At 37.9% G+C, this 57,671-nt stretch carries 57 protein-coding genes and 1 riboswitch (2 of these 58 cut by a window edge); of the genes, 21 read left to right on the top strand and 36 right to left on the bottom strand.

What is annotated here, in order from left to right; all coding sequences use genetic code 11:
• Positions 1-930, bottom strand: partial view of an A/G-specific adenine glycosylase gene (gene mutY, locus ABH966_RS13850; RefSeq protein ID WP_370079337.1) — the 5' portion only. The gene continues 105 nt to the left of window position 1, outside the view; the window shows 930 of its 1,035 coding nt (coding positions 1-930); its start codon is at positions 928-930; its stop codon lies off the left edge, out of view.
• 209 nt (positions 931-1,139) lie between these two features.
• On the opposite strand from mutY, the gene ABH966_RS13845 reads away from it, so the two are divergent.
• Positions 1,140-2,126: a metal-dependent hydrolase gene (locus tag ABH966_RS13845; RefSeq protein ID WP_370079335.1), complete on the top strand. Its 987-nt coding sequence runs from the start codon at positions 1,140-1,142 to the stop codon at positions 2,124-2,126.
• A 39-nt stretch (positions 2,127-2,165) separates the two neighbouring features.
• On the opposite strand, the gene ABH966_RS13840 is transcribed toward ABH966_RS13845, so the two are convergent.
• The 3 genes from ABH966_RS13840 to recX are packed head-to-tail and all read right to left on the bottom strand — an operon-like array spanning position 2,166 to position 3,565.
• Positions 2,166-2,435, bottom strand: coding sequence for a YfhJ family protein (locus ABH966_RS13840; protein ID WP_370079333.1), 270 nt, complete (start codon positions 2,433-2,435; stop codon positions 2,166-2,168).
• Positions 2,436-2,765 carry a YfhH family protein gene (locus ABH966_RS13835; RefSeq protein ID WP_053483069.1) on the bottom strand — a complete coding sequence of 110 codons (330 nt, stop codon included), beginning with the start codon at positions 2,763-2,765 and terminating at the stop codon, positions 2,436-2,438.
• Entirely contained in the window at positions 2,762-3,565 is an 804-nt protein-coding gene (gene recX, locus ABH966_RS13830; protein ID WP_370079331.1) for a recombination regulator RecX, read from the bottom strand. The genes ABH966_RS13835 and recX overlap by 4 nt, the downstream gene beginning before the upstream one ends.
• Before the next feature lie 300 nt (positions 3,566-3,865).
• Between recX and ABH966_RS13825 the strand changes: the two genes are divergently transcribed.
• Together ABH966_RS13825 and rlmD are read left to right on the top strand one after the other, a co-directional pair.
• Positions 3,866-4,684, top strand: a complete 819-nt coding sequence (locus ABH966_RS13825; protein WP_370079329.1) for a polysaccharide deacetylase family protein — start codon at positions 3,866-3,868, stop codon at positions 4,682-4,684.
• 44 nt (positions 4,685-4,728) lie between these two features.
• Positions 4,729-6,108 (top strand): 23S rRNA (uracil(1939)-C(5))-methyltransferase RlmD, encoded by a 1,380-nt coding sequence (gene rlmD / locus ABH966_RS13820; RefSeq protein WP_370079327.1) that lies wholly within the window; start codon positions 4,729-4,731, stop codon positions 6,106-6,108.
• A 391-nt stretch (positions 6,109-6,499) separates the two neighbouring features.
• Here the strand turns inward: rlmD and ABH966_RS13815 are convergent, their stop codons facing one another.
• Both ABH966_RS13815 and ABH966_RS13810 read right to left on the bottom strand, forming a co-directional pair.
• Positions 6,500-7,135 (bottom strand): hypothetical protein, encoded by a 636-nt coding sequence (locus ABH966_RS13815; protein WP_370079325.1) that lies wholly within the window; start codon positions 7,133-7,135, stop codon positions 6,500-6,502.
• Positions 7,136-7,454: 319 nt separating this feature from the next.
• The gene (locus ABH966_RS13810; RefSeq protein ID WP_370079323.1) at positions 7,455-8,654 is read right to left on the bottom strand and encodes an MFS transporter; all 1,200 of its coding nucleotides are present in this window, start codon (positions 8,652-8,654) and stop codon (positions 7,455-7,457) included.
• Between the two features lie 368 nt (positions 8,655-9,022).
• Here ABH966_RS13810 and ABH966_RS13805 point away from each other — a divergent pair, with 368 nt between their 5' ends.
• Complete coding sequence (locus ABH966_RS13805) at positions 9,023-9,208, top strand: SE1561 family protein (protein ID WP_049668848.1); 186 nt, start codon at positions 9,023-9,025, stop codon at positions 9,206-9,208.
• Positions 9,209-9,308: 100 nt separating this feature from the next.
• Here ABH966_RS13805 and ABH966_RS13800 read toward each other — a convergent pair whose 3' ends face one another.
• Positions 9,309-10,100: a YwqG family protein gene (locus ABH966_RS13800; protein WP_370079320.1), complete on the bottom strand. Its 792-nt coding sequence runs from the start codon at positions 10,098-10,100 to the stop codon at positions 9,309-9,311.
• Between the two features lie 278 nt (positions 10,101-10,378).
• Between ABH966_RS13800 and ABH966_RS13795 the strand changes: the two genes are divergently transcribed.
• Entirely contained in the window at positions 10,379-11,917 is a 1,539-nt protein-coding gene (locus ABH966_RS13795) for a fumarate hydratase (RefSeq protein WP_370079318.1), read from the top strand.
• A 515-nt stretch (positions 11,918-12,432) separates the two neighbouring features.
• Positions 12,433-14,337, top strand: a complete 1,905-nt coding sequence (locus ABH966_RS13790) for a heavy metal translocating P-type ATPase (RefSeq protein ID WP_370079316.1) — start codon at positions 12,433-12,435, stop codon at positions 14,335-14,337.
• 55 nt (positions 14,338-14,392) lie between these two features.
• Here ABH966_RS13790 and ABH966_RS13785 read toward each other — a convergent pair whose 3' ends face one another.
• Both ABH966_RS13785 and ABH966_RS13780 read right to left on the bottom strand, forming a co-directional pair.
• A complete protein-coding gene (locus ABH966_RS13785; protein ID WP_370079314.1) occupies positions 14,393-15,331 on the bottom strand; it encodes a YihY/virulence factor BrkB family protein in 939 nt (312 codons plus the stop codon).
• Between the two features lie 23 nt (positions 15,332-15,354).
• Entirely contained in the window at positions 15,355-15,681 is a 327-nt protein-coding gene (locus tag ABH966_RS13780; protein ID WP_370079312.1) for a YtxH domain-containing protein, read from the bottom strand.
• A 160-nt stretch (positions 15,682-15,841) separates the two neighbouring features.
• Between ABH966_RS13780 and ABH966_RS13775 the strand changes: the two genes are divergently transcribed.
• Positions 15,842-16,063, top strand: coding sequence for a DUF1128 domain-containing protein (locus ABH966_RS13775; RefSeq protein WP_370079310.1), 222 nt, complete (start codon positions 15,842-15,844; stop codon positions 16,061-16,063).
• A 64-nt stretch (positions 16,064-16,127) separates the two neighbouring features.
• Here ABH966_RS13775 and motB read toward each other — a convergent pair whose 3' ends face one another.
• A complete protein-coding gene (motB, locus tag ABH966_RS13770; protein WP_370079308.1) occupies positions 16,128-16,898 on the bottom strand; it encodes a flagellar motor protein MotB in 771 nt (256 codons plus the stop codon).
• On the bottom strand, positions 16,882-17,685 hold the full coding sequence (gene motA, locus ABH966_RS13765) for a flagellar motor stator protein MotA (protein ID WP_370079306.1): 804 nt from the start codon (positions 17,683-17,685) through the stop codon (positions 16,882-16,884). Before motA ends, motB begins: the two co-directional genes overlap by 17 nt.
• A gap of 1,019 nt (positions 17,686-18,704) precedes the next feature.
• Here motA and ABH966_RS13760 point away from each other — a divergent pair.
• Together ABH966_RS13760 and ABH966_RS13755 are read left to right on the top strand one after the other, a co-directional pair.
• Positions 18,705-18,839 (top strand): hypothetical protein, encoded by a 135-nt coding sequence (locus tag ABH966_RS13760; protein WP_370079304.1) that lies wholly within the window; start codon positions 18,705-18,707, stop codon positions 18,837-18,839.
• A 203-nt stretch (positions 18,840-19,042) separates the two neighbouring features.
• Positions 19,043-19,606, top strand: coding sequence for a beta-class carbonic anhydrase (locus tag ABH966_RS13755; RefSeq protein ID WP_370079302.1), 564 nt, complete (start codon positions 19,043-19,045; stop codon positions 19,604-19,606).
• Between the two features lie 50 nt (positions 19,607-19,656).
• Here ABH966_RS13755 and ABH966_RS13750 read toward each other — a convergent pair whose 3' ends face one another.
• On the bottom strand, positions 19,657-20,244 hold the full coding sequence (locus ABH966_RS13750; protein ID WP_370079300.1) for a GNAT family N-acetyltransferase: 588 nt from the start codon (positions 20,242-20,244) through the stop codon (positions 19,657-19,659).
• A gap of 162 nt (positions 20,245-20,406) precedes the next feature.
• Positions 20,407-21,237, bottom strand: coding sequence for a polyphosphate kinase 2 family protein (locus ABH966_RS13745; protein WP_370079298.1), 831 nt, complete (start codon positions 21,235-21,237; stop codon positions 20,407-20,409).
• A 202-nt stretch (positions 21,238-21,439) separates the two neighbouring features.
• On the opposite strand from ABH966_RS13745, the gene ABH966_RS13740 reads away from it, so the two are divergent.
• Positions 21,440-22,153 (top strand): hypothetical protein, encoded by a 714-nt coding sequence (locus tag ABH966_RS13740; RefSeq protein WP_370079296.1) that lies wholly within the window; start codon positions 21,440-21,442, stop codon positions 22,151-22,153.
• Positions 22,154-22,179: 26 nt separating this feature from the next.
• Here the strand turns inward: ABH966_RS13740 and map are convergent, their stop codons facing one another.
• Positions 22,180-22,935, bottom strand: a complete 756-nt coding sequence (map, locus tag ABH966_RS13735; protein WP_370049202.1) for a type I methionyl aminopeptidase — start codon at positions 22,933-22,935, stop codon at positions 22,180-22,182.
• A gap of 253 nt (positions 22,936-23,188) precedes the next feature.
• On the opposite strand from map, the gene ABH966_RS13730 reads away from it, so the two are divergent.
• A complete protein-coding gene (locus ABH966_RS13730) occupies positions 23,189-23,332 on the top strand; it encodes a hypothetical protein (RefSeq protein WP_370079294.1) in 144 nt (47 codons plus the stop codon).
• A gap of 124 nt (positions 23,333-23,456) precedes the next feature.
• Here ABH966_RS13730 and thiT read toward each other — a convergent pair whose 3' ends face one another.
• Positions 23,457-24,017, bottom strand: a complete 561-nt coding sequence (thiT, locus tag ABH966_RS13725; protein ID WP_370079292.1) for an energy-coupled thiamine transporter ThiT — start codon at positions 24,015-24,017, stop codon at positions 23,457-23,459.
• A 130-nt stretch (positions 24,018-24,147) separates the two neighbouring features.
• Positions 24,148-24,256, bottom strand: a riboswitch (TPP riboswitch).
• 124 nt (positions 24,257-24,380) lie between these two features.
• Here thiT and ABH966_RS13720 point away from each other — a divergent pair.
• Positions 24,381-24,707 carry a magnetosome magnetite crystal formation protein family gene (locus ABH966_RS13720; RefSeq protein ID WP_370079290.1) on the top strand — a complete coding sequence of 109 codons (327 nt, stop codon included), beginning with the start codon at positions 24,381-24,383 and terminating at the stop codon, positions 24,705-24,707.
• 212 nt (positions 24,708-24,919) lie between these two features.
• Here the strand turns inward: ABH966_RS13720 and ABH966_RS13715 are convergent, their stop codons facing one another.
• On the bottom strand, positions 24,920-28,000 hold the full coding sequence (locus ABH966_RS13715) for an AAA family ATPase (RefSeq protein ID WP_370079288.1): 3,081 nt from the start codon (positions 27,998-28,000) through the stop codon (positions 24,920-24,922).
• Positions 27,997-29,154, bottom strand: a complete 1,158-nt coding sequence (locus ABH966_RS13710) for an exonuclease SbcCD subunit D (protein WP_370079286.1) — start codon at positions 29,152-29,154, stop codon at positions 27,997-27,999. Before ABH966_RS13710 ends, ABH966_RS13715 begins: the two co-directional genes overlap by 4 nt.
• Positions 29,155-29,242: 88 nt before the next feature.
• On the opposite strand from ABH966_RS13710, the gene ABH966_RS13705 reads away from it, so the two are divergent.
• Entirely contained in the window at positions 29,243-30,607 is a 1,365-nt protein-coding gene (locus ABH966_RS13705; RefSeq protein ID WP_370079284.1) for a hypothetical protein, read from the top strand.
• Here the strand turns inward: ABH966_RS13705 and ABH966_RS13700 are convergent.
• The 7 genes from ABH966_RS13700 to ABH966_RS13670 all read right to left on the bottom strand — a co-directional run bounded on the left by ABH966_RS13700 (position 30,588) and on the right by ABH966_RS13670 (position 39,107).
• Complete coding sequence (locus ABH966_RS13700; protein WP_370079282.1) at positions 30,588-31,514, bottom strand: SGNH/GDSL hydrolase family protein; 927 nt, start codon at positions 31,512-31,514, stop codon at positions 30,588-30,590. The two genes, ABH966_RS13705 and ABH966_RS13700, sit on opposite strands and share 20 nt — an antisense overlap.
• Positions 31,515-31,647: 133 nt before the next feature.
• Positions 31,648-32,877, bottom strand: coding sequence for an aminopeptidase (locus ABH966_RS13695; RefSeq protein WP_370079280.1), 1,230 nt, complete (start codon positions 32,875-32,877; stop codon positions 31,648-31,650).
• 1 nt (position 32,878) lies between these two features.
• A complete protein-coding gene (locus ABH966_RS13690; RefSeq protein ID WP_370079278.1) occupies positions 32,879-34,027 on the bottom strand; it encodes a DEAD/DEAH box helicase in 1,149 nt (382 codons plus the stop codon).
• A gap of 267 nt (positions 34,028-34,294) precedes the next feature.
• Positions 34,295-34,996 carry a cysteate racemase gene (gene cuyB / locus ABH966_RS13685; RefSeq protein WP_370079276.1) on the bottom strand — a complete coding sequence of 234 codons (702 nt, stop codon included), beginning with the start codon at positions 34,994-34,996 and terminating at the stop codon, positions 34,295-34,297.
• The gene (locus ABH966_RS13680; protein ID WP_370079274.1) at positions 34,996-36,225 is read right to left on the bottom strand and encodes a carboxylate--amine ligase; all 1,230 of its coding nucleotides are present in this window, start codon (positions 36,223-36,225) and stop codon (positions 34,996-34,998) included. The genes cuyB and ABH966_RS13680 overlap by 1 nt, the downstream gene beginning before the upstream one ends.
• A 123-nt stretch (positions 36,226-36,348) precedes the next feature.
• On the bottom strand, positions 36,349-37,335 hold the full coding sequence (locus ABH966_RS13675) for a C39 family peptidase (protein WP_370079272.1): 987 nt from the start codon (positions 37,333-37,335) through the stop codon (positions 36,349-36,351).
• A 269-nt stretch (positions 37,336-37,604) separates the two neighbouring features.
• Positions 37,605-39,107, bottom strand: a complete 1,503-nt coding sequence (locus ABH966_RS13670) for a class I adenylate-forming enzyme family protein (RefSeq protein ID WP_370079270.1) — start codon at positions 39,105-39,107, stop codon at positions 37,605-37,607.
• A 671-nt stretch (positions 39,108-39,778) separates the two neighbouring features.
• On the opposite strand from ABH966_RS13670, the gene ABH966_RS13665 reads away from it, so the two are divergent.
• Positions 39,779-40,375, top strand: coding sequence for a metallophosphoesterase family protein (locus ABH966_RS13665; protein WP_370079373.1), 597 nt, complete (start codon positions 39,779-39,781; stop codon positions 40,373-40,375).
• 111 nt (positions 40,376-40,486) lie between these two features.
• Here the strand turns inward: ABH966_RS13665 and ABH966_RS13660 are convergent, their stop codons facing one another.
• From ABH966_RS13660 to ABH966_RS13640, 5 genes are all read right to left on the bottom strand, one after another.
• Positions 40,487-41,068: a DUF305 domain-containing protein gene (locus tag ABH966_RS13660; protein WP_370079268.1), complete on the bottom strand. Its 582-nt coding sequence runs from the start codon at positions 41,066-41,068 to the stop codon at positions 40,487-40,489.
• A 118-nt stretch (positions 41,069-41,186) separates the two neighbouring features.
• Complete coding sequence (locus ABH966_RS13655) at positions 41,187-41,357, bottom strand: cysteine-rich CWC family protein (RefSeq protein ID WP_370079266.1); 171 nt, start codon at positions 41,355-41,357, stop codon at positions 41,187-41,189.
• 119 nt (positions 41,358-41,476) lie between these two features.
• On the bottom strand, positions 41,477-41,674 hold the full coding sequence (locus ABH966_RS13650) for a gamma-type small acid-soluble spore protein (protein WP_370079264.1): 198 nt from the start codon (positions 41,672-41,674) through the stop codon (positions 41,477-41,479).
• A 15-nt stretch (positions 41,675-41,689) separates the two neighbouring features.
• Entirely contained in the window at positions 41,690-41,899 is a 210-nt protein-coding gene (locus ABH966_RS13645; protein WP_370079262.1) for a hypothetical protein, read from the bottom strand.
• A gap of 44 nt (positions 41,900-41,943) precedes the next feature.
• Complete coding sequence (locus tag ABH966_RS13640; protein WP_370079260.1) at positions 41,944-42,177, bottom strand: hypothetical protein; 234 nt, start codon at positions 42,175-42,177, stop codon at positions 41,944-41,946.
• Between the two features lie 377 nt (positions 42,178-42,554).
• Here ABH966_RS13640 and ABH966_RS13635 point away from each other — a divergent pair, with 377 nt between their 5' ends.
• Complete coding sequence (locus ABH966_RS13635) at positions 42,555-43,049, top strand: L,D-transpeptidase family protein (RefSeq protein ID WP_370079258.1); 495 nt, start codon at positions 42,555-42,557, stop codon at positions 43,047-43,049.
• A gap of 459 nt (positions 43,050-43,508) precedes the next feature.
• Here ABH966_RS13635 and ABH966_RS13630 read toward each other — a convergent pair whose 3' ends face one another.
• The gene (locus ABH966_RS13630) at positions 43,509-44,273 is read right to left on the bottom strand and encodes a DUF2935 domain-containing protein (RefSeq protein ID WP_370079256.1); all 765 of its coding nucleotides are present in this window, start codon (positions 44,271-44,273) and stop codon (positions 43,509-43,511) included.
• A 172-nt stretch (positions 44,274-44,445) separates the two neighbouring features.
• Between ABH966_RS13630 and ABH966_RS13625 the strand changes: the two genes are divergently transcribed.
• Complete coding sequence (locus ABH966_RS13625) at positions 44,446-46,119, top strand: ribonuclease J (RefSeq protein WP_370079254.1); 1,674 nt, start codon at positions 44,446-44,448, stop codon at positions 46,117-46,119.
• 217 nt (positions 46,120-46,336) lie between these two features.
• Here the strand turns inward: ABH966_RS13625 and ABH966_RS13620 are convergent, their stop codons facing one another.
• On the bottom strand, positions 46,337-46,972 hold the full coding sequence (locus ABH966_RS13620; protein WP_370079252.1) for a restriction endonuclease subunit S: 636 nt from the start codon (positions 46,970-46,972) through the stop codon (positions 46,337-46,339).
• Positions 46,973-47,183: 211 nt separating this feature from the next.
• Between ABH966_RS13620 and ABH966_RS13615 the strand changes: the two genes are divergently transcribed.
• Positions 47,184-47,573 (top strand): helix-turn-helix domain-containing protein, encoded by a 390-nt coding sequence (locus ABH966_RS13615; RefSeq protein ID WP_142510121.1) that lies wholly within the window; start codon positions 47,184-47,186, stop codon positions 47,571-47,573.
• A 148-nt stretch (positions 47,574-47,721) separates the two neighbouring features.
• On the opposite strand, the gene ABH966_RS13610 is transcribed toward ABH966_RS13615, so the two are convergent.
• Positions 47,722-48,597, bottom strand: a complete 876-nt coding sequence (locus ABH966_RS13610) for a radical SAM/SPASM domain-containing protein (RefSeq protein WP_370079250.1) — start codon at positions 48,595-48,597, stop codon at positions 47,722-47,724.
• Positions 48,598-48,784: 187 nt separating this feature from the next.
• Here ABH966_RS13610 and ABH966_RS13605 point away from each other — a divergent pair, with 187 nt between their 5' ends.
• Positions 48,785-48,922, top strand: a complete 138-nt coding sequence (locus ABH966_RS13605; protein WP_370079248.1) for a hypothetical protein — start codon at positions 48,785-48,787, stop codon at positions 48,920-48,922.
• Positions 48,923-49,085: 163 nt separating this feature from the next.
• The gene (locus ABH966_RS13600) at positions 49,086-49,361 is read left to right on the top strand and encodes a hypothetical protein (protein ID WP_370079246.1); all 276 of its coding nucleotides are present in this window, start codon (positions 49,086-49,088) and stop codon (positions 49,359-49,361) included.
• Positions 49,362-49,559: 198 nt separating this feature from the next.
• On the opposite strand, the gene ABH966_RS13595 is transcribed toward ABH966_RS13600, so the two are convergent.
• The 4 genes from ABH966_RS13595 to ABH966_RS13580 form a co-directional block, all read right to left on the bottom strand.
• Positions 49,560-50,957: a SpoVR family protein gene (locus ABH966_RS13595; protein ID WP_370079371.1), complete on the bottom strand. Its 1,398-nt coding sequence runs from the start codon at positions 50,955-50,957 to the stop codon at positions 49,560-49,562.
• Positions 50,958-50,990: 33 nt separating this feature from the next.
• Entirely contained in the window at positions 50,991-52,148 is a 1,158-nt protein-coding gene (gene yhbH / locus ABH966_RS13590; protein ID WP_370079244.1) for a sporulation protein YhbH, read from the bottom strand.
• Positions 52,149-52,306: 158 nt separating this feature from the next.
• Positions 52,307-54,202, bottom strand: coding sequence for a PrkA family serine protein kinase (locus ABH966_RS13585; RefSeq protein WP_370079369.1), 1,896 nt, complete (start codon positions 54,200-54,202; stop codon positions 52,307-52,309).
• Positions 54,203-54,315: 113 nt separating this feature from the next.
• Positions 54,316-54,591, bottom strand: coding sequence for a hypothetical protein (locus ABH966_RS13580; RefSeq protein ID WP_370079242.1), 276 nt, complete (start codon positions 54,589-54,591; stop codon positions 54,316-54,318).
• Between the two features lie 276 nt (positions 54,592-54,867).
• Between ABH966_RS13580 and ABH966_RS13575 the strand changes: the two genes are divergently transcribed.
• Both ABH966_RS13575 and ABH966_RS13570 read left to right on the top strand, forming a co-directional pair.
• Complete coding sequence (locus ABH966_RS13575; protein WP_370079240.1) at positions 54,868-55,866, top strand: M23 family metallopeptidase; 999 nt, start codon at positions 54,868-54,870, stop codon at positions 55,864-55,866.
• Between the two features lie 340 nt (positions 55,867-56,206).
• A protein-coding gene (locus ABH966_RS13570) for a methyl-accepting chemotaxis protein (protein ID WP_370079238.1) crosses the window boundary here: on the top strand, positions 56,207-57,671 show its 5' portion. It continues 230 nt past the right edge of the window; 1,465 of the gene's 1,695 nt are visible here — the first part of the coding sequence; it begins with the start codon at positions 56,207-56,209; its stop codon lies beyond the right edge, outside the window.

The following is a 57,671-nucleotide window of genomic DNA, read 5'->3' as shown; positions in this document are numbered from 1 at the left end:
CATAAAATAGCTATTTATATGCCATGTTAAATGTGAAAAAACATGTTTAAATGTTAACAAATCCTGTTGCGATTGAACATTCATAGCATAATCTTTAATAAAAATATCTATTGAATCTTTACCGTGCTCAAGCATTGGAAACTGCCATAGGTTAGCTAGTAAACCTTCTGCAGGACGCTGCTCCAATAAAATTCGACCTTTGTCATCTTGGCATACAAGCACATCGTATGTGATATGCTTCATCTTTACTTTTTTAGATTTGATAGGTAATTTTTCAGGCTCACCTTCATTAAAAGCCGTACAGTATTCGCGAACTGGACACAATAAACACTTTGGTGAAGTTGGCGTACAAATAAGTGCACCCAGCTCCATTAAGCCTTGATTGAAGGACGATGCATTTTTAGGATCTATCAATTCTTCAACAGCCGCTTCAAAAATCTTTTTAGTCTTTGGAGCTGCAATATCATCATCAATATTAAGCACACGACTTAAAACGCGCATAACATTGCCATCAACCGCATGTTCGGGCTTATTATAGGCAATACTTAAAATAGCTCCAGCAGTATATGGGCCTACGCCTTTTAATGTTGAAATCTCGTGGCGATTATCGGGTACTATCCCACCGTAGTTTTCTAATACCTCACGAACACCTGCCTGTAAATTACGAGCACGGGAATAATAGCCGAGGCCTTCCCAATGCTTTAATAAGTATTCTTGTGGAGCTTCCGCGAGTAATTCTAACGTTGGAAAACTTTCCATGAAACGATTGTAATAAGGAATAACTGTGTCGACACGTGTTTGCTGTAGCATCACTTCCGATACCCAGATTTTATAAGGATCCGTAGTATGTCTCCAAGGCAAATCACGTTTCTCAACATTAAACCATGCGACTAAAGATTGTCGAAATTTTGTTACATATGGATAATTCACAGTGACCTCCTGCGTCTTTACGATTTTATTTATGGTAAAAAGAGTATACAATTAAGAAAAGACCATTGTCAGAAACGACAAAAAACGTCAAAATTTTTCCAGCTTTAAAACGACTGTCTTAATAAAGTAAATATCAGGTATTACGGATTATTGAAATATACATGTATGCAATTGTACTCTTTTTTGTTGCATACAAGGAGTGGATATTTTTGGATTCAGGCACACATTTCGTTATGGGTATTGCCCTCGGCGGTCTTGCATTAGTCGACCCCGTTGTAGCAGATCATTCAATGACCTTTACCGCAGTAATGGCAGGTACGATCATTGGCTCACAGTCACCTGATGTCGATACAGTGTTAAAACTACGCAACAACGCCGTTTATATTCGACATCATCGAGGAATTACACATTCACTACCAGCAGTAGCTCTTTGGCCCATCTTAATTACAGCGGTTTTAGCACTTATTATTCAAGACGCAAATGTGTTTCATTTATGGCTTTGGACATTTTTCGCAGTAGCACTTCACGTCTTTGTTGATATTTTCAATGCTTATGGTACACAAGCGCTTCGACCATTCTCTAGAAGATGGGTGGCACTTGGTGTCATTAATACATTTGATCCTATTATTTTTACGCTACATTGCCTTGGCATTTTACTTTGGGCATTTGGTGCAAATCCAGTTTGGACATTTAGTATCATGTATCTCATTATTATCGTTTACTACATTTTACGCTTTGCAGTCCAAAAGGCTGTAAAGAACGCTGTGCATAATACCATACAGGATGAAGAGTATGTCATAGTAGCCCCTACAATGCGATTCTTGCACTGGCGAATTGCAGCAAAATCCAAAACGCATTATTACGTTGGGCGCGCTTATGGGCGAACTGTGAATATTTACGATAAATTCGAAATAAAACCTTTACCGAAAACGCCTATTATCGAAATAGCATTGAAAGATCGCAATCTCGCTGCTTTCGTGTCATTCTCACCATTGTATCGTTGGGAAATTTCAGAACTCGATAATGGCTTAACAGAAGTAAGATTAATTGATCTGCGTTACCGTAGTGATAATCGCTATCCGTTCGTTGCTGTCGCTCATTTAAACGATGACAATGAGATTATCACTTCATACACAGGCTGGATTTTCACCGAAGATAAACTTCAGAAAAAATTACAGGTTGGCGCAAGTAATTAAACATCAGCAAACCCTGACCAAATATTGGTCAGGGTTTTGTTATTGCACCATATCATCACTAGCATCAAGTAAACGTGCGTATTTGGGATTACGTCCTGCAAATGCATGCAGTTTATCACCGTAGCTGGTAATTAATTGACGCACTAAATTTTCAGTGTAATCAGCACCACGATAGGAGTAGCCAGCTTTTGCAGAAGTCGATTCAAAATCACTCCATAAAAGCTCAATCCATACTCGTGCACGTCCTACTGACATTTGCGGGTTTTTTGCAAGTAATTCAGCAGTTAGTTTTTCAATTTTTTCATCCATTTATTTGCCCACCTTTACAGGAGATAGCATGGATACAGGTAAAGCCTCTTGGTATTTTTCGCCCCCTAAGCGATGTCCCCAAGCAAAGCGTCCTTTCAAATAATCCACTTGGAAAAATTCATTTTCAGAGCCGTCAATACGATACATTTCTCCAGGAATTATTGTATCTAAATCCACTAAATAAGCAGCCGCCATTAAAGCCTTACGCTCATATACTGCGAATTCATTGATGATCCCTAGCTGCTCCGCCTTACGTGCCTTTTCCTTTATCATAGCTATTTCCTCACGTAATTCGTGCTCTGACATCGCAGCATAATTTTTTTCGTTCATTCCTCATTCTCCTTCTCTTCTATAAAACGATCTATAACCTCTATAGGAAACCCCTTTTGATAGAGCGCCTGCTTTATTTTCATTTTCAATTCATAACCAGTATACTTCGATGAATACTTTTTCCAAACTTTTTCGCCTTGTCCAGCAAGTAGCTGTTGCCATTCATCTTCATCTTGTTCAATCTCTATTTGACTTAGCACATCATCTACAACACTAAAAGAATAACCTTTTCGCATTAAAAAATCTTGAATTTTAGCTTTTATTTGTGTTGGTGTTTTCTTTTTTTCCGATCGAATGACCTTCTCAGCCAATTGTGTTGCAAGCTTCACCTGTTCCGCATGACTGTACGTAGCAAGTACCTCATCCTGTAAGCTTTTATCAATTCCTTTTTTTATAAGGTCTTGTCTAATTGCCTTGGGCCCCTTTTTCATCGTAGCTTTTTTCGTATTAAGTAATGCCTTGGAGTAAGTTTCATCATTTAAAAAGCCGTATGATTTAAGCTTTTGTATAGCCTCTAAAATAACAGCTTCCCCAAATTCTAACGTGAGAAGCTTTTTCTTTACTTCATGCTCGCTACGCATTTGATAAGATAAAAAATTTAACCCTTTATTAAAAGCTTTTCGAATCTCATCTTCATAGGCAATTTCTTGAATATCAAATTCCTCAAGCACTTTTCCCTTCGTTAATCCAAATTGAATGAGAATTGCCTCATCTACAGGAAAAGCGTATTCTTCGTTCAAATATATATTATAACGTTCTGGATTGTTTTTTTGACGTGCAATTTTCGTAATAATACGCATTAGTAACACCTCACCATTTACCATTATAACATTTTTCGCGGGTATTGCTTTTTTCCCGTAGGCATATTCTATGTTCGTGGGTGTTCACTTCTCTTCCGCGAGTATTTTCCCGTTTCGCGCGGGTATTATTAAAGAGAGAGCAAAACATTTATATGAATGAAAGGTCCATGTACTACCTACTTTTTTAGAAAAACATCATCATCATTTTGTATTTAAATTCCCTAATTTAAAAGAAGCACTTCAACTAGGATAATTTTTTAAAAAACACGCATTCTAATGAAAAAGAAAGGATGCGTTTTTATGTGGAAACAGCATATAGTAGGAGCGGTCATCGCTACTTTTATTATTGCCGCGGCAATTAGCTTTAATCCATATTCGGCTGCTAGCTCTGATGAATACCATTGGGGATTAAAGCGAGCGAAAAACGGTGAACCAGCTGAGGCTGGGGCACAGCTTGATCAGCTACTTGAGAAGTATGGTGCAATTTATAAAGGTAAGCCAGATAAAAAAGTTGCTTATTTAACCTTTGATAACGGATATGAAAATGGATTCACGGAAAGCATTTTGGATACATTGAAGAAGGAAAACGCACCAGCTACCTTCTTTTTAACTGGTCATTATTTAGAAAGTGCCCCTGATTTAGTAAAACGCATGGTTAAAGATGGACATACTATCGGCAACCATTCATGGGGGCACCCAAATATGGCGAGGCTTACGCCAGATGGTATGCGTAGTGAATGGAAGAAACTCGATGATAAGTTACGTGAATTGACGGGTATTGAACGTACAACATACGCTCGTCCACCTGAAGGTATATTTAACGCAAAATTATTAGAGGTCGGAAATGCTGAAGGCTACCGTCATATTTTCTGGTCCGTTGCCTTTAAGGATTGGGAAAGGGATGTACGTCGTGGCGCAGATTATGCGTATAATGCATTAATGGAACAGCTTCACCCTGGTGCCGTAATATTAATGCATACTGTTGCACAGGATAACGCTGAAGCTCTCCCAAGGTTTATTGCCGAAGCGAAAAAACAAGGCTATACATTTTTATCCCTTGACGATTTAGTTTTAGAACATGAAGATCTTCCCGTCGCTTTGCAATCGTCTACTCCTTAGTTATAATGGGGAGATGATATTAAAAGAACAGGGACGTGGAACGCTTGACGCAACAAACATCAATGGAAGTTGGACAAAAATTTCCTCTAACAATAAAAAGACTTGGTATTAATGGCGAAGGAGTAGGCTTTTATAAGCGTAATGTTGTATTCGTAAAAGGCGCTATTCCTGGTGAAGAAATTACAGCACTAGTAACTAAAACACAGCGAAACTTTGCTGAAGCAGAAATAGTAACTATTCGTAAAGCTTCAAAATATCGTCAGGAAGCACCATGCCCAGTTTACAACGAATGTGGCGGCTGCCAGCTTCAACATATGACATATGAAAAACAGCTAATCGAAAAGCATGATATCGTAATTCAAGCATTAGAACGTTATGCTAAGCCTTTAGCTAATACAGTTGAAGTTCGCAAAACTTTAGGGATGGATAATCCATGGAATTATCGTAACAAAAGTCAGTATCAAGTACGTAAAGAGGGTAAACGTGTCTATGCAGGGCTATTTGCAGAAGGTAGTAACAAGTTACTGAACATCAACGATTGCCTTGTTCAACATCCGGTTACATCAAAAATCACAGTGGCAACGCGTAAAATTTTACAAAAACTGAATATTACTATTTACGATGGCCGTACGCTTGATGGCTTAGTGCGTACGATTGTAGTACGTACTGGGATTCGTACTGGTGAAACACAAGTCGTGCTCGTTACAACACGTAAAGAAATTCCACATCAGGCAGAACTCATTGCACGTATTAAAAAAATCGACCCAAGTATCGTTTCGATTGCCCAAAATATTAACCGTGAGAAAACATCGTTAATCTTTGGCGATGAAACGATTGTCCTCGATGGCAAGGAAACGATTCATGAGGAGCTTGGAGAATTAGCCTTTGATTTATCAGCTCGTGCCTTTTTCCAACTGAATCCAACACAAACCGTTCATCTTTACGATGAAATTAAAAAAGCAGCAGCATTAACAGGCAAAGAAACAGTTGTTGATGCTTACTGCGGTGTTGGAACAATCGGTTTATGGCTAGCTGACAAAGCAAAAGAAGTTCGTGGAATGGACGTTATTCCAGAAAGCATTCAGGATGCACGTAAAAATGCACGTAACCATGGCTTCAAGCATACAAAATACGCAGTCGGTACTGCAGAAAGTGTTTTAGCAAAATGGCGCAAGGAAGGATTTACACCTGATGTTATTACAGTTGACCCACCACGCACAGGTCTAGCACCAGAATTCATCCGCACAGTGTTGAAGCTAAAACCGAAGCGCTTTGTCTATACATCGTGTAATCCATCAACTTTGGCGAAGGATTTAAACGAATTATCGAAGTTTTATGATGTAGAGTATATTCAGCCGGTGGATATGTTCGCACAAACCGCACAAGTGGAGTGCGTGGCGAAGCTTGTGTTGAAAAATAAGTAATAAAAACGGGCGTCCTCAAAAAATGAGAGACGCCCTTTAAAAATTCTAAAAGAGAATTAAACAGAAAAAAGGCGTCTTCTAAAATTAAGAGACGCCTTATATGTATTGCACAGCTCTAGCTGCCTGGTGGATGACGGACGGTCCAGAGAAATCAACACCTTAACCAGTAGCCCAGGATTTAAAAGAATTTTATGCTTTAAGTTTTTAGCTTTAATACGAAAGAACTTTGAAACGTAAACTTTGGACTTTTAACTTTAATCTTTGAGCTTTTATCTCCGATTATTTGAACTATCCATTGTAGTAAGACATGTTTCTGGTTTTAACTCGCACACATGTCTTGAAGCGCGAGCGATTTATCGTTTTCCGTTTTCGCTAGGCCATGCATATTTTGTTAGGCTTGCACTTCAATAAATGTAGTTGCGTTTGATTCTGATAATACAGCGTCGACCTCTGATTCAAATTCTTCAATTCGATTACTTATCGCTTCGATTTTCTTTTTAACATTCATCGGATCAATTAACTCGTACTCGTTTCTTTTCATAAATGTCTCTGTATGTAATTTTACTTCTTCTGGAGATTGTTTATCTTTATTTCCTAATATATTAACTAAATACGTTTCTAGCTTTCCAGGCAACGCATCGTTTTCTTTTGCAACCGTATTTATCGCTGAACGATATTGCTGTTGCATAACTTCTAACAGTTCCTTTTCATATTGAATGGACTGTTTGCGTTCAATCGCTTCTGCTACAGTCATTTCTTCTTTTCCCACTATTACTTTTGTTTTAGCATTGGACTGTACAACTAGCGCCTTAATTCGGTTGCGATAGTCAACTAAGCTAACTACTTTATCGTATGAGGCTTGCATTTGCTTTTCATATTCTTGAATCTCTACACCATTAATTTTGCTATTGCTTTTACGATTAGCTAACACTGAACTAACTTCATGCGTTGCTGCTTCGATGCGGTGATTTAGCATCTTTAATTCTGTTAATGCACGGTGGATCGATAATTTTTTATATTCTGCCATGTGTTAATCTCCTCATTATAATTAGTATCTTAGTTAGTGTTCTTCTATTATATAGAGGTAGAAATCCAAAGTCCAAATATTACTATCTACAAATATTATTTGATTTTATGTTTACTTGTCTGTATAATATCATTCTAGGTGCCAAACCTATGTGACTTGGACGGAACATCCTTGTCACGCAAAGAACGCCATAACAGCACGGATTTGCTGGGCGTTTTTTGTTTTATGAGCGGGAGATGAGCCCCGCTCTTTTATTTTGTCCAAAATTATACGTTGCTCAAAAGTCTCCGAGCTGACTCTCTTTTTTCCGCTTCAAGGATCATTCCAAAAGACAATGCCCCTTACATCGACACTGGTCGCTTATTTTTTTTCGCCCAAATACTAGTAAAACAATGGCTATAGCTAGCAAAAGCATCGCCACTAATAAAAGGAAGCTGTAATTTACATATTCTAAATAAACGCCTCCTAAAAATGGCCCTGTTAAGCTACCGATACTAAGAGCAATACCGCAAAGCAGATTTCCTGTTGGTAGTAGCTCCTTTGGTGTTAAGTCAGCCATAAAGGTAATACCTAACGAAAACATCGAACCGACTAATGTACCTGTAAAGAAAAATGCTACGGCTACTGCCATTTGTGAATGTTCTACAAAACTTGCAATGCCAAAAATAACAGCCCCACCAAATGAGCCTATCATCAAGACATTGCGTCGTCCTAATTTATCCCCTATAGCTCCAAGTGGTACTTGTGTCAAAATCCCACCAAATGTAAAGACTGATAAAATAATAGGAATCATATTCACATCGAAACCTTTACGTAACGCATAAACTGGGAACAAAGCATTTAAAGAGGATTCTAAAAACCCATAAACAAATGGCCCTAAAAATGCAATCCACCCGAATGCGATAGCCATTTTATAACGATGCCAACCCCTTGCATGTAAGTCTCCCGTTAATCGCTCTGGTTTTTCATTTTGTAGAAGGAAGACAAAAGCCCATGCCAATAAGCACATAATCGAGGACACAATAAACGGTAATGCTTCTGAAACTTGTATAAGTTTCACCATCAAAGGACCGACCGCAAAACCTGTACTAAAGGACAAGCCGTAAATGGACATACCTTTTCCTAAGCTTTTATGATCCGTTGTGCTTGTAATCCACGTCTGTGTTGCAAAATGTAATGCATGATCCCCAATTCCAATGAGTAAGCGGAGGGTAAACCAAAAGGTCACACTCTTCCATAAAGGAAATGCAAGCAGTGAAGCGAAGACAAGTGCACCGCCTATTAAAATAATTGGTTTGTAGCGCCATTTTCGTAATGGCTGCTCGATAAACGGTGAGATCAATAAAGTTCCTATGTATAGACCTGTTGCGTTCAATCCATTCAACGCAGAGGAAACTCCATCACGTTCGAAAATAATTGAAATTAACGGTAAAAGCATCCCTTGTGAAAAACCTGAAATAGATACAATTAACACTAGAATGGCAAATCTTTTTTTGTTGTAATCTGAGAAGTATGTCATCATTTCCTCCAACATCAAGTCATTCTATCAAATAACAGCATAACAAAAAGCCTTAGCGCTCACCACATGTGATTTTACGCTAAGGCCTAACTAATACTTATCTCCATTTAATTGTATAAACACGAATTTCGACTTTTACATCGCCGAGTACTTGTTTAAACTCCCTCCTTTTCGAGTTAGAGTTCTTTTGTTTTTTTTAATCAGCTCCTTTACTTTTTCTTAATATTAATTTAACACACACCTTCAATATTGTAAATATTCTGTCTATTGATTTTTACAAAATAATCTCTAAGTCCTAGGTGTTTGCCTAAACATTGAAATTTAGTCCCAAATCAGCTAAGATGAAGGGGATGAAATGAGGTGTATGTATGTCAAATCCAATCACTGATAAAAAACAGCAAATGAACTACTTAAAAGAGCGTCTTGAAATGTTTTTAGAAGTTTTAGATGCAATTGATCCTGAAACAACTGAATTAGAGGATATCGATCGTTTAATTCAAATGATGGATGATTTAGAAGACAAAATGGAGCAATTTAATGCTCGTGAACAATAACTACTAATCAATTTCGCCTTGGCGTAATTGCGTCCGGAGGCTATATAAAAGCAAGTGGAAAGCTATATATCCACTTGCTTTTTTTCTTGTCCATTTCCGGCTAGTAGCAATCCCAATTATATAGAACTTTACTAAAATCTTTACGTTTCAGCTCATCCTCTGTGATGAAAAAATTGCCGACCCCGTCATCCCCCCAAACAATTTGTTCCCCTACACTATCAATCTGAAGCAACAAAATTGTTGAATCTGTATAGTCGCCATATGCTCTTGGATCTTCTTGGGTAAAGAATGGATATCCTCCAATTTTATGACCTGAACTATTTAAAGTTTCATAAAATGAGTCTACTAAATTATCATTGTCTTCTATATTAGCAAGGATCTTCGCATATAGTTTTTCACTTCTAAAGTCATTTGCTGATAATGGTTCATAGCTTGTTCCAAAAGACAATGCCATTTCTTTTTCCACTGGAAAGAAAAATTCTTCTTCTTTCACTTCAACAAATGAGAAGTCTTGTACTAACTGCGACTCATCACTGACAATATGTTCGTGGAAAATGACGCAGAAACCCTCCTGATTTTGACCATTATCAAAATCTATCCCTAGAACATCATCATAACCATCAATATAAAACTGTAAGATTCCCTCTTCAGGGAAATTTGGTAAATGCCTAGGTACATCTGTAAAATTAATTTGTGCTAGTAATTTTAATGGCTGCCCTTCAGGACTTTTCGGATATTCCATTGACAGCGGAAAATACGGATCACCCGCAAACTTACTTTCAAATAAAGATGTTTTTCGTTCTTCCGTTTCAATAAATACAGTAGGCTGTATCGTTTCCTCTATTACAGACCGATATTGTTCAAATGCTTCGGGTAAATTAAGTAACTTCATATTATTACCTCCTAAAGGAAATTTAAATTTATTATAGAACGAATGTTCTTCTCGAGCAATCTTTATGGTGATTTGATCAGCTCGGCTCCAAAAGTGATCCGCTCCCATTATCTTCTAACACCTCAACGGCAGATAACATAATTTCACATTTAAATTTCCTCTTTTTGAGAATAGACCTATAATTCCAACCACAATGAGTTGAACTCTTTTTTTCATTAGTTGAAAAGAGTATAATGTAACGTGGAAATAATCAAATTTTCTATGGGGGGCAATACCAAATGAATATCCAAACTTTGGAGAAAAGTCTTTACGATTTAATTACTGAAACGTCTACAAATCTACCAAAAGACGTACGTCGTGCTATTAAGAAAGCTAAAGAAGCCGAGAATTCAGGTACTCGTGCTGCAATGAGCTTAGACACAATCTCAAATAATATCATTATGGCAGAAGATAATGTATCACCAATCTGTCAAGATACTGGTCTACCAACATTCAAAATTTATACTCCTGTCGGTGTAAATCAATTAGAAATTAAAGAAGCTATTAAAAAAGCTATTATCGATACTTCTGCAGATGCAAAATTACGTCCAAATGCGGTTGATTCGTTAACAGGTGCAAACAGCGGTAATAACCTAGGTGACGGTCTACCTGTTATGAAATTCGAACAATGGGAAAAAGACTATATTACAATTAAATTAATCCTTAAAGGTGGCGGCTGTGAAAATAAAAACATTCAGTATAGCCTACCATGTGAGATTGAAGGTCTTGGCCGCGCTGGTCGTGATTTAGATGGTATCCGTAAATGTATCCTTCACTCAGTATACCAAGCACAAGGACAAGGCTGTTCAGCTGGTTTCATCGGTGTAGGTATCGGTGGCGATCGCTCTTCTGGTTACGACTTAGCGAAAGAACAGTTATTCCGTCATGTGGAAGATACAAATCCAAATTCTGATCTTGCTAAATTAGAAGAATATGTTGTGAAAACTGCAAACACATTTGGTATCGGTACAATGGGCTTCGGTGGTGAAGCAACATTACTTGGCTGTAAAATTGGTGTTATGCACCGTATCCCTGCATCATTCTACGTATCTGTAGCTTATAACTGCTGGGCATACCGTCGTATGGCTGTGGACATCAATCCTCAAACTGGTGAAATTATTAACTGGCATTACCAAGAAGGCGAAAAAATTACATTTAAAGAAGATGAAGTTGCAGCAACAACAGAAGATACTACTACAGATGTAGTAGAACTTACTGCACCAATTACTGAAGAACAAATTCGTGCTCTAAAAGTTGGTGACGTTGTTTCAATTACTGGTCGTATGTACACTGGCCGTGACGCAATTCACCATCACTTAATGAGCCATGATGCTCCAGTTGATCTTAATGGACAAGTTATTTATCACTGTGGCCCTGTAATGGCAAAAGACGAAGAAGGCAACTGGACAGTAAAAGCAGCTGGTCCAACTACTTCTATTCGTGAGGAGCCATACCAAGGTGACATCATGAAAAAATTCGGTATCCGCGCTGTAATTGGTAAAGGCGGTATGGGACCAAAAACACTTGCTGCATTAGAAGAGCACGGTGGTGTTTACTTAAATGCAATCGGTGGTGCAGCACAATACTATGCAGACTGCATTAAAGGTGTTGAAGGCGTTGACCTAATGGAATTCGGTATTCCAGAAGCAATGTGGCATTTAAACGTTGAGAAGTTTACAGCTGTTGTAACAATGGACTCTCACGGTAACTCACTACACGCAGATGTAGATAAATCATCCCTAGAAAAACTTGCTCTACACGCAGAACGAGTATTCTAATAAAAGCGTTACGTTGAATAGCATAACTAGTTTTTAAGCTGTGGAGTACGCATAGCGTCAGCCATACTGCAAAAACGAATTTATAACTTAATAATTTATGGCTTATCACCAAAAGTTAGGTATGACATTTATTAAAACGTATGTCAGTTGATTGAAGTGAAGACTGGCCCTTAGGAAAGCGCCCAGCCGGAACGGACATCAACCCCACTTTTTAGTGATAAGCCGCCTGCACAAATTTGAGAAGCACAGAATATTCCTATGAATAACTGTGCTTTTCTTATGTTCAAAATTATTTCAAAAATCCTCAAATCGCCGCCATCTCAATCCCAGACTGCTTTTATCCCCACTCTTTAAAAATCCCTTCAAATTTCTTACTTTCTTTTTTAAAATACCTTTGTTATAATAATTCTAAATAAGAAAGGAGCTAATCGAAATCGATTTTCAATTAGATATTGTTTATATACATTGATTTACATGGGTTTTGATATTGATTTTCATTATCAGGAGGGATAAAAGTGGAACATTCTAAACGAGAAAATTTCAGTTTAATTGAGAAAACAAAAGAACACGCTGAATTAATTGCTGCCCTTATAGCAGGTTTGTTTATTTTGCTTGCATGGCGTTTAGATACTAGCGGGCAAACAACCGCTTCTATTATTTTATATATTGTTGCATTTTGTGTTGGTGGATTTGCTAAAGCAAAAGAAGGTATTGAAGAAACCATTGAAAATAAAGAACTTAATGTTGAACTATTGATGGTATTAGCTGCAGTTGGTTCAGCTGCAATCGGTTATTGGACGGAGGGTGCTATTCTTATTTTCATTTTTGCTGTAAGTGGCGCTCTTGAAACATACGCAATGAATAAAAGTCATCGTGAAATTTCTGCACTCATGAACTTACAACCCGAAGAAGCTTGGCTTGTTCGTGGTAACTTTGAACCAATGAAAGTTTCTGTCTCTACATTACAAATTGGAGATCACCTACTCGTAAAACCTGGTGAACGTGTACCAGCAGACGGTGTAATCTTTAAAGGACAGTCTTCTATCGATGAATCCGCAATAAGCGGTGAACCGCTTCCAGTGGCAAAACGTGAAGGCGATGAAGTATTTGCAGGTACAGTGAACTTAAATGGTGCCATTACGATGGAAATGACAAAACCAAATTCTGAAACACTATTCCAAAAAATTATCCAGCTTGTACAAAGTGCTCAGAGTGAAAAATCTCCATCTCAACAATTTATAGAAAAATTCGAAGGTACTTACGTAAAAATTGCGCTACTTACCGTGGCCCTTATGATGTTTCTACCTCACTTTGTACTCGGTTGGGACTGGACAACAACTTTCTATCGAGCAATGGTACTCCTAGTAGTTGCTTCTCCATGTGCACTTGTTGCATCCATTATGCCAGCAACACTTGCAGCCATTTCAAATGGTGCAAAACACGGTGTGCTATTCAAAGGTGGCCTACATTTAGAACATCTAGGTGCATTACGTGCACTAGCGGTAGATAAAACAGGTACTTTAACACAAGGAAAACCAACCGTTACTGATTTTATTGTTCGAGAAGGATTAGACCGTGAAAATACAATGGCAATCCTTGCAGGTATTGAAGCACAATCGAACCATCCACTTGCTCAAGCAATTACTTTATTCGCAAGAAAAGAAGGGATCACACAGTTTGCTCAAGCCACTATAGAAGATATCCCAGGTTGGGGTATTAAAGGTTACGTTAATGAAGTCGAGTATCTTGTTGGTAAACCAGACTTTGTTGGTCTAGATGAGGCAAATGAATTTGCAAATGGTGCAGCAGAAAAACTTGCCTCAGAAGGAAAAAGCGTTATTTTTATTCGTGACCAAGATGGCATTGCTGCATTGGCAGCCTTAAAGGACACCGTTCGCAGTGAAGCAAAAAAAGCAGTATCATTACTAAAAGAGCTAGGCATTGATGTTATCATGCTAACGGGCGACAACGAGAAGACTGCTAAGGTAATTGCCAAGGAAGCAGGCGTGACAGAATACGTTGCAGAATGTCTCCCTGAAACAAAAGTGACTGAGATGAAACGCCTTCTTTCTGAACATAAATTTGTAGGGATGGTCGGTGACGGTATTAACGATGCACCTGCTTTAGCAACTGCAACTACCGGAATCGCTATGGGAGAAGGCACAGATGTTGCTTTAGAAACAGCAGATGTCGTTTTAATGAAAAATGACTTATCAAAAATTGCCTATGCAGTACGTTTATCACGTAAAATGCAACGCATCATCAAACAAAACATTTTCTTCTCTATCGGCGTTATCGTTTTATTAATTGCTTCAAACTTTTTACAAGTGGTCGATTTACCGCTAGGTGTAATTGGACATGAAGGAAGCACTATTTTAGTTATTTTAAATGGCTTACGTATGCTTAATAAAAACGCCTAAAAAACAAACAGCCTCGTATCACAAAGCGTGATGCGAGGCTGTTCTTTTCATATTCCTACCTATTCGTTAGTGTTTTCTGCTTCATAAGTTCTTTTTGCAATACTTTTTTCTGCATCGTCGCATTTAAAATGCCACCAAAAATTAAAATAATCCCCGTTAAATACAGCCAAAGCATTAAAATAATAACGCCTCCAATACTGCCATATGTAGCGGAATAATTCGCGAAATTATTAATATAAAAAGAGAAAGCATATGTTACTGCCAACCAGGCAAGAGTTGAAAACAATGCCCCTGGCCAAACCCCCATTAACTTTAAACGAGGATTTGTATTTGGAACAAATCTATATATTCCCATTAAAACTATAAAAATAAGTAGAGGCGGTATCGACCAACGCATTCTATGCCAGATTATTTCAAATTGCTCCTCAATGCCAACAATCGAAAATAAGAAATGCCCTACTTGTTGCCCAAAAACCGGTAAAAGTAGAACGACAGCAATAACGACGACGAATGCTAAGGTGAAAACAAGGGATAATCCTCGATCTAATAGACTCCCCCTAGTTTCTGTATCATAAGCCTTATTTAAGGCTCTAATCAATGCATTAATTCCTTTGGAAGCGGACCAAATTGTCCCAAGTACCCCGACAGATAATAAACTACTATTACGACTTGTTAAAATTTCATCTAAGGTATTTTCAACAAGCCTGTATACCTCGTCCGGCATAATATTCACTAGAAATGAATACACTTGCGTCGACTGTATATTCAAATACGGTAGTAATGTGACTAGAAAAATTAGTAGTGGGAAAAAAGACAGTAAAAAGAAATAAGCCAATTCCGCTGCAAGAGCTGATATTTCCACTCGCTGTATGCGTAGCATTAAATCTTGCATGAAGCCCCTTGATGTCATCACATCTACAGTGTCTTCGTCTGGTGAGACAAATGATTTCACCACACCGACAGCTGAATGTATCGATGCTTTTTTCTTCTCCATACAAATTCCCTCCTGTACGACAACTATTCTTTATCAGGCAAAGAAAAGGCTGATTTCGTGTCATTAATCATGCCTTCAATCGTGGAAGGTAATTCTTTAAACTCATCAACTTTATCAATGATTGAGTTGACATTTTCTGAAACACTTTCACATAGCACTTTAGTGGCCAATACTTTTTCCTCAACTAGCACTTGTAATTCCTCTCGGTTGGTTGCATAATACGATATTGCTTCTTTCATCTTTTTCGTTGAAGCTATTGTTTTTTCACGCGTTGTACGGTCCAACATACTTAATGCAGCACCAACTGTGGCACCAACTACGATAGATGCTAATAATTTACTTCGTCCCATATTAAATACCCCCTGCTTTAGTAAATATAATTAAACTGCTCACTGCCCTTATTCTACCCAATAACAGTCTATTTTTAAAGCAATGTCGAAATACAGTGTTGACATTTTTTTTATTCAATGAAATGATATTTTCGAGGATTACGAAAGGTAGGTTTAAATAATGGATTTATCAGTACCGTCAAAAGAAAACGTTATTTATATGATTGATCAAGTGAAAGACAAGCTTCGCATGGTTAATGTCGATGCAATGAAATCGGAAAATTTCGATGAAGCTAATTACGAAGACCTAGTCTATTTATACGAAATGATTATGAAGCGCGATACATTTAGTCCAAGCGAGATGCAAGCTATCGTCGCTGAATTAGGAGCTTTACGCAAATAAATAGGATTTAGTAAAAAAAGCTATTAGCAATGAGGCACCAAAGCCGTTTGCTAATAGCCTTTTTCTATTTTGTATTTTTTGCGGCAGAACCATCCTCAGTTACAAGTGGTTGTATTAACACTTCTACACGACGGTTTTTCGCACGCCCTTCTTTAGTATCATTCGGTGCAACAGCACGGTTCTCTCCGAAACCTTGTGTACTAAAGTTTCGACCATCTAACTTCGAGTTACTCTGCAATAAAAGTTCTGCGAAGTTCACTGCACGCAATACGGAGAGCTGTAAATTAGAAGAGAAGTTTGGACCAGCCGGAACATTATCCGTATGACCAGTAACAACAATATTACGTGGCGGATTAGATACCAATACATCTGCAAGCTCTTTTGCTGTTGGCTTATACTCCGGTTTAATGTTCGCCTTCCCTGAATCAAACAGGATACTATCACGAATTGTAACAAGTAATCCTTCATCAGTCATCGCTGTTGCGAATTGACCTTCCATCTCATGAACAGCAATGAAATTATCAACACTATCTTTAATTTGAGCTAACTCCTGCTGATCCTTTAAGTAAGCTGAATTTTGCTGCGTTTGTGGTGTTTGATCACTTTCAGCATTCGGACTTTGTATCGGTGAAGGCTGCTCTAAAAAGCTTGTTCCACCATCAAATACTTGATTAAACACCGCTGACATTCTCTCTAGCTTTTCTTGGTCTACTGAACTGGATGCAAATAATATGATAAATACAGCTAATAGCAGTGTTAAAATATCTGCATACGGAACGAGCCAAGACTCATCGATATGTTCATCATGCTTTTTTTTCTTAGCTTTCTTTGCCAAGGCCGCCCGCCCCGCTTTCATCAGAAATTTGACGACGTTCTTCCATTGTTAAGTAAGACGATAATTTTTGTTCAATAACACGTGGAGCCTCCCCTTCTAAGACAGAAAGGATGCCTTCAATCATCATTCTTTTTTGCTTAACTTCGATAGCTGATTTACGTTTTAATTTATTCGCAAACGGATGCCATAAAACATAACCTGTAAAAATACCTAATAATGTAGCCATGAAAGCAGCTGAAATAGCATGTCCTAGCTTTTCTATGTCATTCATATCTGCTAATGCGGCGATTAACCCTACTACCGCACCAAGTACCCCTAAAGTCGGGGCATATGTACCAGCTTGTGTAAAGATTGCAGAACCACTAGCATGACGTTCTTCCATCGCTTCGACTTCTTCTGTTAGGACATCACGAATATAGTCCGCATTCTGACCATCAATTGCTAATGTAAGTCCATTTTTTAAAAAAGGGTCTTCAATCTCTGAAGCTTTACTTTCAAGTGCTAATAGACCTTCTCGGCGAGCTAAATCAGCCCATTGTGAAAACATCTTAATAATCTCAATATCATCTGCTAATTTTGTTTCTTTAAAAAGAATTTTAAATAGCTTTGGTACACGCTTTAACTCCTTCATGGGGAAGGCAATTGTTACTGCGGAAATTGTACCGAAGATGATAATTAGAATGGCAGCTGGGTTATAAAACGCACTTAAACTTACACCCTTTAGCACCATTCCTGTTAATAGCGCTATAAACGCAAGTATTAACCCTACAATCGACGATATATCCATTCTAGAACCTCCAAATCTCCTATTTACCTTTATTTCGTCCTTTTTTTCCATATTTTAAATAAATACATAATATAGTATAAATGTATTTCACATTTTTTTCGATGTAATAAATACTTTTTATTCACTTTTCGACCATATTTGATTATATTGAATTAAGAATAATACACTAAATTGTCTTTATTTGAAAAAAGTTAAGAATTTATTATTATTCTTCGACACAAAATTACTAAAATATGTTTGATTAGTCATAAAATCAGGATTAAATATCCAATAAAACCAACGCATTCATATAAGTAATTCGACTGACAATTAAAAACTAATTCAGATAATTACTAAAACGTCACATTAAAATGATATAAAACAGTTTGATGTCGATTTATTCGACAAAATACTTTTTTCGCACTCGCTACGAAAACGCTCCGAAAGACTCATTTTATTTCTTCCCATATTTAATCAATTATGCCTCGGCATAATTACATCTAGATTCAGCTTTGTGCTGGCACAAAGAACTTCTTTCACCAACTAAAGACTGAGACTTCTGTACCTGCCGCTACGCTTTCGGTACAAAAAACGTCACGGCTAAGCAAGGACAAGAAAATTTAAAATCAATTATTTCAACAGACGAAATGCACATTATTAAATAGCGTTAGTAACACACATCACCTATTGACAATCTGATTAGATGTCTCTATTTTTTTTGCAAGGGATTGCCTATAACTTTTTGTTTTGAGAGTGGGAAGCGTTGTTCATTGGAGAGCTTTGGACTAATTCAAAGCTCAGTACATTACTTTATGATTATTTCGGGCAATTGAATATAGAAAGCACTACCACGATTAGGTAAAAATAATTAACATTCCGTATTGTTAACTGGACAATTTAAGTAATTTATACCTACTAATATTAGTCTGGACTAGGTATGTTGTGGATGTCATAAATTCTCCTTAGATTTTCATAGTAACCTATTGTATAATTACTTTAGATAATATTGTAGATTATTTTAGTAGAGAGGGGCTTTTATTATGTTCATTACGACTGTATTAGGCTTTAGTGCCGTTTTATTAATCTCTTTGGCATTCTTCATCCACTACCTACAAGTTGGTTTAGATTCTAAGTCTTCAGTAACTGTAGATCCAAAACCAAACGAAAAATTTTAATTTTGTTGAAAACAGCTACATTATTGTAGCTGTTTTTTATTTATCTTCCGGCGGATTTTGCGGATACTTAATTATTTCGATTTGCTAAATAAATTACTAAACTTCTTTTTTTTCGAAAAAAATTGCGTGAATATTGTCATTATTGTTTGCATATTTATAGTTTTGCTCTAAAATAATTCCTGTAAGGAAGGGAGCAATCTTTCATGACAATGTTACAAGATATTCTTAAGTTTAATGAAGATTTCGTTCAAGAAAAAAAATATGAGCCTTTTATTACAACAAAGTATCCTGATAAGCGCATCGTTGTGTTATCTTGTATGGATACTCGACTTGTAGAGCTGTTACCCAAAGCTATGAATTTGCGTAATGGCGACGTAAAGATCGTTAAAAGTGCTGGGGCATTAGTTAGTCACCCTTTTGGTGCAATTATGCGTAGTTTACTTGTAGCTGTTTATGAACTACAAGCAGATGAGGTGTATGTTGTTGGACATTACGACTGCGGTATGAGTGCAGTTGACCCAGAAGCAATGCTAAATAAAATGGTTGCTAGAGGGATTACCCCTGAGACTATCGACACGATAGAATATTCAGGTTTTGATTTAAAAGAGTTTTTACGTGGCTTTGGTGACGTAGCAACAAGTGTAAAGAAAAGCGTCGATACAATTCGCAATCACCCGTTAATGGTTAAAGACGTGCCTGTTCATGGATTAGTAATTGATCCAAATACAGGTCGCCTTGATTTAATCATAAACGGTAGTAAACAATAATAAAAAAAGAAGCGTCTATCCTTCAAACACTGAAAGATAGACGCTTCTTTTTATTGATCTTCTAAACGTGCATACATATAATGATCCACCCATTTACCATTAATGTACAGCAGCTTTCTCAAAAGACCCTCACGCTGGAATCCAGCCTTTTCTAAGACTCGGATAGAAGGATTATTTTGTGTTGAAACATAAGCCTCTACTCGATGTAAGCCTACTTGCTCGAATGCAAATTGCACGACCATATTAACTGCTTCTGTGACGATCCCTTTTCCAATATAAATTTCATCCATCGCATAACCAACAAACGCACTAGAATACGGTAAACGTTTTACTGCATAAAGAGCGATATGTCCTATTAGATTATTTGTACTTGGCTCAAAAATACCAAAAGTAAATTCCCTCTTTGAGTCCATTAAGTATAAGCATTCTTGAATTTTTTTATATTGAGCATTAATTGTATAGTATTCAGGTCGTTGTAACGGTTCATGTGTAGACCAAAAGTATTTATTGCGACTTACGAGATCGGTTAAACTTTGTGCATCTTTTTCATAAAATGTGCGAATGTAGCATTTCCCTCCTTGAATTGATACCACATTTTCACCCTTTTTCCTTAATAATCTCCAAATTTTAAGCACCATTTTTCCACACTAACCTTCCGATAATTATCAATACGTTTTAATGCCAGAGCTCATTTACCAATGGAAGAAACACCCACTAATTGCAGTTTTACTTTATTGTATGTAAAAAAAGATGCTGCTACAACTAAAACATCTCGTCTTGTTGTTACAGCATCCATAATATTATTTCACTTTTTGTTTTTGTTTTTTAGGCTTCTCCTCTAGCAATCCAAGGCTAGATGATTCAGCATCTTCTAAATGTGCTTTGCCTAATACATTCGTTAAATGAAGGCCACGTTTTTTTGCCTCACGTTCAATATGTGCTAATGTTTCTTGCAACACCTGTACACGAGCATATTGTTTATCGTCACCTGGTACTAGAACCCATGGCGCACTTTTCTTATCGGTCTTCTCAAACATTTCATTCGCAGCTTCTATATACTGAGGTGTTTTTTCACGATTTCGCCAATCTTCATCTGTTAGCTTCCAAGACTTATACGGATCCTCTTCACGTTCTTTAAAACGATTAAGCTGCTCCTCATCAGATACTTGAAGCCAAAACTTAATAACAATATAATCTCCTGATGTTAAAATCTTTTCAAAATTATTAATTTCTTCGTATGCACGAGACCACTCTTCTGTTGTTGCAAATCCTTCAATACGCTCAACTAATACACGACCATACCATGAGCGATCAAAAATAGCGATTTGTCCATGCTGTGGCAGCTTTCGCCAAAAACGTTGTAAATAATTATAGCGTAGTTCATGAGGCTGAGGTGCTGCAATTGGATGCACGACATAGCCACGTGGATCGGCACGTTCAATTAGACGCTTAATAGCGCCTCCCTTGCCAGCAGCATCCATACCTTCAAAAACTAAAATTAACCCAATTTTATTTTTTAATAAAAACTGTTGAGCATTTAACATTTCATATTGGAGTACTTTTAATTTCTTTTTATACATTTTCTTATCCAGTTTAACTGATAAATCTAGATCATTTAAATTTTGAGTCATTAAAACTTCACTCCTTACATTTGAATATTCTCATTGTACTAAAGAAATATATGAATAACTATTCAAATGGTAAATTGTAGATATTTTTAACGAAACAACACGATACATTGTTGGAAATTTCCGTTATAATGAAAATATAATGTTACAGTCCTATACTTATTTGTCTTTTCCCTATACAATTTAACACGAAGGGAGAGAAAACATGCCTCGATTTTTTTTGATGACAATAACTTTTATTGTCTCACTCATCCTAACCTTTTCATCCTATTTCATGAAAATAAACGATCATTCTTTTTTAGAGATCTTAAATCGTTTTCCAGTAATATTTGCACCGTTTAATGTTAGTTATATGATTTGGATTGTGGTTTACATATTACTTGGTTATTGGTTAGTCATGAACCTAAAAAAGACATCTATTCAACAGACTGTTCTCTATAGTAGCATATGTATTATGCAGGCGTTAGCAATTGTTGTTTGGCATCACGAACTATTTATCATGTCAATTATCAGTACGTTTGCTTTAGTACTGTATTTATTTAAGTTGTACAAAACGTACCCTCTCAGCAATAATTCACTCACAGGTCGTATACCCTTCTCGATTTATTTAGCCTGGGTTACATTTAGCCTAATGACAAATGTAAGCTTTACGCTAACATCTTATCAATGGAATGGTCTTGGCCTTAGTGATCCACTTTGGGCAGTTATTTTACTAACAGTTGGAGCAGCAATAGCGCTACATATTGGATTCCATTATTTTGATATTATCTACCCAAGTGTATTTATCTGGTCCTATATCGGGGTCGCATTACATAATGGTTTTGATGAGCTACTTGTGACAACTGCAGCCTTGTTTTTATGCGGAGTGCTACTTGTCGGTATATTATTTATTAAAAAAAATCCTGCCTACCAAAAATAAATTGGTTAGCAGGATTTTTAGCTTTTTTATTGTTCATCTAGAGAAGTTAAAATAATTGGTTTGTCTTTAGTAACGATAATTGAATGCTCGATTTGAGCAACTAATGATTTGTCTGGCGTAACGAATGTCCAGCCATCACCTGACTCTACAATATGCTCCGCTTTCGCTGAGATAAATGGCTCGACTGCAAGCACCATGCCTTCTTTCATAATTGTTGAATCCCAAGCATCGTAGTAGTTTAAAATATGATTTGGCTCATCGTGTAAAGAACGACCTAAACCATGACCTGTTAGGTTCATAATCACTGTTAAATCATTGGCATATGCTTCACGCTCAACAGCTTTACCGATTTGGTTTAATTTTGATCCAGCTTTTACTTTTGTCATCGCACGGTCGAAAGCACTTTTAGCTACGCGACATAACTTTTCTTTATCCTCATAGCCATCACCAACTACAAATGAAATGCCCGTATCAGCAAAATAGCCATTTAATGAACCAGATACATCAATATTTACGATATCTCCCTCGTTAATCACACGTTTACCTGGAATACCATGTGCGACTTCCTCATTCACACTAATACATGTGTATCCTGGGAAATCATACTCCCCTTTAGGTCCAGAAATTGCTCCTGCTTCTGCAAACATACGACCTGCAATTTCATCTAATTCAAGTGTTGTTACACCTGGTTTTGTAGCAGCCTTCATTGCCTCACGAATTTCAGCACAAATACGGCCGATTTTTTTAAATGCTTCAATCTCTTCTTGCGTTTTTACAATCATTTTTAACGTCCCTTTCATCTAATGTCTATTCATTAATATAACATAACTTTTTATACAAAAAACGCTAAACGCTTTAAATATTATATGCCATCATGAATTGTAAAGTGCTGAAAAACAGGCTCTTCACTATAGCGTGGGGTTGATTTCCGTTCCGACTGGGCGCTTTGTAGCTGACGCTTTGCTTTCGCTACAGAAACACATTTGTTGCTGTCGCTTCGCTTTCGCACAGAGCAAAGCTTCCTGGGGGCGTCCGATGAGCCGCTTGGGCCAACACGATGTTGGTCACGAAGGCGTTATCACAGGATGTGATGGTTTTAGCCTTCGTTCCTCTATCGCTAATCCCCAAGGAGTCGCCCAGTCTCCACTCCAATCAACTATATCCATGGATACGTTTTAACAAATGCCATCCCTATCTAGCTCTAAAAATCCTCCGCCTTTTGGATTCTTTTTAGGGTATAAAAGGTGGGTGTTCTAGTTTCAATATTAATAAAAACCCTCCACTTATGTGAAGGGCATAATCATTATGATTTTCGTTGCATTAATTGAGGTGCTGCTGTAAATAGTAGAACACCGACAATCGCTGTTAAAATCGTTGCTGGTAGCATATATGTTCCATTGTAGATGATTGAATAAATCCACGCATTTTGATCGCCAGCATACTCTGAGAAAAATACAGCGCCCGCAATGGTATGTGCTGCATAACGTAAAAAGCCCGCTAATACAGTTCCTACAATAATATAAAGTGCCATTTTCTTTTTGTTTAAATCTTTGGCAGCATCGAGCACTGGTCGGCGAACAACGGCCGCCAAGCCTACTACTGTAAAGGCAACACCATAATCAAGTAATCCTTGTAGCCAATGTATAATATAGGCGCCAAACATTGTTTGCATCACACCAATAAGTAATCCCGTTGTCAGGCCAGGAATAAGGCCCCAGCGGAATGCTATTAAAATTATTGGTACCATCACTAGACTAACAGAGCCGCCTTGTGCCCATACTTTAAAGGAAACCTGATCTAGTACAAGGCCAATCGCTGCGAATATCGCAATCTCCACAAGCATTAAAAGTTTTTTATTGTCCATAAGTATTCTCTCCTTTGTTCCGATGTAGGATACAAGAGCAGGAATAGAAATCAGTTGGCAAATATGTCCCTATCTGGCATCAATAAAGATAAAAAAACGATGCCAGGACAGAGCCTCACATCGTAAAAGTGTCGGTTTCTATCCACAATCCCTACGCAAGTGTTAACTTACAGGTTCGAAGAGTCAAGGCATTACGTGCCCAGTCTCAGCTGACATCATCAGCTCCCCTTGTGGTCGTTACATCTTAATTTAATTGAACAACCTCATTGTACGCAAACACTGTTACGATTACAACCTCTTCCACATTTTTTTTTGAAACTTTATCGTTTTTCATGCGTAAATATTAAAAAAGGAGGTACTACTATGGAGAACCAAAAAATTTTATCTGCCTTTAGTTATCTCAGTATTTTATTCGCACCCTTTATTGTGCCATTAGTCGTTTACTTTGTTACAAAAGATAGCGACGTAAAGAGGCACTCTATTCGAGCACTGATTTCGCATATAATTCCAGTCGCATTCGGAATCATATTCTTTGCAGTCTTTGTCTTCTCAACTTTATCATTCAACACCAATTTTGACGGTAGTAATAATTTTCTTATCATTTGGTTTGCTTCATTCGCAATTTACATTCTCGTTTCATTAGGAGTCGTTATTTGGAATATTGTTCAGGCTGTTCGCGTGATCCGATAAGTTTCATCTCAACCTCTCCTTAAACAGATAGTACTTAAGGAGCTGTTATTTTGTGAAAGTATCTAAAGTTGTTAAAACCGCTGTAAAATTAGCACCTATCGTTATCCCGATTGTCAAAAAAGTAATCGCTGCAAAAAAAGGAACAAATCCTAACGTAACAAAAAAATAACAAAAAAGGCGTATTTCCACATAAACAGAAATACGCCTCTTTGTTATTTCACTTCAAAATATGTTTGACTGTGACCGTTCATTGCTTTTTCAACATGCAACACAGCAGGCATTGTAGCTTTTAACTCTGCAACGTGTGAAATGACTCCAATCATGCGTCCGGAATCTTGTAAATCAATAAGCGTATCAATCGCCTTATTTAATGCTTCTTCATCTAGAGAACCGAAGCCCTCATCAATAAACATCGTTTCAATGCGGATATTACCTTGAAAGCTTTGAATGACATCTGCCATCCCAAGGGCAAGACTTAAAGAAGCATTAAACTTTTCTCCCCCTGATAGTGTTTTCACATCTCGTAATTGATCTGTATAAGCATCATACACATCTAGTCCAAGCCCACTTTGCTTAGCATGCTTTTCTAAGCGATCTGAACGTCGTAGCTCAAATTGACCGTTGGATAAATGATAAAGCCGGACATTTGCTGCCTCTGTAATTTTATCTAAATAATTGATTTGAATATAACGCTCAAAAGACAGCTTTTTCGCATTCTGTCCATTTAACATTGCATAGAGCTCCTTCACTCGTCCTGCCTCTTTTTCAAGTAAATGAATCTCCCGTTCGGTCTCCTCAACTTTTTCGATAAAGTCTACACAAGCCTTCGCAAATCCTTCCATTTGCTGCAATACTTTGAAGGCTTCCTCATATGTGACACGCAGCATCCCTAGCTTTTCTTTCATTACCGTTAAATCTTGTTTCTCTTGCCCTTTAAGGTGCTTCTCGCCCTCAGTAATTTGTACCTGTAATGTGTGGATTTGTAGTGCATAATCATTGCAAGCCTTCCGTAAAGCTTCTATTTGCAGCATGCTCCGCTTCCCAGTAGCAAATTCTTCATAGTTTTCAAAGCCCGCTTCCGTCATACTTACTGAAAATTGCTCGCGCTTTTCATCCATTTTCAGCTTTAATTCCTCAAATGCCTGTTTCGCTATTTCTACGGTCATTCTAGCATTATTTGCTGCTTCCTTGGCAGATTGCAGACTTTGTTGGCTAATATTCCACGCGGTTTGTAACGCAACCTTTTGTGACCCTATTTCAGCGATTGCCTGTTTCAATGCTTGCAGCGTCTTAAGATTTTCTGGAATATGCTTTTGCTGCTCTTCCACAATTGCTTGTTGCTTAGTCAATTCCTTTGTCTTCTCAGCTAAATATTGCTCTAGTTTTAATTGCTTTTCTTGTAGCTGCTCCATTCGTGTACGATGATCTTTTTGTTGCATACGTACATCAGACAATTGATTGCTCACTACTTTTAAGATTGTTATTTGTTGCTCTACGTTTTGCAAGGAAGCTACAATTTGTGTTTGATTCGATTGATCAATCTCATTCGTCTCTATCTGTTCTAGCGCCTCTTGTAGAAGATGCTTTGTAGAGTTCAATAAAGCTTCTTTTTCTAAAAACTTGCGCTCATCAGTACTAGCCTTTCCTCGTAAAGCCTCCACCTCTGCTAATTCGATCATCTCTAATTGCTCACGATGTGTTTCGAGATGTGTTGTACTACCGCACACTGGACAAGGCTCTCCGTCCTTAAGTTGCTGTGCTAAAATACTTGCCTGACTCGCAATCCATTGTTGCTCCAGCTTTTGAAGAGCCTGCTTACTTTCTTGATAATGGACATTAGTAGTGGCTACATCCTGCTCTGCCGTTGCAACCGCTCTCGTATATTTTTCAACTTGCGCTAGTAACGATACTTGCTCTTTTAGCTTCGGTAGCTGTTCTAAATAACTTTCATATGGCTGAAGTTGATTTTCATATTGTTCAATTGTTTTTGCTAATTGCTGAACTTGCATTTGTCCTGTTTCTACGATTTTACTATTATCGTCTACTGCTAGCTTTGCTGTTGCAACATATTGTTCAGTTATTTGCATTTGCTGCAGATTATTCTCATACGCCTCGAATGTCGGCAATAATGCTTGTAGCTGTAATTCCTGTTGTAGAACATGTTGACGCTCAGGTTCTTTCGCCTCTTCAACGTTAAACTTTTCCTGTGCTATTTTTAACTGAGCTTCTGTGTTTTTCTGCTCTGTCATCGCTTGCTGATAGGATTGTTCTTTACGATTTTGCTCAGCACGCAAATCGATACATTGTTGCTCAAGTATGACAAGACGCTCTGCCTTCTCTGCTAATGCAATTTCGCGTTCTTTTGCGCTATATATATCTTGTTCTTTTAGCAACGCTTGTAGGTGATTCTGACGATTAGTTTGCTCATCAAATTGCTCATTCAGTGTTTTCGCTCTACTATAAAATTCTTGCTCTTTTTGATGATGTGCATAAGCCTCTTTATAGCGTTGCTGTTCCAATTGTATACATTCCGTATAATAGGTCTGCTCCTCTTCCAGAGCCTTCTTCAGCTGATGCATATTTTCAGTATTATTAGTAATGCAAGTAAATAAAGATGACGAACGCTGTGGTAAAGCGCCTGCAATTTGGCCAAGAAGATGTTCCTTTAATTGTTGAGCACGCAGTAAATCACTTTCCGCTTCTTTTCGTTTCGCATCAAGTCTTTTTGTCATCGCACCAAAGCGATCTGTTTTAAAAATTTTACGCAAAATAACTTCTTTATTCGTAGAATCTGAGGTTAACAGCTTGCGAAATTCACCTTGTGGCAGCATAACAATTTGACTAAACTGATCCTTTGTGAGGCCGATAATATCCTGTAGCTTTTTATCTACCTCAAGCGTTTGCTGCTTTTCTACAATACTATAATCAAGCGTGTCTCCTTTGATTTCAGCCAGTTCAATTTTCTTACCAGTAACACTTTTGTTTGTTGCTTTAATATGACCTGGCTGACGTAAAATTTGATAGACTCTATCATGCATTTCAAAAACGAGCTCCACTGCAGTATACATATCATCATCTGCAAACCCACTTCGTAGCATAGCAGTATCCTGACGATCTTCACCGCTACCCGATCCGTAAAGTGCATAGCATATAGCATCAAAAATCGTCGTTTTCCCAGCACCTGTTTTTCCAGAAATCGCAAATAGACGATGTTCACCTAGCTGTTGAAAATCAATAACCTCTGTATTTTTATATGGACCGAATGCAGTAATCGTTAACTTTAAAGGCTTCATTTTACTGTCTCCCGCTCCTCATCTAATAATTCTTGTAGCATTTCTGTAAATAGACGCTCTGTATCTTGATCTGGCTGTACGCCAATTATATCTGTAAAAAATGATCGGAATAAATCGATGTCTTCTATTTTCTCTGTCTCAATCGTCTGAATTTCATGTGATACCTCTTGGCGTGCTACTTTTCGCTCAACATGCATCGCATTAGGAAACACCGTACGAATACGTTCCATCGGCGAAGTTACTGACGTAGCATCTGTTAGTCGTACAAATACATAATCATCACTAGGTGGTAATTGCAATAAATCATCCATTAAGCTCTCTACCACACGTAAATCCCGTCTCGCTATAAGCTTACGTTTTGTGACAGTGATTTCTCCTTGTGCATCTAGCTCCACTATTAAAAAGCCCTTCTCATGTAAGTGCTCAGATAATGAATACTTCAATGGAGAACCGGCATATCGAATCGTTTCATTCAACACAAAATGTGCTTTATGCAAATGTCCAAGTGCTGTGTAATGAAAAGGCTTAAACAATGCTGCATTTATGCAATCCGAGCCTCCTATTGATAAAGGTCGCTCAGAATCACTCGTATTCGCTTCCTCTTCTCCATACTTCGTCACAAAGGCATGTCCTACAAAAACATTACGTTTTGTTGAATCTAAACTTTGTCCAATATGGTCGACAATTTTTTCCATCGCCTCTTGATGAGATCGAATGGAATCATCCTCTAAAATAGTCCGTACTGAAGCCGGCTCTGCATATGGTACGAGATGAAAATGTACTTCACCATACTCATCATTTAAAACTACCGGTGCATGATCTTTCGTAAATTGGCCTTTAATATGTAAGCCACTATCACTCATTAAACTACTGCCAAAGTTCAAGCGACCTGCACTATCGTGGTTCCCCGCAACCGCTAACACGGGGATTTTTTTATCAAGCACAATTTCCGCCAAAATATCATTTAGTAAATTCACTGCCTCAATAGGGGGCATCGAACGGTCATATAAATCACCTGCTATAACGATAACATCTGGTTTTTCCTCATCTATGGCTAGCATAAATTGCTGTAAAATATATTGTTGATCCTCCGTCATATAGACGCCTTGTACAAGCTTTCCTAAATGCCAATCTGCTGTATGAAATATTTTCATTCTTTGCGCCTCCTGTCTATTTCATTTTATCACGGCTGATGGATTGATTGTTTTTCCTTTTATTAGTTTGATAAAGGTTCCTCATATAATGTGGGAGCTGAGGTGTTGGGGTATCCGTCGCTCCGGTTCTTTCCATCGCTACGGGGGTTCCTTCCGGCGCTTCGGCAATTCTAACCATCGCTTCACAGATTTTTTCCGTCGCTCCGGGGGTTCTTTCCGTCACCCCGGTTTTATCCGTCGCTCTGACGATTCTTTCCGTCGCTTCCACTGTTTTATCCGTCGCTCCAAAGATTTATTCCGCCGCTCCGGGGGTTCTTTCCGTCACCCTGGTTTTATCCGTCGCTCTGACGATTCTTTCCGTCGCTTCCACTGTTTTATCCGTCGCTCTGACGATTCTTTCCGTCGCTTCCACTGTTTTATCCGTCGCTTCAAAGATTTTTTCCGTCGCTCCAGGGGTTCTTTCCGTCGCCCCGGTTTTATCCGTCGCTCTGACGATTCTTTCCGTCGCTTCCACTGTTTTATCCGTCGCTTCAAAGATTTTTTCCGTCGCTCCGGGGGTTCTTTCCGTCACCCCGGTTTTATCCGTCGCTCTGACGATTCTTTCCGTCGCTTCCACTGTTTTATCCGTCGCTTCACAGATTTTTTCCGTCGCTCAGAGGGTTCTTTCCGTCGCTTCGAGGGTTCTTTCCGTCGCCCCAGTTTTATCCGTCACTCTGACGATTCTTTCCGTCGCTTCCACTGTTTTATCCGTCGCTTCGGCAATTCTATCCGTCGCTTCGAGGGTTCTTTCCGTCGCCCCGGTTTTATCCGTCGCTCTGACGATTCTTTCCGTCGCTTCCACTGTTTTATCCATCGCTTCAAAGATTTTTTCCGTCGCTCAGAGGGTTCTTTCCGTCACCCTGGTTTTATCCGTCGCTCTGACGATTCTTTCCGTCGCTTCCACTGTTTTATCCGTCGCTTCAAAGATTTTTTCCGTCGCTCCAGGGGTTCTTTCCGTCGCCCTGGTTTTATCCGTCACTCTGACGATTCTTTCCGTCGCTTCCACTGTTTTATCCGTCGCTTCGGCAATTCTTTCCGTCGCTTCGAGGGTTCTTTCCGTCGCCCCAGTTTTATCCGTCACTCTGACGATTCTTTCCGTCGCTTCCACTGTTTTATCCGTCGCTTCAAAGATTTTTTCCATCGCTTCAGGGGTTCTTCCGTCACCCCGGTTTTATCCGTCGCTCTGACGATTCTTTCCGTCGTCCCGGTTTTATCTGTCGCTCTGACGATTCTTTCCGTCGCCCCGGTTTTATCCGTCGCTCTGACGATTCTTTCCGGCGCCCCGGTTTTATCTGTCGCTCAGAGGATTCTACCCTTCGACCCGCTGATATCATCCGTCGCTTATATTTTGATAGATATTCAACATAAAAAAGAGCATCTTTGTCGATGCCCTGTTACAAATAGTTATGATTAAAACGTTTTGCTCTTACCTTCTCCATAAAAGCAACGTATCCTGTAAAACCTTGAATGGCACGCGCAGTAGGTTTTGGCGTTTCTTTTTCTTCTTGTTTCTGCTCTGCCTTCGCTAGTTGTTCTAAAATCTGCTCAAATGAAATAGGGTTAGGCTTTGGCAGTTCGTTTGAAGAAATGGCTAAAGCTTTACTTCCACTATATTTATGTAAAAATGCATTTGCCATTTGGCGATAGCCTTCAAAATTTGGATGTACGTCAGAAATATTGGGTAAAAAGTTTGTTGCGTTTAACCCAAAAGCATCATAGACGTTTACATAAATTGCTCCGGCTTGCTCTGCCTGTTGCTGTAAAATCTTATTTAACTTTACAAGCTGTGCATTTGTGCCTTCTTTTTGCGTAGCGTGAACATTTGGATAGGCAAAATAATAGCCCATTACATAGACCTTAGCTTTAGGTGCTCGCACTTTCAACTCATCCAAAATCTCCGCCATATTTTTTCTGGCAATGTTTAATGCATAATCTGTTTGCAGCTGCGTAAAGGCTAATGTACCTGCAGTTGGATTGACCTGCACTAGACGCAGTAAATCGTTGGCACCTGCCGAAATAGTAATAAGTTTTGCATTAGCTAGTAAGTCACTCGCTTCCTCTGATTGTACTCGTTTCAAGACATCAGCTGTTGTATAGCCTGGGAAAGCGAGCTCCTTTGTATAGAAACTTAATTGCCCAGTCATTCTTAATCTCATAGCAATTAAATCACTATAGCCTGTATCAATCTGTTGATAAGGTGTTTGACCAGCCGCCAAGGAATCTCCAATTGATAGGTAGTTTTCAGTATGAGCAAAAGCAGATGAAGCACAAAATACCATCATGAATATAGCTGTACCAATTAAGCTTAGTAATCGTTTCATCTGCCCAACTCCTTTCCGATTCCGTGACATCTGCCGGAGGCTTTAACATCTTTCAGCGGGTGTTTGGACACCTGTACCTGTCGCTACGCTTTCGGTACAAAAGACATTTGCTGAAAGATGTTTTATCAAGAGCTTAAAATGCCCAGCTACCTTTGCGGAAAATTGGCTCTACCGTTCCATCTGGTAAAATACCGTCAATGTCCATCTCACCGCTACCAATCATAAAGTCCTCATGTGTCACTGAAATATTTGCACCTAACGCTTCAAGCTGTCCGTTTTCTAAATCTCTTCCACCTTCTAAGCAAGTTGGATAAGCTTCGCCAATCGCTAAATGGTTCGATGCATTTTCGTCAAACAATGTATTAAAATATAAAATCTCCGATGCTGAGATTGGTGATTCATGCGGTACAAGTGCTACCTCACCTAAATAGCAAGAGCCTTCATCTACATTAATAAGCTCCTGTAATAAATCATGGCCTACTTGTGCTTCAGCCTTAACAATTTTTCCTTCTTCGAATGTCAGTTTAAAGCCATCGATAATATTTCCTTGATAAACTAATGGTTTTGTATTGCTTACATAGCCATTTACACCTTGTTTCATCGGTAACGTATAAACTTCTTCAGTCGGCATATTAGCAATAAAGATAGTATCATCTGGCGTTTTACTACCTCCAGTAAGCCATTTATGCTGTGGTGCTAAGGCAATTGTTAAATCAGTACCTGGTGCTGTATAGTGCAGCTTTGCATATTTTTTATTGTTTAGCAGGTCCGCACGAGATTCTAAATTTACTACGTGTTCACGCCAGTTTTCAACAGCATTGCCTTCACCGATACGAACAGTTTTAAAAATAGCTTCCCACAATGCTGGTACTTGTTCCTCAGCCGCTAAGTTCGGGAATACTTTCGATGCCCACTTTGGAGAAGGGACAGCAACGATCGACCAAGCTATTAAATCCTTCATTACGGCGTTACGATAGTTTTTCAGAGCAGCTCCAGATACCTTTTGATGAGTAGCTAGGCGATCTGCTGAAATACCTGCTAATTTATCAGGGTCTGCAGCATCAATCCATAATAGTGCTCCTTTACGATCGATCACTTCATCACGCATTTTAACTACCCATTCTGGGAAACGATTAAATTCTTCATCTGAAGCATGCTCAAAGTAAGCACGATCCATTTCATCATCTGAAAAATTAACATGAACACGTCCTGCACCAGCTTTATAAGCCTCTTTCACAACTAAACGGGCGAAATCTAATGCTTCCACTGAAGTATTAACTAATAAGTATTGCCCAGGTTGAATATTAACACCGACTTTTACCGCAAGTTCTGCATATGCTTGTAATTTTTCTTCAAACGTCATATTATTTACCTCGCTTTTGTCCAATTGTTTTTGAATTACCCTCCACTAACTTGCCTTCATGCCATACTTTCTGTACAGGTTTCGCAGAAATTTCTCTTGTCCATTTTTTATACGTTTTTTCATCACGATAAGATAATAACGTTAATACTTCACCATCTGCTCCAGCACGGCCTGTACGACCAGAACGATGCAGATACTGCTCAATTGTTCTTGGTACATCGACATGAATAACATGTGTTAAACCTTCAATATCTAAACCACGTGCTGCAATATCTGTAGCAATTAAAATACGCGCATCACCTTTACGAAAAGCATCTAACGCCTTTTTACGTTCTTCCTTCTTCATGTCAGAATGTAATGTCACAATCGGTGCCGTACGATATTGTAATTTCGTTTCCTTCATTAGCAATTGATCGATATTGTTGACGAAAGCCAACCCACGTAATCCTTCTATATGTGATAGTCGGCGTAAGAAATCAGTTTTATCACGCTCCTCCACTTTCACGAAAGAGTGTACAACTTTACCAACCTTTAACATATCCTCTGGTTTAATTTTGAAACGTATCGGCTCGAACATCATGCGACTAGCCACTAATTCAATTTCCTCCGTAATTGTTGCTGAAACAACAACTACTTGTCGCCCAAATGCTGCACTTTCGATAAAGGATTTTACGACAACACGATATTCACGACTTAGTAACTGATCGCACTCATCTAAAATAACTGTTTCAATTTCTTTTAGCTTTAATTTCCCAGCACGTGCTAATTCATTTAATCGGCCAGGTGTTCCTACAACTATTGTCGGTTTTTTCTTTAACTTTTCGATTTGACGTGCAGAGTTTGCCCCACCAATTAGTTGTTGAACCGTAATATCAGAACCTGCTGTCCATTCACGGATAACCTCTACAATTTGCATTGCTAGTTCCTGTGACGGGGCTACAATAAGTCCTTGTGTTTGTTTTTTTGAACCGTTTACTTTATTTAGTAAAGGAAGTACATACGCTAAAGTCTTCCCCGACCCTGTCGGTGATTCGGCTACAATATCTTTGCCCTCAAGCATTGCTGGAATCATTTCTTCTTGAATTTTCATCGGCTCTTCAAATTTCCATTTTGCTTGTAAATCTTCATTTAATACATTTATTACTGACATGTAATTTCCCACCTTCTATCTACTTGACACTAGTTTAACACACTAATCATTTTCCTACTTCATATGTACGTAAACCTTTGTATAATCGTTTCAAAAACGGGGCTTTCTTAATCTCCCCAAATGAATTTTGAGTATACAGATAAAAAAATCTGCACGACTCATCACGGGATTTGTCAGCCTTCAAGCCCTTTTAGATACTTGAGATTCTTTGAAGGTTTACAACTTACCTGTGAAAAGCGTGCAGATTTTATTTGGTTCATACGATTGTTAATCTACAATTTCATAGCCACATGCTAATATAGCACGTTCTGCTAACACGATTAATGAGTCGATATATTTGTCACTTAATTTTAAATCTCGATTGACGATTGATAATTCAGTACATCCTAATACGATACGATCACAATTAAGTGCAAGCATTGCTTCTTCTATCGGCTGCCAATCCTCCTGAGAGACATCTTTTCCAGCCTTTACATAATCATAAATAATAGACATGACTTTTTCTTTCATCACATCGTCTGGAACTACTGGTATGATACCAAATTCCTCTAACGCATCTTGATACATACGTGAGGTTAATGTACCCGTTGTCGCTAAAATACCTACACGCTCTGCCCCTAAATCAGAGGCGCGCTTTGCCGTTTCCCTTATCATATGTAATACCGGAACCGGAGAACCTTCAACAATCTCATCATAAAAGGTATGTGCCGTATTACATGGAATAGCAATCACATCTGCCCCAACAGAAGCAAGCTTTTTTGCATCTGCGACTATCACTGGTACAGGGTTTTCTTTTGTACTATCTAAAATAAAGGCAGTACGATCAGGGATATTCGTATCATTATCAATGATTGTATGTAAATGTTCCTGATCCTTCGCTGCCTTCGTACGTCTTACAATCATTTCACCGATAAACATCGTTGCAAGTGGACCAACGCCACCAATTATACCTAAAGTTTGTTTTTTCATTAGTTTGACAGACCTTTGTTGTTAAAATATTTCTTATATTGGCGATAAAAGTTTAAATTATCAAGCGTTATATTCAACCAACGCTTCGCATTCATATCTTTATAATTAAAGATGGAATCCGTAGCCATTCCTTGGCGAATAAGGCTTTTCGCTTCTATCACAAGCTGTTCATTTTGAACATATTTAAAAAGGACACCATTAGGGACAATTGTCCAAAGATGCTTGTTCTGAACATATGTTAGCTGTTGCTTGCTTCCTCGGATAAAATCATCTGCAACATATTGCATTAAATTATAGCCACTTGCAGTCACATAATAATTTGAAAGTTCATTATGTAATTCAATACTTAATAACTTATATTGACCGTCACGTTCATCATACTTCATATCAAACGTGGCAAAGCCTTGGAATCGAATTTCTTCTAAAAACAATTTCACGCGGTCCATTAAGTCTTTATCGTATGCTGTCATGATGGCTACATAGCGACCAATCCCCTCTGGAGAATGCTCTTCTAAAATTGGGTTACCTACAGATAGCAGTTTTACCTTATTATCTTGCCCAACATAAGCATTTACGACACACATATGAGCATCTTCGCCAGGAATATATTGCTGTACCATTAAGTCATCTCGGTATGCCGATTCCTTATAAATGGCGTGGAAAATAGCATCCTTTTCGTCGTTATCTTTTGCAATATACACTTTTTTCTTGCCTCGAAAAATACATGTAGCATACTTTGTCATATTCAAAGGTTTAATGACAACGGGGTATTCAAAAGGAATGTCAAATTCCTCGTAATCATTGACGGTGCAAACATGCATTGCCGGATAGTGAAAGCCGAACTTCGCACAAAGTTCATACATGCTCTCACGCGTTAATAGCTCATTAGCAAGGTTTGCATCCACATAAGGAATTACAAAATACTCTGCTAGCTCCTCTTTATGTTGCACAATTTTTTTTACGTAAAATTCATCGCAGGCTAACAACAGCAATTTTTTTCCTGCAAATTCCTCTGCAATTGCCTTTAACGCCACGACAAAACGATCTTCAATATGGAGTCTTGGAACTTCACGAAATATTAATAAATCACTCTGCTGTATTTTCTCCATATTCGTATGATTTAATGCAAGTGGTTTAACGCCATAGGACTCGTAAAATGCTCTTGCCATGCCGTAAGCATTCATTTCATCTCCTAATAAAACCGGTAAAAAAGCGTGCTCAATGGCCATTCTACTCAACTCACTTTAGCTTTTATTTGGCTCTCACATCACGTGGGGGTCATCCCCAGTGACAAGCCTTTTTTTACAAGTGTAACATACTTTCCTTGTACGACTTATAACTCTTCTTTCGAATCATTTATGAACGGCTACAGCTTGTTCACCTAACTCTCTATAGCTTTTAAAAAACTGATCCACATTATAAGTGACAAAGCCTTTTAACGGGTCCATAACAACTACTTTATCTCCTAAATGCCCGGTTAAAACAACAGCATGTAAGTTCATATACGCTTCATGCGGCACTTTTTCACCTTCATAGATCCAGCCCTTATCTAGATCTCTTTTTGGCTCTGATAAATCTAATGTAACCCATGTCACAACAGGGACTCCCTCTCGAACAAGCTGTAAAATTTCGTCCTGCGTGGCACCACTCTTATTTGTCACCTGTAAGTTTGCCTGTTTATCTGCTATTACTGCCTCTGCGGCTTTGACAATCGGAGCTGCAAAGACATACATACCGTGTGCTTTATCACGAGGATTTCCTGCAAAAGCCTGTGCTGGATTTGGACCAAATCGTTGTCCGTCTACAGTACTTATTGTTTGCTTTGGTAAATAATTATCAGCCATTTCCAGCTTCGTAACGTCTAGCCCATAATAATTTAATACAGCTGTTAATGATGTTATTTCACAGCCATGTGGTAGTTCAGGATTTTGCATAACAACTGGTACATCCAGCTCTTGCTCATCCCTCGAAAAATGTGTTTCCAATCGATAATACGGCTTTGTCGCATCATATGTAAAATTTTCGATTGTCGTATAACCATCGTTTGTTGTACTATTTTCAAGCGTAGTTGCTGCCATAGCATATTTCCGCCCCTCGATAAGCTTCGAAAATGTTGCTTCGCCCTCTTCCGAGCCAACCGCATCCTCCACTACCTCTCCTTTCTCTACATCTGTAGCAGTTATATAAAGGTTAGGTATGGGTGCACCACTATTAAACTCTACCGTTAACACAGTTAATCCTTTGTTTTGCGTTTCATGCTGCGAAAACGGATTGCAACTTGAAAGTAGCATGATTATCATAATACCTATTAGTAAAAGGCGTTTATACCTCGTCCACAAGACAAATTCCGCTCCTATCTTGTTTGAAGACAATAACTTCAATTCTATTATATTATTTCAATTTGTCGCAGACTCTATTATACGCTAATTTCATAGACGTTCCTATTTTAACTTCTTTCAGCGGTTGTCCAAACATCCAGAAGTAAAAGCCTCGAACGCAATTGCGCAGAGGCCTAATATAAATCCTCTACACAATAGCATCTCTAAATTCAGTGTACGCCCGATAAGGTATTACTATGTTTGCTATTTTCGAGTTTCATCAAACCGTTTTACACGTTATGCGTGCTTACTCTTGGTCGTAATACATGCTTTAAAACTTTACCAGAAGCATTACGTGGCAATTCAGTTAAAAATTCAATTTCATGTGGCACTTTATACTTTGCAAGCTGAGTCCGACAATAAGCCATTATCGCCTCTTCATCGGAAGACTTCCCTTCCTTCAATACGACAAATGCTTTCGGGACTTCGCCATATACCTCATGTGGTAAACCTACAACGGCAGCCTCTAAAATTTCTGGCAGTTGATATAAAACCTCTTCGATCTCGATAGGATAAATATTTTCGCCACCTCGAATGATCATATCTTTTTTACGATCAACAATATAGAGATAACCTTCTTCATCAAAACGCCCTAAATCTCCTGAATAGAGCCAGCCATCTTTAATTGCTCTAGCTGTTTCTTCAGGGTTACGTAAATAACCTTTCATGACTTGTGGTCCTTTGACACAAATTTCTCCTACCTCACCCGCTGGCACCGTTTCACCAAAGCTATCAACAACACGGACGTCCGTTTGAGCTAATGGTTTTCCTACTGATCCAATCTTTGTCAATGCATCGGCATCTAAAAGAGAAGTAGTTGCAGGAGAATTTTCAGTTTGTCCATACAGGTTTTGTACTTTCACATTAGGGAAAGCCTCCTTCACTTGCTTAACAAGCTCATAAGGCATCGGTGCCGCTCCGTAACATAATAAACGTAAATTTTTAAATGTATGTTCCTTAAAGTTAGGTGTATTTAAAATAATTGTATACATTGACGGAACACCAAAGAAAATTGTTGAATCTGTAGCAACAAACTGTTCTAAAGTGTTTGTCGCAGAAAAAGCCTCTTCTATAACCATCGTACCGCCTTTATAAAACATCGGCATCGCAAATACATGAAGGCCTGCACAATGAAATAAAGGCGTACAAATAAACATTCTATCCTCATTGGTCATATCCATTGAGGACGACCATATATCCGCAGTTGATACAATATTTTGATGAGTTAGCATTACCCCTTTTGGTTTACCCGTCGTCCCAGAAGTATACATAACAACACCAGTATCATGAGGCTCCAATTTGACAGCTTTTCTTTGACCTGGATAGTTTTTAATAACGTCTTTCATCTCTTTGAGCCCTACAGTATGTTGAAATGGATAGGCAATAGTTGCGAGTACATCCTCTAACCTTTCATCATAAATAAGCCCTTTAGCTTCTGAATGATTAAAAATAAATTCGACCTCTGGAGCTGCTAGTTTTGTATTAATAGGCATGACAACATAGCCTGCTAACTGAACACCAATATAAGCGATTAAAAATATATCTGAATTGAGCGTATATAATGCAATTACATCATCTTTTTCAAAGCCTTGCTCTTGTAAGTATGATGCGAATGTTTCTGCACCTTTATAAAATTCACTATAGGATAGCTTTGTCCCATCGTAAACCGTTGCAATCCCATTTGGTTGCTGCATAGCATAGTTTTGTAGAATATCTGTCATTAACATCGTCATCATAAGCCCCCCAAATTTTTTAAAATTCATTTCCCTCATACCCTGTAGAATCGTTCTGGAAAAATCAGAAAATTCCAATTATATTTTATCAATCTATGAAAACGTTGGCAATTTTTCTACACATAAAAAATATAAGACTCATTACCGAAAGTTAGAGATGACATTTTATTAAAGTATTTGTCATGCGGGAAAATTGATTGGAGGGAGACTGCTGATTCTTTGGGATTAGCAATAGTGGAACGAAGGCTATATACATTACGTCCTAGGATAACGACTTCGTGACCAACATTTATTGGCCCAAGCGGCTCATAGGACGCCTCTAGGAAAGCACACAGTCGGAACGGAAATCAACTCGATGTTATGGTGATGAACTGAAATATAATCCATATGTAACTAAATATATTTATACATTTTACTTTTCTATCAATTTCTGTTAGGTGTATGATATTTGTATAATGAATAACTTCTTTCAGCAAATGTCTTTTGAACCGAAAGCATAGCGACAGGTACAATGTTTATCTGCACGAAAGCGAAGCGTCAGTGGCAAATGTTTTGGTAGCGAAAGCAAAGCGTCAGCTACAGATGTTTGGACACCCGCTGAAAGAAGTTAAAGCCTCCGGCGGATGTCACGGAATTATGCCGAGGCATAATTGATGAAAGGCCTGATTAAAATGTTGTACGCACTTTTAGGAGATTTACATTCTAATATAGAAGATACTAAGGCAGTTCTAGCCCATATTCAGCAATCTGCGAAAGATGCAAAGGTATTGGGATTAGGTGATTTATACGAATGTACTGTAAGTAAGAAAAAGGCTCAAACAATGTCGGGTATACCGCTACAAAAAGCTGCGATAGTCGAAAATGATTTTGAAAATTTACTAACATTCCCCTCTATTCGTGGCAATCAGGAAGAGCGTATTACACGTGTAACTGGTATTGAACGTTTTACAGAACTACCTGAGACAATGGAGATTGATGGTGCAACACTTATGCATGGACATCAATTTAAATGGAGTGTGACGTGGCAGCCTACATTTCCGCCATTTAATAAATCGCTTCTTTTCTTCGGACATAGTCATGAATCAGGTCTTTATCATCGCAATAAAAAGTTACCTATTCGTATTCGCTATGGCCAACCAATCGCATTACAAGAAAAGCAATACGGTATCAATGTTGGATCGGTTGTTGATCATCGAGAATGGTGTCTTTACGATAGTAATAAACGAACAGTAACATTTATGTGCGCTCCTTCTGTTGAGAATGTTTGATTATTTTTCATCAAGAGTTGAGTTTCGCTGATATACATTGTAGTCACAAAAAAAACGCTAAAATCGACTTCGACTCTAGCGTTTTTTCACTTTATAAATGTTAAATTCAAACTAGCAATTCTCGCAATCCTTTAAAGCATCTAGTAATTTTTCCATTTCGCAAATACGATCGCACATAGTTTGAATCATATTTCGAAGGATTGGTATTAATTCTTGGCAAATACAGAACCTTAAAACGTTTTGCGCTAGTCGAACGCCTGCCTGATGGTGAACAATCATTGTTCGCAGAAAGTTTATATTAATATTATTGGAAACTGGCGGTAAACTCATTGCTTGGAACATAGCCCCAGTAATTTCTTTATAAGCACACATATATTCGTACAATTCACATTCCGAATTTTGTACGATACAGCATCTATTTTGTATCGCTTCGAGGCATTCAACAGTTTCCGTACTTGTTGCTATTATTTCTAACGCGAGATTTTGTACAAGTATATTCGTGGTGTATCGCAAAACGTTTTCCGACAATTTAATAGCAGCTACTTGATGCGGTAATATTTGCTTAATAAAATTTTCTGAAATACTACATGTTATGGTCACATAGGTCATGCCCTGCATCATTTTATCGAGGATCCTTTGGTTTTCCTCTAAATAAACCTTTGTTACATTACTGAGTACAACTGGTTTAGTCATTAGACACACTCCTTTCAGAGTAATATATGTCCGATAGGTTGTTGTGCGGTAGACAATTGTACCAACTGATCTCTATTGTTTCGTAACAGCATTGAAGTATTTTTAATACCGAAATCGTTTAATCTTTTTTATATGTATCCAAGCACTTTTGACAAATACATTGCTCTTTAGGTACTTCTTCAAGGATTTCTTTAGGGAAACTCTTTGTCATACACCAGCAATCCTTTTGCCCATTTACTACCCCACAATGATTTTCTTGTCCACATAACGGACAACGTTTTTCCTCCATTCGCACACCTCCTTACATTTACTTTTCATTGTAAAATAAAGCTGTATTTTAATCAGTGATTTTTTTCATCTAAATAGAAAATAGAGGAGTACTTAATTTCATACTCCTCCCCAATTAGCTTATTGCTTTTTCCCATGAATCTGTTGCTTTACTTCTTCGACATCTGTATCACTATATATTTCCGTACCATGCCCACCTCTTTGGGCTAGTAGCTTTTTCACTTCGTTGTATGATAAACCACCTTCTGCATTTTCTCTTTTTACTTCATTAATATCTGTTCCAGCAGAAGTAAACTGAGCTTCATTATGGTCAGTCATATAAATCCCTACCTTCTATAATTCATCAGGCTGCAATTCGATCAATTCATCGCCTTCTCGTTCTACTTTTTTATTGAGTTCCTTAATCGGTATAGCATCAACCGTTTGCATATCTTCGTGTAAATCGAAAAGACTTATTGTATCTGATTCGACCATGTCTGGCTTGTTCTTGCTTGCTAAATTCATAAATATTTTTTTCTCATGTGGTATGTTTTCTATGTCCATCTTTGCTCACTCCTTTACCTGTAGCATGTGCAATATTGGACAAATCATGTACCTTTCGTTTTCGCACTTTTATCGATACGATGATATTCAGATATTTGAATGACCCGAACATTTCTTGTATGCAGCTCATGATACATCCCTCTACTATCTGTAAAGGATATATATTGATCTCGTTCGCTGCGAACTAATGCCTCTGCTTTTTCCTGTGATTCGATATGGATAAATCTCCGTACATAATGCATTTCATCAAAAAAATAAGTAATTTTAAATTCTTTCATAAATAACTCCTCGATTACTGGATATAGTTTGTTACTGCTTATCATATCCAACTAACTACAGTAGCTATCCTTATGAAAAATCAATTATGCTTCGGCATAATTACGTCTGGAATTGGCTTTATGGTTTAGGCCTGCAGATGTTTTTTGCACGAAAGCGTATCTACAGGTACAGGTACAGGTACAGGTGTTTGCTGAAAGAAGTTAAAGGTATTTTCTATATCCACGGCATAACCTGTATAAATGAAATTATTTTAGGCACATCACCATAGCGTGGGTTGATTTCCGTTCCGACTTGGCGCTTTCGAAACGACATTCGTTTTAACAAATATCATCCCCAACTTTTGGAGATGAGCCTTAATCTATTGGAGGTGATAAATTTGATTCATACAGTTAAAGCAGGAGAAACTTTGGCTCAAATAGCTAGAAATTATCGTACACCGTTATCATCCATAATGGCTGCTAATCCTGGGTTAGATCCGAATGTAATTTATTTAGGACAACAAATTGTTATACCTGGATTTCCTAATCCAAATACTATTCCTTATAGAATAGATATTTCTACGGAAAATCGATGGCTACGGTTATATAAGGATAATATTCTTCAAAAGCAATACCCAATTGCGGTTGGTAGGATGTTACATGATACACCTACTGGAAATTTTATAATCATTAATAAAGCTCCAAATCCCGGTGGTCCGTTTGGGACAATGTGGATGAGTTTATCGAAAGAGCATTATGGTATTCATGGAACTAATAATCCTAGCTCTATCGGTCATGCCGTTTCACGGGGTTGTATTCGTATGCATAATAAGGATGTCGAAGAGCTTGCAAGCATTGTCCCAATCGGTACTGGCGTTTTTATTCATCCTTAAAATTCAACAACGTGAGTGAAGCCGAGTAGCCTCCACTCTTTAAGTTAGGCGCTTACAATCATCATAATTCAGACTAAAAACATTCCTAAGATTTTATCGGAATGTTTTTTAGTTTTATCGGAACATTATGCTGATTTATCGGAATAAAAAAGGCAACCTGAAAATCTCAGGTTGCCTTCACTTTTTATGCCAACATCCAGGGTGACGTGCCAGAAGATACACGCTATGTGAAGTGGTTGATTGGAGTGAAGGCTGGGCGACTCCTTGGCGATCAGCGTCACAGATGAGAGCCTGCAGCGAAGCGGCTCATCGGACGCCCCCAGGAAGCTCTGCTCTGCGCGAAAGCGAAGCGTCAGCGGCAAATGTTTTAACTGTGCGAAAGCGAAGCGTCAGCAACAAAGCGCCCAGTCGGAACGGAAATCAACCTCTCACTTTGCTAAAGAGACCTCTTTAGTGAAATTAACCTTCGCCTCTAGATTGTGCAAGCTTCGATAAATAGTATTGCTCCTCTCTTAGCATATGATCCGCCATTAGAGCTGTAAATGTACCTAATACTTCTGCACTTAACTCCATCTCCTCTAACTCCCGTAAAAAAGTTTTGAATAATCCCATTTCTATATCCACATCATGATTAAAACGAGTTAATGCGGGAAATGAGTCTATATTTGAACGCAAGTATCCTGTAAGCTCTACTGCTTTTAAATAAAACTCTTCAAAATGTTGAGCGAAGGTAGTACTTTTTTGTCTCAATCTTCTTTCTACACCATCCAAATCGTCATGAATGATACCTGCATGTCCTGATGCATCTAACAGCCAGAGTAAGTGATGATGTAGCTCATGAAAGATTGGCGGGACTTCCCCCTTCTTCAAATAGCTAAGTACATTTTGATACTCCTCTAATTCATTCACCATATGATTAAAAAAGGTAGGTGGTAGATGGGTATTAATATTTCCCGTTAATTGCTTTCTAAGCAAATAAAATTTAAATTGCTTTAGTTGTTCTACAGCTTCATCGACTGTAAGTGAGAAGGAAACCGCATTATTGGCCTCTATCGAATTTACATAGGCAAGAAGCTGAGAAAATTGAAGAATAAATGCGCTCGCTCTTTTAATATCCTCTGTTTCCGATGGATACAAGGAATCATGAATAAATTGAGAATGGTCTTTCAGTATTCTTAGCCAAAACCTATGTTCAAACATCGCATGCTGTAAGTAATTCGACAACCAGTCACATCTCCTTTATTCTATACGTTCCTCTATTCTATTCTTCATGAAAATCTAATATTAATGCTTAACCTAAAATTGTCTTTTCGTATAGGATGAAACGCTTAAAGCTATACTACTAATGCTGAATTTTCATTAAAGGAACATACTGAAAAATTAGGAGGGAATAGGCTTGTCCACAAAAGACAATATGTTATCGATTTTCGCCTTAGGTGGCATTAATGAGATTGGAAAAAATATGTATGTAGTACAGTATGGGAATGATATTTTAATTATCGACTGTGGCGCTAAATTTCCAGACGAAAGCCTACTAGGTATCGATTTAATAATTCCTGATATTACGTACCTACTGGAAAATAAAGAAAAAATCAAAGCATTAATTGTAACACATGGACATGAGGATCATATCGGCGGTATCCCTTATCTGTTAAAAAAAATAAATGTCCCTATTTATGCAACACGCTTTACTCTTGGTTTAATCGAGCTAAAGTTGAAAGAACATAAGCTTTTAAGAGAGACTGAGTTAATTGAAATTCGTTCTGATTCATCATTAAATTTCGGACAAGTTGATGTTGGTTTCTTTAGAACAAACCATAGTATACCTGATTGCTTAGGAATCGTTATGAATACACCTGAAGGCAATATAGTACACACCGGAGATTTTAAATTTGATTTAACGCCTGTCAATAATCAGTTTGCAGATATTCATAAAATGTCTGAGATAGGATCAGAAGGCGTATTAGTACTTATCTCTGAAAGTACGAATGCCGAACGACCTGGTTTAACTCCTTCAGAGAAGCTTGTCGGTAGTCATATAGAAGATGCATTTTTACATGCTGAGCGTAAAATCGTTATCTCTACTTTCGCTTCTAATGTTAATCGCATACAGCAAATTGTAGATGCAACGATTACTACAAATAGAAAACTTGCATTACTTGGGCGGAGTATGGTGAATGTTGTAGATGTTGCGCTTGAGCGAGGCTATTTAAACATTCCAGAGGATATGTTAATAGATGCACGTGAGGTGAAATATCTTCCTCCCGAAGAGGTTGTTGTATTATGTACGGGTAGTCAGGGTGAGCCATTAGCTGCACTCTCTCGCTTAGCAAATGGAAATCATCGTGAAGTCAAAATTTTACCTGATGACACAGTTATTTTAGCTTCATCCCCTATTCCAGGGAATGAAAAGGGTGTATCACGGATCGTTGATAATTTGTTCCAGCTAGGTGCGAAGGTTATTTATGGCTCGGCCAGTCATACCGGTATGCACGTTTCAGGTCATGGCTACCAGGAAGATTTAAAACTAATGCTGACGCTAATGAAGCCCAAATTTTTCATTCCGATTCATGGTGAATTCCGTATGTTACATCAGCACCGTTTGTTAGCTGAGTCCGTTGGTGTCAAAAGAGGGCATACGTTTATTATGAAAAACGGGGATGTTGTTGATATTGAAAATGCAATGGCTAGGCAAACACGTAAAATTCCTTCAGGTGATACGTATGTCGACGGTATCGGTATCGGTGAAGTCGAAGGAATTGTTTTACGAGATCGCAAACAGCTATCAGAAGACGGTATGCTCGTTATCGTTATAACACTTAATAAAATAGATGGTGCCTTTATTTCAGAACCGGATACAATTTCGCGGGGCTTTGTTTATGCCAAAGACTTTGAGGAGCTTTTAACGAAAGTAAATATTCTCGTCAAAGAAACGGTAAATGAGCTTCAGGAAGAAAGTAAGCAGCCAATCCATGTCTTAAAAAGAGAAATCAAAAGAGCTGTCGGTCAATATCTATTTACACAAACAAAAAGAAAACCAATGATTTTACCTATAATTATCGAAATTTAACTTCTTTCAGCAGATGTCCCAACATCCGCTGAAAGAAGTTAAAGCCTCCGGCGGATGTCACGGAATCGGAAAGGAGTTCTTTGTGCAAGTACAAAGCCGATTCCGGACGCAATTATGCCGAGGCATAATTGATAAAAGTCGGTGTAAGGGGTTTTTGCCTTTACACCGACTAAATTCATTTTATCCGATTCCAGTGCGGATGAAGAACCTTTTTACTTTATTTAAGCTCACCCTTAAAAATTTTATGTAGCATTATATTGTAAATATGCTGAGCCCGATTAAACCCATGTTGTAAATTTTGTGAGTGATTTTCTATTTGCATTGAAAAATTGTTAAAATGCTGTGGTAGCCCCTCTACTGCTATCATCAAAGACTCTTTATTTTTTAATAAAAGATGAATCTTATTTAAAATTTGCACCTTTCTGTGTTGGTTATCTATCATCGGAATATCAATGGATATATGGTACAAATGATGCCATTCTTTATTAATTTGATACCATCTGAGAAAGTGTAATAAATAATCACTTAAAATAATTGTTTCATTTGGAATAATAGCGACGATATCGTTTGCAATACATGTTTCAGTTTCGCATTGATAAATATATTTATTTGTTTCCTTCAAATTAGCTTTAGTAAGAATGATGGTTTTAGCTGGTACTGGTGCACACTTAAAATGTTTTTTAAATGTATTATTAACTTTTGGTAATTGTTCAATATCACCATTTAGCATTAACTTTTTTAAATTTTCTGCTGTAATTAGGGGTACTCCGACGTTTGTAAAATACTTTTTCTTCGGTACTATTTTCCCCTCTTCTATTTTAGCAACTTCATCTAATCGATAACGCTTTACCATGCCTGAATCCTCCAATCCTCAACTTAATTAGTTATACCCTAAAACAAGCTACTGGAATCATCAACACTATTTTTCATAAGTCTTTTTTCTCAATAAAAACTTACTACCAATCATTGTACCATTTTAATGTAACATTAACTCTATTATACCACTATAATGGTATAGGCATTTTTAATGTTTTTCACTAGCTTTTTACATAGAGGTGAATCATATGTCAGACTTTTTAAAGCTAGTAGGCGAACAACTCCGTATTATTAGGGTTTCCAAGGGGCTTAGTCAGGAAGAAGTAGCAGAAAAAACGGGGAAACTAGGTTTTAGTAAAGGACGAATCTCAAACATTGAACACGGGCAATCTAATATTACATTAAGCACTTTAGAAACACTGATGAAAGCATTAGATATTGCACCTGAGGAGCTTTTTAATTTTCAAAAATTATCTGGTGTTACTGATATTGAAGAAAAGAACCTTGTGCTTGATATACATCGTTCAGTATTAAGGGAGCGCAATTTAGACGAAGTGAAATACGTAGTACGTATTACGAAGGATTTTTTAGATACTATTGATTCACAATCAAAGAAAAACAGCTCCAATAGTCAATGACGTTGGAGCTGTTTGACGGCTAACTACAAATTATTTTATCAAATGTCATCCAAAATTTTTGATGATGAACCTGTTCTATCCTGGTGGCATGCCATTGTTTTAACCATATAAAAAATCCATTTAGTCTACAACCAAATGGATCTTTCTATTACATTCCAAACTTTTGACGATAGCCACATTTTCTGCATAGCTCTTCTACTGCTTCTCTACGTGAAAATCCGTCGATAATATTATTTGCACGTTCTCCTTGAACAATGTCTGTAAAGGATTTCTCATTCACATTCCCCAAATTAATAACGCCCTCACCATCAAGACAGCAAGGCACTACTGTACCATCCACTAAAATAGCGGCTTGGCTTCGTAGGGCATGACAAAAACCTTTGCCTTCATCCTCCGGCTCCAGTAAGCTTGGCCACTTGAATTCATGATCTTGATTTAAATAAATATTATTAGCAATCTTTACACCTTTACCGGGCTGCACTTTTTCTTCGATGCGATAATCAAGATTATATTCATTTTCTAGAATTTCAAGCGTTTCACGATTTCTTCGTGCCGCAATATCCGTTACACTATCCTTTTGTAAATTCCATAAACGATATGAAATAATCGTATTATAGTCTCTCGAAGCACGCACAAAATCTAATATATCCCCTAAATATTTCTCACGATTTTCCGATCCCTCATGACCGTCGAAACTATGCAAAGAAAAATTGATTTGACGTAAGGCTGGTTTCCCTAGTATCTTTTCACGATTCTTTTTAATTAGCGTACCGTTCGTTGTAATGTTAACTTTAAAACCTTTCTCATGTGCTGCATCAAGTAATTGATCAATACGTGGGTGTAAAAGCGGCTCTCCTTTTACATGCAAATAAATATATTTCGTATGAGGACGTATTTCATCCAATATTTTATTAAATTGTTCTACTTTAATAAGTCCCTTTGCACGAGCAGTTGGCGGACAAAAGCTACATGCTAAATTACAGACACTCGTTATTTCTATATAAACCTTTTTAAATGTTCTCAACGTTGATTCACCGTTCCAGTTCTTCTTATATTCAAATCCTATTCATTTTATCAAATTTTACGATAAGGAACAGTTTTTCAGTCTCCATCCCCTCACATTATTTATACATCTTAGGGCTACATGAACAAGTAAGCTAGAGAAAAGTTAATAACTTAATAGTAATGCTAAAATGAAGGAGGTGAAAATTATGCCTGATAATGAACATTCAAAGGATTCATCTAAAAATCATATTACCATCCATCTTACTATTAATATTGGCAATAAAGAAATCCATTTTGAACAAAGGGCTGAAGGTGGCGGACCAATCAATTTCGCCTTGGCGTAATTGCGTCCGGATTTTGAATTGTGCCCGCACAATTCATTCCTTTGAAAATCCGTGACATCCGCCGGAGGCTTTATCTTCATTCAGGAGGTGTTTGAACATCCATTGAAAAGGAATCACATCCGCATTCATCTCACCATCTTCATAGGTGAGAATCTTCTCCTGAATGAAGATAAATAAGGATGTAGGTACTAATGCCAACCAAGGAGGTCAAAATGCCATACACGGCAGTACTAGAAATATTAACTCCCAATTCGCCGATGGAAACGGTAGAAGCGGTATTGCAAGTGACGATAATGATGAAGCTGGCGGACAACAAGGCATAAAAGTAAAAGACAGTAGAGTGATCGACAGCGATATCCATTCATCTTCGAATCATAGTGAAAGTAGTGAAGATGAAAATGAGTCCTCTCCATTGTTAGAGGGAAATAACAACGAATAAAGTTTATTGGGATCATCGAACATCCCCATGAAGCTTTGCTCTGTGCGAAAGCGAAGCGGCAGCAACAAAGCGCCCAGTCGGAACGGAAATCATGGCGATGAACCTTTATTCTGAACTGCAAAAAACTTCTATCTGTAGGGGTATTTTATACCAACAGATAGAAGTTTTTGTTTTGATTATCCACCAAGGAACCATGTCTCACACATTGCGTTTATAATTTTTTGTACCATCATATGAATAAAGCATTGGCTTTCCATCCACATTTGTTTCTAGATGTACAGGACGACCCCATAGCTGATAAATATATGGCAAAACGTTTTCTAAGTAGTGTGGATCGAGCTCCATTCCCTCGTAGCCATGTACTAAATAGAGCTCTCCGTTACGAAGGTAATCTCCGTTTTTAACGACGATATATGGGAATCCCCCGTTTACACGCATCGATACGAGCTGATCTCGAACCATTTCATGCTCCTTATCTGTAATACGGTATTCACTGCCCTTTTTCTGGAACAAATAAAGATCTTCACGTCTTGCTAAATCCTTCGTCAAATAGTTACGGATAAAGGATATATCCGACTCTATCTCTCTAACCTCAAACATTTTCTCTCGACCTGAGTTTGGCTGAACATCTAGCTTTCTCATCTCTTCCGTTGGATGATTATAGCGGTTCTCAATATCCTCGAAAATTTTCACACCAAGGTAATAAGGATTAATGGATGTTTTTGAAGGCTGCACAACACCTGCATTTAATTTCGCATATTCAATCGTTTCCGCTGTTGTTAACTTAAGCTCACGCATGATGCGTTGGTGCCAAAAGGAAGCCCAGCCCTCATTCATTATTTTTGTCTCTAATTGTGGCCAAAAATAAAGCATTTCCTCACGCATCATCGTTAATATATCTCGCTGCCAGTCCTCGAGCTCCCGACTATGCTCCTCTAAAAATAGCAATAAATCTTTTTCTGGCTTTGGTGGGAAGTGCTTTATTTTTCGCCTTACCGATCTATACTCTTTTTCCTTATCGTCTAAACGCCAGAGATCATCATACGGTGATTTTGCTTGATGAATTTCCTCCTCAAGTTCATCCTCCGTATTCCAAGACAATTTTGGTCGTAAAAGGGAAGGATCGATATGCTCCTGAATCGCTAAAACCGCATCTAAAAACTGTTCGACCTCTTCCTTTCCATATTCTCTTTCATAGCCAGCTATCCGTTCAGCTGTTGCAGTCATACTCTCCACCATATCTCTTCTAGTATTGGAGAAGCGTACATTATTTTTAAAGAAATCGCAGTGTGCCAATACATGCGCAATAATCAATTTATTTTGTGTTAACGTATTGTTATCTAGTAAAAATGCATAACATGGGTTTGAGTTAATCACTAGCTCATAGATTTGACTTAGCCCTAAATCATATTGAAGCTTCATTTTGTGGAATTGTTTACCGAAGCTCCAATGTGAAAATCGAGTAGGCATACCATATGCGCCAAATGTATAAATAATATCTGCCGGACAAATTTCATAGCGCATTGGAAAGAAATCTAAGCCAAAGCTTGAGGCAATTTCTGTAATTTCATCAATTGCTCGTTCAAGTTCGTTCATCTCCACTTTTCTGCCCCCTCCTTTGAACATGATTTAAGATTCATTTTTTTTGAAAAAGCTCTTTAAGGCATCGTACACATCGCCTTTTTTTCTCAAAATATGATATCTAAATTTAGGGTCATCTATTTTTTTGTAAGTGTACATAAGTGTAGAGAAGCGGTTATGCTGATTGACTTCACCATATCCAAACATGCTCGATACATCCATTAACTCTCCCACTAGCTTCAAGCACTTTTCATTATCCATCGATATATTTTCACCATCTGAAAAATGTACTGGATAAATATTATAGCGAGCAGGATTATACTTTTCCCGAATTAGTTCCAATGCTTTTATATAGGCAGATGAACAAATCGTTCCACCGCTTTCTCCCTTCGTAAAAAACTCCTCTTCTGTCACTACTTTTGCCTCGGTATGATGCGCAATAAATTCAATTTCCACTGTCTCATACTTGGAGCGCAAAAATTTTGTCATCCAAAAGAAGAAACTTCTTGCGCAATATTTTTCGAAGGAGCCCATCGAGCCACTTGTATCCATCATAGCAAGGACCACTGCCTTCGATTCAGGTTTTTCCACTTCGTCCCACGTTTTAAAACGCAGATCATCATTATGAATCGGCGTAATTTCTGCTTTTCCTTGAATAGCATTACGCTTTAGCGCATTAAGGATTGTGCGCTTTTTATCGACATTTCCCATTAAACCTTTTTTCCGAATATCGTTAAACTCAATTTTTTCCGTCTTAATATCCGCTTTTTCTTTCTGCTGTAGGTTTGGTAGCTCAAGCTCGTTAAATAACACATTTTGAACCTCTTCAATGCTTACTTCAGCTTCATAATAATCCTGACCTGGCTTGTCACCAGCTTCTTTTCCTTGACCATTAGCCTGATTGCCTCTGCTGGGATCACGCGCAACCACATCACCTACATTACTGTCTCCTTGACCTTGCCCAACATGTTTGGAGTTATCATAGTTATATCGAATTTTATATTCATCAAGTGAACGTATAGGTATTTTAATTACCTCGCGACCATTGGACATGACAATGCTTTCTTCACTAACTAAATCCGGTAAATTATTCTTAATCGCATCTTTTACTTTTTCCATATGCCGTTGCTGGTCCTGGTGCCCTTTACGATGGAGGGACCAATTTTCCTGAGAAATGGCAAAACGTTTATTTTCGTTTTCAGTCATTTTTATCCTCACCCATCTATCAAATTCGCTTTTTCTATACTATGCTAGTCATTCGCTTTCTTGAACTTATATGAAGATAAAAGGAGTGCCCTAAAATGGGACACTCCTATTCATTCCTATCAATAGTCTTATAGTTTCCACTGAATAGGTTAAAGCCACTAACGATTTAACAGACTACCTACATACTGCAATAATTCATTAGCAGACGTTGTATTATAGCCATGCTCATCAACAAGTCTTGCTACAACCTCATTAATCTTCTTCAGCTGTGATTCATCCGGCATTTTTGAAGATGTTGTAATTTTCACGACATCCTTAAGATCCGCAAATAGTTTCTTCTGTATTGCTTCTCGTAATCTTTCATGAGAATTATAGTCAAAACGCTTACCTTTTCGAGCATAAGCAGAAATACGAATTAATATCTCCTCACGGAATGCCTTTTTCGCATTTTCCGAAATACCTATTTGTTCTTCAATAGAGCGCATTAATTTTTCATCAGGATTCATTTCCTCACCAGTCAATGGATCGAAAATTTTATTTTTATTACAAAACGCCTCTACATTATCGAGGTAATTATTCATCAATGTTTTTGCAGACTCTTCATACGAATAAACAAATGCTTTTTGCACTTCATTTTTGGCAATTTCATCATACTCTCTTCGAGCAACTGCAATATAGTTCATATATTTTTCTCGATCTTCCTGAGAAATGGAAGCATGCTGGTCAAGCCCATCCTTTAGTGCACGCAGAACATCTAACGCATTAATAGATGGTATCTCTTTTCGAATAATTGCAGAAGAAATACGATTAATAATATATCGTGGATCTATACCGTTCATGCCTTCGTTCGGAAACTCTTTTTTAAGCTCCTCTAAGTCAACGGAATTAAATCCCTCCACATTTTCTCCGTCGTACAGTCGCATTTTTTTTATAAGATCCACACCTTGTTTTTTCGGTACTTCTAGTCTTGTTAGAACCGAAAAGATTGCTGCGGCCTTCAATGCATGCGGCGCAATATGAACATGTGACATATCGCTTTCTTTAATCATTTTTTCGTAAATCAATTCTTCCTGACTAACTTTTAAGTTATACGGAATCGGCATGACAATAATACGTGAATGTAACGCCTCATTCTTTTTATTTGAAATAAATGAACGATACTCTGTTTCGTTCGTATGCGCAACAATTAATTCATCTGCACTAATTAATGCAAATCGACCTGCTTTAAAATTACCTTCCTGTGTTAAAGATAATAAATTCCACAAGAATTTTTCATCGAGCTTTAACATTTCTTGGAACTCCATCATACCTCTGTTTGCCTTATTTAACTCCCCGTCAAAGCGATAAGCACGGGGGTCAGATTCTGAACCAAATTCTCCGATTGTTGAGAAATCAATACTACCTGTTAAATCTGCAATATCCTGTGATTTTGGATCTGATGGCGTAAATGTTCCTATGCCCACACGTTTGTCTTCAGAAAAAGTAATACGTTCAATCATTACATTTTCAATACGTCCATCGTACTCCTTTTCAAGACGCATCGTATTTAAAGGCGATAAGCTTCCTTCAATTCGTATACCATACTCCTCAAAAAATTCATTACGCAAATGATGTGGAATTAAATGTAGAGGATCCTCATGCATTGGACATCCCTTAATTGCGAAAACTGCACCCTCATCTGTTCTCGAAAATTGTTCGAGTCCACGTTTCAACAAGGTCACTATCGTTGATTTACCACCACTTACTGGTCCCATTAATAACAAAATACGTTTTCTAACATCCAATCTTCGCGCTGCTGGATGGAAATATTCCTCCACCAGTCTTTCAATGGCTGTTTCAAGCCCAAAAATTTCTTGCCCAAAAAATTCATACATTTTTTGCCCATCGCGTTCCTCTACACCAGCATTTTTCACCATATTGTAGACGCGTGAATGGGCTGTTTGAGCAACTTCAGGTCTTTCCTTGATGATGTTTAAGTAATCTGCAAATGTACCTTCCCACTTTAGCCGATTTTCTTCTTCGCGATAGCTTTTCACTTTATCTAAAATGTTGATAGCCTTCCCTCCATTCAGGGCTTGATTTATAACATAGTATGAAGGAAATGGCATTATGATACCCAATACTTTTTCTTTGTTGAAGTTTCTTCTTATTGCCTATAATTTTTTTCCTACAGAATAAAGGAATTCAAAGTCAAACAAAAAGAATGTTTTAAACTTACTCGTTTCACCTGACGTTTTATTGTTTCATCACCAAAGTTAGGATGACATTTGTTAAAAGATACTACTTGAGAATAAGTTGATTGAAGTGGAGACTGGGCGACTCCTTGGGGATTAGCGTCACAGATGAGACCCTGGAGCGAGCGCATAGGGGAACGAAGGCTAAAACCATCACGTCCTGTGATAACGCCTTCGTGACCAACATCGCGTTGCCCCAAGCGGCTCATCGGACGCCCCCAGGAAGCTCTGCCCTGTAGCGAAAGCAAAGCGTCAGCTACAAATGTTTTATCTGTGCGAAAGCGAAGCGGCAGCAACAAATGTTTTATCTGTGCGAAAGCGAAGCGGTAGCAACAAAGCGCCCAGTCGGAACGGAAATCAACCTACGCTATGTGCCCGTTTTTATCACAAAAAATTGCTCATTTCTACCGCTTCATTTTCCCACAAAAAGTGCTGAATGAAGATAAAAAATTCGGTTATTCTAACGTTAGAAAGGAGGTCCACTATTGAATCGCCATTTTATATTCCTTTTATCATGGATGTTATTATGGAGTTTTACTCTCCCCTCTGTTGCTTTAGCAAAAGAAGAACCCACCCAAGAAGAAATTGTGCAACAACGTATGGCCTATTACGTACAATTTGATGAATTACTTATCCCATGGCATTTCTTAGCAGCCATTGACCAATATGAACGAAATTTACAATCCGTTCGCAAAGATATTCCGAAACGGGATGGTATCATTGCCATTCAATTTTCTGATGAATATTGGTCAGGTGCTTTAAATCCTGTACGAGATGATACTCGTCCAGAAACAATTAGTTACTTTGGCGGGATGGGCCTAGATGGCAATAGTGACGGAGTTGCCAGCCCAAAGGATGATGCCGATATAATTTTCTCCATGGCTACATTTTTAAGTAAATTCGGAACAACTGATGAGGACTTTAAATTAGCTTTATGGGAATATTACGGAAGTGAACAAGCCGTAAATCAAATCTTCGCCATTTCCAAAATGTATAGTCATTTCAAAACAACTGAGCTCGATGCCCACACATTCCCAATTCCTACTAATTACGATTACAGTTATCGGAGTACATGGGGAGACAATAGGGGCTGGGGTGGACGCCGTATTCATGAAGGAACAGATATTTTCGCTAGCTATGGTACTCCCGTACTTTCTACCTCTTATGGAGTAGTGGAAATAAAAGGGTGGAACCAATTTGGTGGTTGGCGCATAGGAATTCGTGATAATCATAACTCATATCATTATTATGCCCATCTCGGTAGTTATAATAAGAAGATTAAAGTAGGCGACTTTGTCGAGCCTGGAACTGTTCTCGGTTATGTTGGTAGTTCTGGCTACGGTAAAGAAGGAACGTCCGGAAAATTCCCGCCTCATCTTCACTATGGCATTTATAAGTTCAATGGACGTACAGAATGGGCATTTGATCCATATCCATCACTACTACAATGGGAACGACTAGCTAAAAAAGCAAAACAACAATAATCAATTACGACTCGGCTGAAAAATGGCGAGGTGAAGATGTGTTTTCTTTTCAGTGGGTGTTCAAACACCAAATATTTAGAGCGCTTGGTGCACTTGTGCAGCAAGTGCTTTTTCTCAAGTAGGAAAAAATACATAAAAATATTAAAAAAACTTCACAATTGCATATTAGACAATATATTTTTAACTACCTACCCCATTAACACCAAAATATTATTGTACTAAAAAACTATTTTTCATTTTTCCATTAAAAGGGCTTATTTATGTAAAGATTTAGTTATAAAATAATATTTGTACTATAACAATTATATTTTAGAGACCATTTAGCAAAGGGTGGGAAAAGATGAAAGGTATTTTTCAGTTTAAAACACTTAAAGCTCGAATATTAAGTGCATTTATTCTTTTATTAGTACTAGTTGTTTGTTATACAACCTATAGCTACATTTCTAATAATAAGATGGAAAAACAAGCAGAAGGTTTAGTGAAAGAAGATTTACAAGTCTTAACTGCAAGTAAGAATCTAGCAATGTCTATGAGTGTTCGTCTCTCTGCAGCTTTAAGTTATGTTGTATCAGGTGATGAAAAATACATAGAAACTTTTAATGAATATCGTCAAATTGCTGAGGAAAGTAATAGTATAGTTGAAAAATACGAAAATACGCCTGAGCGTGCGGCACTAGTAGAAATGGCACGTACATGGAGCAATCGCGTAAATACCGAAGTATTCGATGTTTATAAAAAAGGGGATAGAGAATTAGCATTAAAAAATTTAACAGCTATCAATAATCTCGTAACCGAAGTTCGTGTTGGTTATGAAGAATTGGCCGATAAACGCTCCGATGCCATTACTAAGGTAGGAGATGACGTAGTCTCTACCAGTTTAAGCAATAAAACAGTCGGACTGATTGTTAGCATAGTATTGATAATCGCAGGTGTCCTAATCGCTATTGTCACTGCTAGAGATATTTCTAAGCCTATTACGATTGTCTCAAAGCGCATGAGCGAATTAGCGGATGGCCATTTGCAACATGAACTACTTCCAATAACTCATCGTGATGAGATTGGTCAATTAATGATTTCCGCCAATGAAATGAATGAAAAATTAAAACAAACGATTAGCTCAATCTATATTGTTTCCGAAACAGTAGCAGCTAGTAGCGAAGAGCTGGCCCAATCTTCGAATGAAGTGCAATCAGGTACAGAACAAATTACCGTGACTATGCAGGAGTTAGCCTCTGGCACAGAATCACAAGCATCTACAGCAGGTGATTTAGCCGAAACAATGTCTTCTTTCCAGCGTAGCATTCATGAAACAACACAGGAAGGCGTTAAATTAAAAGAACATTCAAGTCATGTACAAGAACTAACAACAACTGGTAAAGACTTAATGATACAATCAACACAACAAATGGCAGCTATTAATGAGATTGTGTTAAATTCAGTGAAAAAAGTTGAAGGCTTAAATGTGCAGTCTGCTGAAATTTCCAAGCTTGTTTCTGTCATCGATGATATTTCAAATCAAACAAATTTACTTGCCTTAAACGCTGCCATCGAAGCAGCTCGTGCAGGAGAGCATGGTAAAGGTTTTGCAGTTGTAGCCGATGAAGTTCGGAAGCTAGCAGAACAAGTACAATTCTCTGTCACTGATATTTCAACAATCGTCAACCGTATTCAAGGAGAAACTGGCAATGTAACAACCGCTCTGCAATCCGGCTATGAAGAAGTAAAAAGAGGAAACGCCCAACTAAATCAAACAAATGAAACATTTGACCAAATTTCGAAAGCCGTTGAAGAAATGATTCTTAACA

The organism is Lysinibacillus sp. RC46, from assembly GCF_041262385.1.
Classification (GTDB): domain Bacteria; phylum Bacillota; class Bacilli; order Bacillales_A; family Planococcaceae; genus Lysinibacillus.
The sequence above is the reverse complement of the archived record's forward strand: the minus strand, read 5'-3'. Positions and strand labels throughout refer to the sequence as shown.

Coding starts and splice junctions, on each gene's coding strand:
- ABH966_RS13840 (WP_370079333.1), bottom strand. CDS start 2,435: ATGGATGAAAAAATTGAAAAACTAACTGCTGAATTACTTGCAAAAAAC.
- ABH966_RS13835 (WP_053483069.1), bottom strand. CDS start 2,765: ATGAACGAAAAAAATTATGCTGCGATGTCAGAGCACGAATTACGTGAG.
- recX (WP_370079331.1), bottom strand. CDS start 3,565: ATGCGTATTATTACGAAAATTGCACGTCAAAAAAACAATCCAGAACGT.
- ABH966_RS13825 (WP_370079329.1), top strand. CDS start 3,866: ATGTGGAAACAGCATATAGTAGGAGCGGTCATCGCTACTTTTATTATT.
- ABH966_RS13815 (WP_370079325.1), bottom strand. CDS start 7,135: ATGGCAGAATATAAAAAATTATCGATCCACCGTGCATTAACAGAATTA.
- ABH966_RS13810 (WP_370079323.1), bottom strand. CDS start 8,654: ATGACATACTTCTCAGATTACAACAAAAAAAGATTTGCCATTCTAGTG.
- ABH966_RS13805 (WP_049668848.1), top strand. CDS start 9,023: ATGTCAAATCCAATCACTGATAAAAAACAGCAAATGAACTACTTAAAA.
- ABH966_RS13800 (WP_370079320.1), bottom strand. CDS start 10,100: ATGAAGTTACTTAATTTACCCGAAGCATTTGAACAATATCGGTCTGTA.
- ABH966_RS13795 (WP_370079318.1), top strand. CDS start 10,379: ATGAATATCCAAACTTTGGAGAAAAGTCTTTACGATTTAATTACTGAA.
- ABH966_RS13785 (WP_370079314.1), bottom strand. CDS start 15,331: ATGGAGAAGAAAAAAGCATCGATACATTCAGCTGTCGGTGTGGTGAAA.
- ABH966_RS13780 (WP_370079312.1), bottom strand. CDS start 15,681: ATGGGACGAAGTAAATTATTAGCATCTATCGTAGTTGGTGCCACAGTT.
- ABH966_RS13775 (WP_370079310.1), top strand. CDS start 15,842: ATGGATTTATCAGTACCGTCAAAAGAAAACGTTATTTATATGATTGAT.
- motA (WP_370079306.1), bottom strand. CDS start 17,685: ATGGATATATCGTCGATTGTAGGGTTAATACTTGCGTTTATAGCGCTA.
- ABH966_RS13760 (WP_370079304.1), top strand. CDS start 18,705: ATGTTCATTACGACTGTATTAGGCTTTAGTGCCGTTTTATTAATCTCT.
- ABH966_RS13755 (WP_370079302.1), top strand. CDS start 19,043: ATGACAATGTTACAAGATATTCTTAAGTTTAATGAAGATTTCGTTCAA.
- ABH966_RS13750 (WP_370079300.1), bottom strand. CDS start 20,244: ATGGTGCTTAAAATTTGGAGATTATTAAGGAAAAAGGGTGAAAATGTG.
- ABH966_RS13745 (WP_370079298.1), bottom strand. CDS start 21,237: ATGACTCAAAATTTAAATGATCTAGATTTATCAGTTAAACTGGATAAG.
- ABH966_RS13740 (WP_370079296.1), top strand. CDS start 21,440: ATGCCTCGATTTTTTTTGATGACAATAACTTTTATTGTCTCACTCATC.
- map (WP_370049202.1), bottom strand. CDS start 22,935: ATGATTGTAAAAACGCAAGAAGAGATTGAAGCATTTAAAAAAATCGGC.
- ABH966_RS13730 (WP_370079294.1), top strand. CDS start 23,189: ATGAGCCGCTTGGGCCAACACGATGTTGGTCACGAAGGCGTTATCACA.
- thiT (WP_370079292.1), bottom strand. CDS start 24,017: ATGGACAATAAAAAACTTTTAATGCTTGTGGAGATTGCGATATTCGCA.
- ABH966_RS13720 (WP_370079290.1), top strand. CDS start 24,381: ATGGAGAACCAAAAAATTTTATCTGCCTTTAGTTATCTCAGTATTTTA.
- ABH966_RS13715 (WP_370079288.1), bottom strand. CDS start 28,000: ATGAAGCCTTTAAAGTTAACGATTACTGCATTCGGTCCATATAAAAAT.
- ABH966_RS13710 (WP_370079286.1), bottom strand. CDS start 29,154: ATGAAAATATTTCATACAGCAGATTGGCATTTAGGAAAGCTTGTACAA.
- ABH966_RS13705 (WP_370079284.1), top strand. CDS start 29,243: ATGTGGGAGCTGAGGTGTTGGGGTATCCGTCGCTCCGGTTCTTTCCAT.
- ABH966_RS13700 (WP_370079282.1), bottom strand. CDS start 31,514: ATGAAACGATTACTAAGCTTAATTGGTACAGCTATATTCATGATGGTA.
- ABH966_RS13695 (WP_370079280.1), bottom strand. CDS start 32,877: ATGACGTTTGAAGAAAAATTACAAGCATATGCAGAACTTGCGGTAAAA.
- ABH966_RS13690 (WP_370079278.1), bottom strand. CDS start 34,027: ATGTCAGTAATAAATGTATTAAATGAAGATTTACAAGCAAAATGGAAA.
- cuyB (WP_370079276.1), bottom strand. CDS start 34,996: ATGAAAAAACAAACTTTAGGTATAATTGGTGGCGTTGGTCCACTTGCA.
- ABH966_RS13680 (WP_370079274.1), bottom strand. CDS start 36,225: ATGGCCATTGAGCACGCTTTTTTACCGGTTTTATTAGGAGATGAAATG.
- ABH966_RS13670 (WP_370079270.1), bottom strand. CDS start 39,107: ATGACGATGTTAATGACAGATATTCTACAAAACTATGCTATGCAGCAA.
- ABH966_RS13665 (WP_370079373.1), top strand. CDS start 39,779: ATGTTGTACGCACTTTTAGGAGATTTACATTCTAATATAGAAGATACT.
- ABH966_RS13660 (WP_370079268.1), bottom strand. CDS start 41,068: ATGACTAAACCAGTTGTACTCAGTAATGTAACAAAGGTTTATTTAGAG.
- ABH966_RS13655 (WP_370079266.1), bottom strand. CDS start 41,357: ATGGAGGAAAAACGTTGTCCGTTATGTGGACAAGAAAATCATTGTGGG.
- ABH966_RS13650 (WP_370079264.1), bottom strand. CDS start 41,674: ATGACTGACCATAATGAAGCTCAGTTTACTTCTGCTGGAACAGATATT.
- ABH966_RS13645 (WP_370079262.1), bottom strand. CDS start 41,899: ATGGACATAGAAAACATACCACATGAGAAAAAAATATTTATGAATTTA.
- ABH966_RS13640 (WP_370079260.1), bottom strand. CDS start 42,177: ATGAAAGAATTTAAAATTACTTATTTTTTTGATGAAATGCATTATGTA.
- ABH966_RS13620 (WP_370079252.1), bottom strand. CDS start 46,972: ATGGTAAAGCGTTATCGATTAGATGAAGTTGCTAAAATAGAAGAGGGG.
- ABH966_RS13615 (WP_142510121.1), top strand. CDS start 47,184: ATGTCAGACTTTTTAAAGCTAGTAGGCGAACAACTCCGTATTATTAGG.
- ABH966_RS13605 (WP_370079248.1), top strand. CDS start 48,785: ATGCCTGATAATGAACATTCAAAGGATTCATCTAAAAATCATATTACC.
- ABH966_RS13600 (WP_370079246.1), top strand. CDS start 49,086: ATGAAGATAAATAAGGATGTAGGTACTAATGCCAACCAAGGAGGTCAA.
- ABH966_RS13595 (WP_370079371.1), bottom strand. CDS start 50,957: ATGAACGAACTTGAACGAGCAATTGATGAAATTACAGAAATTGCCTCA.
- yhbH (WP_370079244.1), bottom strand. CDS start 52,148: ATGACTGAAAACGAAAATAAACGTTTTGCCATTTCTCAGGAAAATTGG.
- ABH966_RS13580 (WP_370079242.1), bottom strand. CDS start 54,591: ATGAGCCGCTTGGGGCAACGCGATGTTGGTCACGAAGGCGTTATCACA.